The organism is Marisediminitalea sp. (assembly GCF_984433645.1).
Map to the genome: position 1 here is coordinate 1 of NZ_CFIDRX010000009.1, position 49848 is coordinate 49848.

Annotated in this window: 36 protein-coding genes, 1 tRNA gene and 1 pseudogene; 26 read left to right on the top strand and 12 right to left on the bottom strand. The window is 46.2% G+C overall.

Features of this window, described 5'->3' with window-relative positions:
• The 9 genes and pseudogenes from AC4MRN_RS02490 to tldD form a co-directional block, all read left to right on the top strand.
• A pseudogene (locus tag AC4MRN_RS02490) lies at positions 1–759 on the top strand (DUF6701 domain-containing protein); the annotation flags it as partial.
• A 271-nt stretch (positions 760–1030) separates the two neighbouring features.
• Positions 1031–2074, top strand: a complete 1044-nt coding sequence (locus tag AC4MRN_RS02495; RefSeq protein WP_073316955.1) for a rod shape-determining protein — start codon at positions 1031–1033, stop codon at positions 2072–2074.
• Between the two features lie 38 nt (positions 2075–2112).
• Positions 2113–2979: a rod shape-determining protein MreC gene (gene mreC / locus AC4MRN_RS02500; RefSeq protein WP_155016111.1), complete on the top strand. Its 867-nt coding sequence runs from the start codon at positions 2113–2115 to the stop codon at positions 2977–2979.
• Positions 2975–3451: a rod shape-determining protein MreD gene (mreD, locus tag AC4MRN_RS02505; protein WP_491202431.1), complete on the top strand. Its 477-nt coding sequence runs from the start codon at positions 2975–2977 to the stop codon at positions 3449–3451. The genes mreC and mreD overlap by 5 nt, the downstream gene beginning before the upstream one ends.
• On the top strand, positions 3451–4029 hold the full coding sequence (locus tag AC4MRN_RS02510) for a Maf family protein (protein ID WP_491202406.1): 579 nt from the start codon (positions 3451–3453) through the stop codon (positions 4027–4029). Before mreD ends, AC4MRN_RS02510 begins: the two co-directional genes overlap by 1 nt.
• Positions 4026–5492: a ribonuclease G gene (gene rng / locus AC4MRN_RS02515; RefSeq protein WP_073316948.1), complete on the top strand. Its 1467-nt coding sequence runs from the start codon at positions 4026–4028 to the stop codon at positions 5490–5492. The genes AC4MRN_RS02510 and rng overlap by 4 nt, the downstream gene beginning before the upstream one ends.
• Positions 5489–9367, top strand: a complete 3879-nt coding sequence (locus tag AC4MRN_RS02520) for a YhdP family protein (RefSeq protein WP_491202407.1) — start codon at positions 5489–5491, stop codon at positions 9365–9367. The genes rng and AC4MRN_RS02520 overlap by 4 nt, the downstream gene beginning before the upstream one ends.
• Positions 9351–10187, top strand: a complete 837-nt coding sequence (locus AC4MRN_RS02525) for a carbon-nitrogen hydrolase family protein (RefSeq protein WP_487964731.1) — start codon at positions 9351–9353, stop codon at positions 10185–10187. Before AC4MRN_RS02520 ends, AC4MRN_RS02525 begins: the two co-directional genes overlap by 17 nt.
• Positions 10171–11613, top strand: a complete 1443-nt coding sequence (gene tldD / locus AC4MRN_RS02530) for a metalloprotease TldD (RefSeq protein ID WP_491054387.1) — start codon at positions 10171–10173, stop codon at positions 11611–11613. The genes AC4MRN_RS02525 and tldD overlap by 17 nt, the downstream gene beginning before the upstream one ends.
• A 32-nt stretch (positions 11614–11645) precedes the next feature.
• Here tldD and yjgA read toward each other — a convergent pair whose 3' ends face one another.
• Complete coding sequence (gene yjgA, locus AC4MRN_RS02535; protein ID WP_491202408.1) at positions 11646–12191, bottom strand: ribosome biogenesis factor YjgA; 546 nt, start codon at positions 12189–12191, stop codon at positions 11646–11648.
• A gap of 72 nt (positions 12192–12263) precedes the next feature.
• On the opposite strand from yjgA, the gene pmbA reads away from it, so the two are divergent.
• The 3 genes from pmbA to AC4MRN_RS02550 all read left to right on the top strand — a co-directional run bounded on the left by pmbA (position 12264) and on the right by AC4MRN_RS02550 (position 17631).
• Positions 12264–13595 (top strand): metalloprotease PmbA, encoded by a 1332-nt coding sequence (pmbA, locus tag AC4MRN_RS02540; protein WP_073318579.1) that lies wholly within the window; start codon positions 12264–12266, stop codon positions 13593–13595.
• Positions 13596–13791: 196 nt separating this feature from the next.
• Positions 13792–14673 carry a choice-of-anchor A family protein gene (locus tag AC4MRN_RS02545; protein WP_370242465.1) on the top strand — a complete coding sequence of 294 codons (882 nt, stop codon included), beginning with the start codon at positions 13792–13794 and terminating at the stop codon, positions 14671–14673.
• A 105-nt stretch (positions 14674–14778) separates the two neighbouring features.
• Positions 14779–17631 (top strand): tetratricopeptide repeat protein, encoded by a 2853-nt coding sequence (locus AC4MRN_RS02550; protein WP_491202409.1) that lies wholly within the window; start codon positions 14779–14781, stop codon positions 17629–17631.
• Positions 17632–17695: 64 nt separating this feature from the next.
• On the opposite strand, the gene arcA is transcribed toward AC4MRN_RS02550, so the two are convergent.
• From arcA to AC4MRN_RS02585, 7 genes are all read right to left on the bottom strand, one after another.
• A complete protein-coding gene (arcA, locus tag AC4MRN_RS02555) occupies positions 17696–18403 on the bottom strand; it encodes a two-component system response regulator ArcA (protein WP_073316920.1) in 708 nt (235 codons plus the stop codon).
• A 161-nt stretch (positions 18404–18564) separates the two neighbouring features.
• Positions 18565–20211, bottom strand: a complete 1647-nt coding sequence (locus tag AC4MRN_RS02560) for a sensor histidine kinase (protein ID WP_073316919.1) — start codon at positions 20209–20211, stop codon at positions 18565–18567.
• A gap of 125 nt (positions 20212–20336) precedes the next feature.
• The gene (locus AC4MRN_RS02565; RefSeq protein ID WP_491202410.1) at positions 20337–20675 is read right to left on the bottom strand and encodes a hypothetical protein; all 339 of its coding nucleotides are present in this window, start codon (positions 20673–20675) and stop codon (positions 20337–20339) included.
• Positions 20672–22099, bottom strand: coding sequence for a glycogen synthase GlgA (gene glgA, locus AC4MRN_RS02570; protein ID WP_491202411.1), 1428 nt, complete (start codon positions 22097–22099; stop codon positions 20672–20674). Before glgA ends, AC4MRN_RS02565 begins: the two co-directional genes overlap by 4 nt.
• A gap of 60 nt (positions 22100–22159) precedes the next feature.
• Positions 22160–23245 carry a methyltransferase gene (locus AC4MRN_RS02575; protein ID WP_491202412.1) on the bottom strand — a complete coding sequence of 362 codons (1086 nt, stop codon included), beginning with the start codon at positions 23243–23245 and terminating at the stop codon, positions 22160–22162.
• On the bottom strand, positions 23242–23961 hold the full coding sequence (gene trmB, locus AC4MRN_RS02580) for a tRNA (guanosine(46)-N7)-methyltransferase TrmB (protein ID WP_491202413.1): 720 nt from the start codon (positions 23959–23961) through the stop codon (positions 23242–23244). The genes AC4MRN_RS02575 and trmB overlap by 4 nt, the downstream gene beginning before the upstream one ends.
• Before the next feature lie 97 nt (positions 23962–24058).
• Entirely contained in the window at positions 24059–24745 is a 687-nt protein-coding gene (locus AC4MRN_RS02585; protein ID WP_491202414.1) for an alpha/beta fold hydrolase, read from the bottom strand.
• Between the two features lie 117 nt (positions 24746–24862).
• On the opposite strand from AC4MRN_RS02585, the gene mutY reads away from it, so the two are divergent.
• From mutY to AC4MRN_RS02600, 3 genes are all read left to right on the top strand, one after another.
• The gene (mutY, locus tag AC4MRN_RS02590; protein ID WP_491056647.1) at positions 24863–25906 is read left to right on the top strand and encodes an A/G-specific adenine glycosylase; all 1044 of its coding nucleotides are present in this window, start codon (positions 24863–24865) and stop codon (positions 25904–25906) included.
• A gap of 30 nt (positions 25907–25936) precedes the next feature.
• Positions 25937–26212 (top strand): oxidative damage protection protein, encoded by a 276-nt coding sequence (locus AC4MRN_RS02595; protein ID WP_491202415.1) that lies wholly within the window; start codon positions 25937–25939, stop codon positions 26210–26212.
• Positions 26213–26347: 135 nt separating this feature from the next.
• Positions 26348–26423: transfer RNA gene (locus tag AC4MRN_RS02600), tRNA-Phe, on the top strand.
• A 47-nt stretch (positions 26424–26470) separates the two neighbouring features.
• Here the strand turns inward: AC4MRN_RS02600 and AC4MRN_RS02605 are convergent.
• Complete coding sequence (locus tag AC4MRN_RS02605; protein WP_491202416.1) at positions 26471–26998, bottom strand: hypothetical protein; 528 nt, start codon at positions 26996–26998, stop codon at positions 26471–26473.
• A gap of 62 nt (positions 26999–27060) precedes the next feature.
• Here AC4MRN_RS02605 and AC4MRN_RS02610 point away from each other — a divergent pair, with 62 nt between their 5' ends.
• From AC4MRN_RS02610 to AC4MRN_RS02630, 5 genes are all read left to right on the top strand, one after another.
• Complete coding sequence (locus AC4MRN_RS02610) at positions 27061–27729, top strand: gluconate 2-dehydrogenase subunit 3 family protein (protein WP_491202417.1); 669 nt, start codon at positions 27061–27063, stop codon at positions 27727–27729.
• Between the two features lie 40 nt (positions 27730–27769).
• Positions 27770–29500, top strand: coding sequence for a GMC oxidoreductase (locus tag AC4MRN_RS02615; protein WP_491202418.1), 1731 nt, complete (start codon positions 27770–27772; stop codon positions 29498–29500).
• Positions 29497–30378: a sugar phosphate isomerase/epimerase family protein gene (locus AC4MRN_RS02620; RefSeq protein WP_491202419.1), complete on the top strand. Its 882-nt coding sequence runs from the start codon at positions 29497–29499 to the stop codon at positions 30376–30378. Before AC4MRN_RS02615 ends, AC4MRN_RS02620 begins: the two co-directional genes overlap by 4 nt.
• Before the next feature lie 326 nt (positions 30379–30704).
• A complete protein-coding gene (locus AC4MRN_RS02625) occupies positions 30705–33872 on the top strand; it encodes a glycosyl hydrolase (protein WP_491202420.1) in 3168 nt (1055 codons plus the stop codon).
• A gap of 80 nt (positions 33873–33952) precedes the next feature.
• Positions 33953–37045 (top strand): TonB-dependent receptor, encoded by a 3093-nt coding sequence (locus tag AC4MRN_RS02630; RefSeq protein ID WP_491202421.1) that lies wholly within the window; start codon positions 33953–33955, stop codon positions 37043–37045.
• A gap of 613 nt (positions 37046–37658) precedes the next feature.
• Here the strand turns inward: AC4MRN_RS02630 and AC4MRN_RS02635 are convergent.
• Positions 37659–38819, bottom strand: a complete 1161-nt coding sequence (locus AC4MRN_RS02635; RefSeq protein ID WP_491202422.1) for an AGE family epimerase/isomerase — start codon at positions 38817–38819, stop codon at positions 37659–37661.
• A 106-nt stretch (positions 38820–38925) separates the two neighbouring features.
• A complete protein-coding gene (locus AC4MRN_RS02640; RefSeq protein ID WP_491202423.1) occupies positions 38926–39921 on the bottom strand; it encodes a LacI family DNA-binding transcriptional regulator in 996 nt (331 codons plus the stop codon).
• A 249-nt stretch (positions 39922–40170) separates the two neighbouring features.
• Here AC4MRN_RS02640 and AC4MRN_RS02645 point away from each other — a divergent pair, with 249 nt between their 5' ends.
• From AC4MRN_RS02645 to AC4MRN_RS02670, 6 genes are read left to right on the top strand one after another with little or no spacing between them, the layout of a single operon-like run.
• Positions 40171–42060 (top strand): sodium:solute symporter family protein, encoded by a 1890-nt coding sequence (locus AC4MRN_RS02645; RefSeq protein WP_491202424.1) that lies wholly within the window; start codon positions 40171–40173, stop codon positions 42058–42060.
• A 16-nt stretch (positions 42061–42076) separates the two neighbouring features.
• Positions 42077–43252 carry a glycoside hydrolase family 130 protein gene (locus AC4MRN_RS02650; RefSeq protein WP_491202425.1) on the top strand — a complete coding sequence of 392 codons (1176 nt, stop codon included), beginning with the start codon at positions 42077–42079 and terminating at the stop codon, positions 43250–43252.
• Complete coding sequence (locus tag AC4MRN_RS02655; protein WP_491202426.1) at positions 43252–44469, top strand: AGE family epimerase/isomerase; 1218 nt, start codon at positions 43252–43254, stop codon at positions 44467–44469. Before AC4MRN_RS02650 ends, AC4MRN_RS02655 begins: the two co-directional genes overlap by 1 nt.
• Positions 44470–44471: 2 nt before the next feature.
• Positions 44472–45947, top strand: coding sequence for a glycoside hydrolase 5 family protein (locus AC4MRN_RS02660; protein WP_491202427.1), 1476 nt, complete (start codon positions 44472–44474; stop codon positions 45945–45947).
• A gap of 59 nt (positions 45948–46006) precedes the next feature.
• Entirely contained in the window at positions 46007–47218 is a 1212-nt protein-coding gene (locus AC4MRN_RS02665) for a glycoside hydrolase family 27 protein (protein ID WP_491202428.1), read from the top strand.
• 40 nt (positions 47219–47258) lie between these two features.
• Positions 47259–48626, top strand: coding sequence for a phosphohexomutase domain-containing protein (locus tag AC4MRN_RS02670; RefSeq protein ID WP_491202429.1), 1368 nt, complete (start codon positions 47259–47261; stop codon positions 48624–48626).
• 308 nt (positions 48627–48934) lie between these two features.
• Here the strand turns inward: AC4MRN_RS02670 and AC4MRN_RS02675 are convergent.
• Positions 48935–49848, bottom strand: a 914-nt coding sequence (locus tag AC4MRN_RS02675; protein WP_491202430.1) for a tyrosine-type recombinase/integrase, incomplete at its 5' end; no start/stop codon positions are given.

Here is a 49848-nt window from a genome sequence, read left to right on the forward strand (position 1 = left end):
ACCTTGAATACGCTCACAGCTGGCTCTACTCCGGTGATCACCGACAGTGCTGATTACGACGGTGATGGTGTGATGACGGTGTACGACACCAGCCTTGAATACAGCAAGATAGCAACCCCGGCGACCGGTGCGGGTAACGGCTCGCCGTTTACCGCCGATGTCGACATTATTGTCGGCAGCAGTGTGCTTACTGACACCGACGGCATATGCTATCAATCCAGTTATCCAAACGGGTGTGAAAGCTTTACTATTCCCTCTGTTCAGGGCAGTGAAATGCGCTATGGCAGACTGCGCCTGGAAAACAGCTTTGGTCCGGAAACTGAAACACTGCGTTTACCGGTCATTGCTGAATACTTCAACAATGGTAACTGGCTGGTGAATACCGACGACAGTTGCACTGCAGTTGCTTTCACCCAAAGCAGTGGGCAAATCACGCTTGAAAATACCTCTACCGGCAATGATGAACAGGATTTAACAGGCTTACTGTCGGGCATTGCAGGAAGTGGCACCCTCACAAATGGCGAAAGCGAAAATGGTGTTATTGCGGTAGGCCCGGCTATGTCCAACGGTGTAGCCGTACGCGGTTCAGTGCGCATTAGACTGGACCCGGCTGCGCCAGGGGCTAATTGGGCGAATCACCTGAATATAGACTGGGACGGCGACGGCGACATCGATGCAGATGACAGTCCGTCGGCAGACTTATTCTTCGGCATCTACCGTGGCAACGACCGTACAATTCATATGCGCGAAGGCTTTTAATCCGGAAGTTTCGCGCTTACTCCTACGTATTTTCTCTTTCTGAGCAAGCTTCAATCGAAGAAATGAGAGCAAGACGCACTTAAATTGAACAAATATCGTACTTTCATGGTCAACAACGCTTAAGATATTTTTTCTTTAATGGGGGCAGTTTACTTGCTCAAAATAGCCCCCATTGTTAAAGTGTGCGCAACGTTATCAGTTTACGTCTGACCGCCGTCTTCCCGCACCTTACGGTGTTAATTCAGGCGTATATTACAGGAAATACCACTACATGTTTAAGAAGCTGCGAGGCATGTTCTCTAACGATCTGTCCATCGACCTCGGAACAGCCAATACGCTGATCTATGTAAAGGATCAGGGGATCGTACTGAACGAACCTTCCGTTGTTGCCATTCGCCAGGAGCGAGCCGCAGGACCAAAAAGTGTCGCTGCCGTGGGCGCGGAAGCAAAACGTATGCTTGGTCGGACACCAGGTAACATCCGGGCTATCCGCCCAATGAAAGACGGTGTGATTGCCGACTTCTACGTTACCGAAAAAATGTTACAGCATTTTATCAAGCAAGTTCACGACAATAACTTTTTACGTCCCAGCCCTCGTGTGCTGGTATGTGTACCTTGTGGTTCAACCCAGGTTGAACGCCGGGCAATTAAAGAATCTGCGCTGGGCGCAGGGGCTCGCGAGGTATATTTGATCGACGAACCAATGGCAGCGGCAATTGGTGCCGGATTGCCGGTATCGGAAGCAACCGGCTCCATGGTTGTTGATATCGGTGGTGGTACTACCGAAGTGGCTATTATCTCATTGAATGGCGTGGTGTATTCATCGTCAGTTCGCATTGGTGGTGATAAATTCGACGAAGCCATTATTAACTACATTCGCCGTAACTTTGGTTCACTGATCGGTGAAGCAACGGCTGAGCGCATTAAGCATGAAATCGGTGCAGCGTATCCGGGCGAAGAAGTTCGTGAAATCGAAGTGCGTGGTCGTAACCTCGCTGAAGGTGTGCCGCGTGGCTTTATTCTGAACTCCAATGAAATTCTGGAAGCCCTGCAAGAGCCGCTGACCGGTATCGTGTCTGCGGTAATGGTTGCACTGGAACAATCTCCACCAGAGTTGGCATCAGACATTTCAGAGCGCGGTATGGTACTCACCGGTGGTGGTGCATTGCTGAAAGATTTGGATCGCTTGTTAATGGAAGAAACCGGTATTCCGGTGGTCATTGCTGACGACCCGTTAACCTGCGTGGCTCGTGGCGGGGGTAAAGCCTTCGACATGATTGACATGCACGGCGGCGACCTTTTTAGTTACGAATAAACGAACAAGGCAACCTCCACAGGTTGCCTTGCTGTTTTATGGATACCATATTTACCCGCGGTCCCTCACTGAATAACCGGCTGGCATTGGCGTTAACCATGTCGGTGGTTTTGATGTTTCTGGACTTCAGGCTCGACGCTTTTTCCTCTTCCCGCGTTTTTCTGAACTCGCTGATGAGCCCAATCCAGTACCTGGCGAACCTGCCGGGCCAATTACTCGATGTCAGCGCTCAGCGTTTAACCTCTCGCCAGGCTCTCATTGCCGAAAATGAGCAACTGACTAACCGTTTGTTATTAATGAGCGAAAAGCTCCAACGATTTGAAGTCCTGGAACGCGAAAATGCGCAGTTGCGCAGGTTGCTTGACGCGCCGGTAAGGCAAGACATGCGCAAAATGGTGGCGGAGCTGATGGCGGTAGACAATACCCCATATAGTCAGCAAATCGTGATTAACAAAGGTGCTATCGACGGCGTGTTTTTGGGGCAGGCCATTCTGGACGAACGCGGTATTGTGGGACAGGTTATGGAGGTCGGGACGACCAACAGCCGGGTACTGCTAATCAGCGATGTCACGCACTCTATTCCAGTACGCTCAGTGAGAAACAATGCACGATTTATTGCCAGCGGCGGTGGGGTTATTGACGAATTGTTCCTGGAGCATGTTGCGCATAGTACCGATGTGGAAGTTGGCGATGTATTGGTATCGTCCGGATTAGGTGATGTGTTTCCGGAGGGCTATCCCGTGGCAGAAGTGACAGAAGTGGTACGCGACGAATCGCGTCCGTTTGCACAGGTAACGGTGTTGCCACTGGCACGTTTGAACCGGCTGAAATACCTACTGATACTGTGGCCAAATGGTGCAGAGAACGAAGAGGATAGCAGCGCAGTGGAGAAGGCCAGTGATTAAGGTTCGCCACTACACCATTGCTATCAGCGTTATTATCGCTATGGTGTGCCAGATTATTCCGGTGCCGATTCAGGTGGATATGTACCGACCTGATTGGGTGCTTATCGTCCTGGCCTACTGGGTAATGGCCTTGCCGCATCGAGCCAATGTGGGTGTGGCATTTATTAGCGGCCTGGCAATGGATATTTTGCTTGGCACGGCGTTAGGTGTGCACAGTTTTGCCCTGAGCGTGTCTATTTACGTGCTGGCGGCAAATTACCAGCGCCTGCGAAATTACTCGGTTTGGCAACAGGCTGTGATCATTGGCGTAGTAAGCGGGCTGTACCATTCACTGCTATTCTGGTTATTGAGACTGCTCACCGATGTCACATTCCGGTTTGAGGAACTGTGGCCGGTGTTAACGTCAATGGCTCTGTGGCCCTGGATGTTCTGGCTACTGCGAAAAATAAGACGTCAGCTAAGGATTACCTGATGCAAACTAGAACCTTAATGCTTGCGTCGGCCTCGCCCCGACGCGCCGAACTATTGAGCCAGATTGGGGTCGAATTTATTCAGCAGCCCGTGGATTTGGACGAAACAGCCCTGACCAATGAGCCGCCAAAAGCACAGGTGTTGCGCTTAGCCGCCGAAAAAGCCAATGCGGCCTGGCTGCAAGTCGAAGGGACAGCGCAAGTGGTACTGGCTTCAGACACCATGGTGGTATTGGAGAATCAGGCGCTGGGCAAGCCCCGTAATGCAGAGCACGCGCGTAGCATGTTGCAATCCCTGAGTGGCCGGCAGCATGAGGTCATGACCTCTGTCAGTGTCAGAGATGCAACCCGTCAAAAGACACTGTGCGTGGTCACGCAAGTCGTATTCGGTCCTTTAACCGCGGCACAAATCGACGACTACTGGGCAACGGGTGAACCAGCAGATAAAGCCGGTGCCTACGGTATTCAGGGAATTGGCGGGCAATTTGTTAAGTCAATCAACGGAAGTTATAGTGCGGTAGTAGGGTTGCCATTATATGAAACCGTACAATTGCTCAAAGAATTTGAGGTGATGTCATGAGTGCAGAATTATTGATTAACGTTACGCCGTCGGAGTCGCGGGTGGCGCTAATTGAAAATGGTATTCTGCAGGAAGTTCATGTTGAACGCCATACCAAGCGCGGGCTGGTGGGCAATATCTATCGCGGTAAAGTAAGCCGGGTGTTGCCTGGTATGCAGGCTGCATTTGTAGATATCGGACTAGAGAAAGCCGCGTTTTTGCATGCCTCAGATATCGTGATCCACAACGAAGTGGTAGGCGAAGTCTCTACCAGCCATATTGAAAAGCACGATATCCGTGATTTGGTCCGTGATGGGCAGGATATCGTAGTACAAGTCGTCAAGGATCCCATTGGAACCAAGGGCGCCAGGCTCACTACCGACATTACTATTCCGTCTCGTTATCTGGTCTTTATGCCCAGCGTGACCCACGTGGGTGTGTCTCAGCGCATCGAGGATGAAGCTGAGCGCGAGCGCCTAAAAGAGCTGGTTTCCGCGTTTTGTGATGAAGACGGCGGCTTTATACTCCGTACTGCGGCAGAAGGGGTGAGTCACCCTGAAGTGGCAGCAGATGCTGACTTTCTGCGCCGTTTGTGGAGCAAAATTCAGCAGCGCCTGAAGCGCCGTAAGTCTCATGTCCTGTACGAAGATTTGCCATTAGCTCGACGCGTGTTACGTGATTTCGTCGGCACTGAACTGGACCGTATTCGAATCGACTCCAAGCTGTCTTATCAGGAACTGTCGCAGTTCACCAAAGAATATGTGCCAGAGATGAACCGCAAGCTGGAGTATTACCCGGGCGACCGGCCTATCTTCGATTTGTACGACGTTGAAAACGAAGTGCAGCGCGCACTGGAGCGTAGGGTAGATCTTAAATCAGGTGGTTATCTGATCATCGACCAAACCGAAGCCATGACCACCATTGATATTAATACCGGGGCGTTTGTAGGACATCGCAATCTGGAAGAGACCATCTTTAATACCAATGTGGAAGCGACTCAGGCTATCGCTCGCCAACTCAGGTTGCGCAACCTGGGCGGGATGATCCTGATCGATTTTATCGACATGACGGACAACGATCACAAACGCCGGGTGCTGAATAGCTTGGAAACCGCCATGGCCAAAGACCGGGCTAAAGTGAATATTCACGGCTTTACGTCGTTGGGGCTGGTGGAAATGACGCGCAAACGCACCCGCGAAAGCCTTGAGCATATTTTGTGTGGTGAATGCCCGGTGTGTAAAGGGCGCGGCTCCGTGAAAACGCTGGAAACTATCTGCTTTGAAATCATGCGTGAAATTGTGCGGGTCAACCGCGCCTACGATGCAGACAAGTTCGTTGTATATGCGTCTCCTTCCGTAGCGGATTACTTGCTGGGAGAGGAATCTCACATGTTGGCAGAACTGGAAGTCTTTGTTTCAAAACAAATCAAAGTACAAACTGAAACAATGTACAACCAGGATAAGTACGATGTGGTAATGATGTGAACCGCGTTCTGTCTGTTTCCGCTTATCTTGTAAGGAAACTTTGGCTGTTATGTGCCATTGTACTGGTGCTGTTTGCTGTTTTACTGAGTGTACTGCGTTACACCCTTCCCTATCTCGATGAAGAAAAGCATCTCATCGAGGATTACCTGAGCGCCCAATACGGCATTAATCTCACCATCGACAGTCTTTCCGCCGCCTGGCAGGGCACCGGCCCAAGTATTGTACTCAATGGCGTTGAGTTTACTCAGAACGACCTGTCACCGGTTGAACTGCGCGTCCAGCAAGTTTACGTAGAAGTGGATTTCTGGCAATCCATTCAGCAACGAGAGCTGTCATCCAAACGCTTTGATCTGGTGGGATTGGCTGCCAAAATTGATACCCAGCGCATGGAGTCTGGTGATGCCGGAGACTTCCCGATTGTTGAGGCTTTGCGCAGCCTGTTTTTAGATCAGTTGCAGAGCTTTTCGCTGCTGCATGGCGAGGTCAGGCTGGTCACAGCAAACGACGAACAAGTGGTCGAGCTTTCGCAGCTGGTGTGGGTTAACCGTGATGAGCGACACCAGGGACGCGGAGAAATCCGGGTTCAGGAGCTGGCGAACAACTCGGCGTCCTTCATACTTGATTTGTATGGCGATAAATCCTCACTGCAAGGCACCTTATACGCTAAGGGTGAGGCGCTGGACATTTCTCCGTGGGTAAGCGCATTGTTACCCACGCGTTCGCCAGTTGAAGAAAGCCGCGGTAATTTTGAATTTTGGGCATCACTAAACGACAATCAGGTGACAGCGGTACAGGTTGACTTTGATGACAGCGATATTGCCTGGCGTATTGCTGAGGACGCGTCACTGCAAAGCCATATTCGCGGCGGCACTGTGCAGGCCGTCCCGGTCGATGACGGCTGGTCGATTCGGGTTGACCAACTGGTGCTGCAGTCCGGTAAACACACGCTGGTTACCGACCTGGTTGGCAAAGCCGACAATAACGGCAACGTGTTAATCAATACCGTGAAACCACTGACGTTGTCGCCATTGTTGTCACTGGCGCCGCTGTTTATCGCTGGTGACGGAGGTTCGCTAATCAACCGACTTCAGCCTGAAGCTGAGCTGGCCACATTGCAATTACAATGGCAGGACAAACAGTTTTCTGCCGCTGCCAAGGTATTTGATATGCAGTGGCAGCAAAGTGGACACGTACCCGGGCTCAATGCGCTGGATGCAGAGTTTTTCTGGTATCAGGACCACGGCGTACTGGAGCTTGATGCAGCAGATGTGGCCTTCTCCGTAGATAATTTACTGCCGCAGGACATAGATCTGGCGTCGGTGAAAGGGCGGGCTTATCTTTTTGCCGATAACAACAAAGACTGGCAGTTGTGGATAGACAAACTGGCCGTCGATGGCGAATTAGTGAGTTTCGAGCAGTCATTGCGCTACCAGTTTGCCAACAAACATTTATCTACCGTACTGAATGTCAGCAAAATGCCGCTCAGCAAAGTACCACAGTTATTCCCGGCTGATTATATGGGTAAAGGTACGGTTAGCTATCTGAATCGCGCCTTTAGCGGAGCCGGAGAAGTAGAACAGGCCACAGTGATATGGCATGGAGCGGTAGATGCTTTCCCGTTCAGGCAAAATGAGGGCATCTTTCAGGCTCAGGTTGCTATTAAAGACGCTGAATTTACGTTTTCGCGCCAGTGGCCCGCACTCACTGAATTAAGCATGGACTTGCTGTTCGAAAACGAGTCGCTCTACATGAGCAGTGACTCAAGCCAATTGCAAGCCATTCAACTGAGCAACCTGCAGGCGAAAATTCCCCGACTGGCCGGTTCGTCGGTATTGTCTATAGATGCTAACGGCTTAGGTACCGGCGAAGCCGTTGGACAATTGATGCAGGCCTCCAGCATGCAAGACTCCCTGGGCAAAGTATTGACCCGGGATGTAGTGGTAGATGGTCCGCTGAGCGCTCGCTTGCATCTGGATATCCCGTTAAACGGCGAACAGGTGTCGGCGTCAGGTGTTGCAACCCTGAATAATAATCAGGTGACAGTAACAAGCCTGGATTTGGTGTTTGCAAACGTGCAAGGCGATATAGCGTTCGACAATGCCAATATTTCTTTGGAAGGGGTAACGGCAGACTTAACTGACCAACCTGTTACTATTCAGCTTACGGGCAGCCAGTTGAGCGATGAATACCTGCTGGATATGCATCTGGCCGGCAACTGGGCCACGCAACCCTTGATTGAGCGATTTAATCCCGCTTTTAACGCTTACCTCTCCGGGCGCAGTAACTGGCAAACTGATGTATCGGTTTCCCTCAAAAAAGACGGGTTCCAGTATCACGCCACATTAAACAGTGATTTGCATGGCGTAGACTCTCGCCTGCCACTGCCGTTTAATAAATTATCGACCGATTTGATGCCATTAATGGTGCTGGCTGACGGCAACGAACAAGCGACCAATGTCAGTGTGAACATTGGCAGTGACGTGCGATTTAACGGTGTCCTCCCTCACGCTGAAAAGCAGTTTTCCCGTGCGCATTTGGCGTTAGGCGACAGTGACTTTGTCGGGCTGGGCGTCGGCTTCAGTATCTCAGCCGATCTGGAAAAGGTGGAAGTCGCCGATTGGTACAAGGCCATTGAATTGTTGGTAGGCGGTTTTTCGCCGTCTTCGGACGCGGGGCAAACTGCACGCAAACCATACTTCTCTGTGCCCGAACGCATTTTTATTGAAGCGGAAAATCTGGTGGTGTTCGACCAGACATTGACAGGTGTCGATATCACTGCAAAGCAACAAAACAACAACTGGCTGCTGGATGTCTCCTCGTCACAAGCAAAAGCGGAAGTAAGACTTTATGACGCCTGGCTGGAGCAGGGTATAGATATAAACGCCGACTTTATTCGCCTGACAGAGTGGCAAGGTAAAAACACAGAAGAGACCGTTAAGCACAACTATAAACCCGCTGATTTGCCGCCCATTCGTTTTCATTGTGGTAACTGTGTGCTCCTCGACAAAGACTTTGGTGAAGTCGATGTTGAGGTGGTCAGGCTCGATGATGGTATGCGGATCAAGCAGTTAAGTGCCAAGAATACTTACGGCGCCATTCAGGCATCAGGTGCTTGGTTGACTCAGGGCAATGCCGAGAGCACCCGTATTGAAGGTAAAGTTAACAGCCGGGATGTGGGGGCCTTTCTGTCTTTGATGGGGGTAAATTCCGGCATCAAGGATTCAGCTGCCGATGTGACCTTTATTCTGGACTGGCAGGACTCACCGTTTAACTTTTCAATGGCATCGCTGAACGGCAATATTGAAACCCAGCTAACCGATGGTTATCTCACGCAGGTAAGCGACAAAGGCTCGCGGATTTTTACCTTGTTTAGCCTAAACTCACTGGTGCGTAAACTGAGTCTGGATTTTCGGGATGTGTTTGCTAAAGGGTTCTTTTACGACGACATTCAGGGTAGCTTCCAAATTGTCGACGGGGTGGCCAATACCAATGACACCGTCGTTGATGGCGGCGCCGGCGAAATCGAAATTACCGGTTATACCAATCTGGCTGAGCAGACCCTGAATTACAATGTCAGTTTTGCGCCAAACGTCACGGGCAACCTGCCGTTTTTAGTCTATTTTATGGTGAATCCGCCCACCGCATTGGCGGCGCTGGCATTAGATCAGGTATTGACCTCGGCGAAAGTGATCTCTAATGTTAATTATCATATCACTGGCACAATTGACGAGCCGGTGTTAGAGGAAGTTGGCCGCGACAGCAAAGATATTGCACTGCCAGCTCAGCAGGTGCCTGCCGAGCAGCAAGCGCCCACACCAACAGAATCTGATTCCCCGGCCATCGTACCCAAGGACATCAATGACGCAGACAGTTAATCTTGTTGCGCTGCAAATGACATCCGGCCCGGATGTAACGGAAAATTTAGACGTTGTGGCGACACAACTTGCTCAAGCCAACTTGCCTGCAAACAGTCTGGTGGTACTGCCGGAGTGTTTTGCCTGTTTTGGTACCCGTGACGGACACTTACTGACGGTAGCTGAGTCGGAAGGCAAGGGCCCGATTCAGGCGCGGTTGAAGGCGCTGGCCAAAGAGTTCAACTGTTACATTGTGAGTGGCACGCTGCCCATACAATGTGACAATCCGCAAAAGTTTACCGCGTCCAGTTTGCTTATTAGCCCGGAAGGCGAGCAGTTGGCGCATTATCAGAAAATTCATTTGTTTGATGTGTCGGTAGCAGACAATACCCGTTCGTATCTGGAGTCCAAATACACACAAGCGGGCACGCAGGTAGTCGTGGCAGATACGCCAATTGGCCGCATTGGTATGGCAGTGTGTTACGACGTGCGTTTCCCCGGCTTATTCGATGCGATGGACGAGATAGACATTCTGGTGCTGCCTGCTGCGTTCACGCAGGTCACTGGCGCTGCGCACTGGCATACCCTGTTGGGAGCCAGAGCCGTAGAGAAACAGTGCTTCGTGGTGGCGGCTAACCAAACCGGCGTGCATCAAAACGGCCGGGAAACTTACGGGCACAGCCTTATTTTGTCGCCATGGGGCGAGCTTCTGGCACAACGTGCTACAATGCCAGGAGTAGTTCAGCAATCCGTGTCACTGGCCGAACTGGGTAAATATCGCCAGTCTATGCCACTGTCACAACACAATCGATTCAGGAGTCATTTTGACAAATCAAGTTGAAACGCATTTACTCGGTGATTCGGGACTGACCCGACAAAGCCTGGATTCAGCGCTGGCGTCTATTTACACGCATCAAACCGACTATGCCGATTTGTATTTTCAGTCCAGCCAGCACGAAAGCTGGGTGATGGAAGACGGCATCATTAAAGAAGGCAGTTTTAACGTTGAGCGCGGTGTCGGAGTGCGGGCGATTAGCGGTGAAAAAACCGGTTTTGCCTATTCAGATGAAATCAGCCAGGACGCTATTTTAAAAGCCTGTGGCGCGGCGCGAAGCATTGCGCCACAAGGTGGTACATTGAAAGTGGCGGCGTTAAGTGACGTGGCAACCACGTCCCGCTACGCCAGCGATAACCCGATTCAGGCCATGGCTGAGGCAGAAAAAATTGCCCTGCTCAAAGCCGTCGATGCCTATATTCGTCAACAAGACACCAACATTAGCCAGGTCGTAGTCTCGCTGAGTGGTGTGTACGAAGAAGTACTGATCGCAGGCAGTGACGGTACCTTTGCAACCGATATTCGCCCACTCGTGCGTTTAAATTGCTCGGTATTGCTGGAAAAAGGCGACCGCAGAGAGCGCGGCAGTGCCGGGGCGGGTGGTCGTCATACTTATTCCTTCTTCACTCAGCAGGAAGACGGTAGACCTTATTATGAAAAGCTGGCTGACGAAGCACTGCACATGGCCAGAGTGAATATGGAAGCCATTGCCTCACCTGCTGGCTTAATGCCAGTGGTGTTAGGGAATGGTTGGCCAGGCGTACTGCTACACGAAGCGGTGGGACACGGTCTGGAAGGTGACTTTAACCGCAAAGGCGCGTCTACGTTCAGTGGTCGCATGGGTAAACAGGTTGCTGCGAAAGGCGTTACCGTTGTTGATGATGGCACACTGGATAATCGTCGTGGTTCACTGACTGTCGATGATGAAGGCACCCCAACTGCACATAACGTGTTAATTGAAGACGGTATCCTGACTGGCTACATGCAAGACAAAATGAATGCGCGCCTGATGGGGGTTAAACCTACCGGTAACGGGCGTCGCGAATCCTATGCGCATTTACCTATGCCGCGTATGACCAACACCTACATGTTAGGGGGCCAATACAGCCCGGAAGAGATCATTGCTACCATCGATAAAGGCATTTATGCACCTAACTTTGCCGGCGGTCAGGTCGACATTACCTCGGGTAAATTTGTGTTCTCCAGTGCCGAAGCCTATTTGATTGAAAATGGTAAAATTACTGCACCAATCAAAGGCGCTACGCTGATAGGTAATGGCCCTGAAGTTATGCAGAAAATCTCAATGATTGGCAACGACGTCGCACTTGATCGCGGTGTTGGTGTGTGCGGTAAGGATGGGCAGAGTGTACCGGTTGGCGTTGGGCAACCCACACTGAAAATTGATGAATTAACAGTGGGCGGCACGTCTTAACGTATCCGCCCGACTAAGCCTGAATCACAGGTTTATTCAACAATTGCGCCTTTGAGGTATTGGAACAATTCCCGGTACGCCTTAGGCGGTTTATTGTTGCTGCGCTCTTTAACGATAGCACGATGAAACTGACGCAGTTTCTGACGCTCTAGCTGAGGGTAGTCACTGAGCAGTGGCTCAATAGCAGAATCGCCCTGGTCGGCAATAGCATCACGGGCTTTTTCCAGTTTGTGGAACAGCGCGTTGTGTTCATTGTGCTGATGCTGCAGTTTAGCCAGAGCGGTTTCAATTGGCTCCAGCTCGCGACTACGCATTAATTTGCCTATGAATTGTAGCTGGCGGCGAAAACCGTCTTTCTTGCGATTGATTCGGCGGGCCAGTGTTACGGCATCACCCAGCTCTTCATCCAGCGGGATGGTCTTGAGGTGGGCGTCAGACAAATTAACCAGTTGCTCGCCAATTTCTTGTTGGTGAGCAGACTGACGTTTGAGTTCGGATTTACTGACGGGCTCGTCAAAATCAGGATAGTCGTCGTTGCTATCCCAGTTTTCGTCATCGTATTGACTCGGGTCGGTCATGGGACTCTCGTGTTAAACTAAATAATAGTAAATTGTAGCCCATGAACAATGGACATTTATAGCGAAACTTCTATGCAAATCGAACAACAACTCGCAGAAATTCAATCAAAAGTTGCTGACGTACTCAGTTTGGCACTAAAAAAAGGTGCCACACAGGCTGAAGCCAGTATGTCGAAGGTGGAAGGCATTGCAGTGTCGTCCCGTATGCGCGAAGTGGAAAATATTGAGTTCACCAACGATGGTGGACTGGGGATCAGCGTGTATGTGGGCAAACATAAAGGCAGCGCATCTACCGCTGACCTTAGTCCGTCTGCACTTGCACTGGCAGTGGAAAAAGCGGTAGATATTGCTCGCTATACCAGCGAAGACCCGTGTACCGGTTTGGCCGACGCAGAGCTGATGGCAACGGAGTTCCCTGACCTGGAGTTGTACCATCCGATCCCGCTGGACCCTCAAAAAGCCATCGAAACCGCGGTACGTGCTGAATCAGCTGCACTGGATTACGATCCTCGGATAACCAATACCGACGGTGCCAGTTACAACGCGAATATCGGTATGCGCGTGTACGGCAATACGCATGGTATTAATGCTGGCTACACAAGTAGCCGGTATAGTCTGAGTTGTATGGTGATTGGCAGCGAAGGCGAAGATATGCAGCGTGACTACGCCTACACGGTGAGTCGTAACGCGAGCCTGTTAGACAGCCCTGAGAGTGTGGGTCGCGAGGCGGCAAAAGCAACGGTTGAACGCCTTGGTGCACAGAAAATCAAGACGGCCACAGTGCCAGTACTTATCGATAAACAAATTGCAGCCGGCTTGTTCGGACATTATGTTGGTGCAATTAGCGGAGGGTCACTGTATCGCCGTTCCTCGTTTTTATTAGATAAACTGGGTAGTCAGGTTTTCCCTGAGTGGTTGAATATTGTTGAGCGGCCCCATTTGAAAGGCGGACTGGCAAGCAGCAACTTTGATAATGAGGGCGTGGCGACTCGCGATCTGAATGTGGTTGAACAAGGCCGCCTGTCTACGTATCTGTATACCAGTTACTCGGCGCGTAAACTCAATACGGTGTCGACCGGGCACGCTGGTGGTATCCACAACTGGGTGGTAGGTAATTCCGGACAAAGTGACGCTGAATTACTGAAAACCATGGGTACTGGCCTGTGGGTCACTGAACTCATGGGGCAGGGCGTGAACATCGTCACCGGAGATTACTCTCGCGGTGCTGCCGGGTTCTGGGTAGAAAACGGCATTGTGCAATATCCGGTTCACGAGATTACTATTGCAGGTTCGCTGCAGGATATGTATGCCAACATCGTCGCAATTGGTGCTGAACAGGATTGCCGCGGTAGCGTAAGCACGGGCTCGGTTTTGCTTGAAAAAATGATGATAGCTGGCGCGTAGTGAAATATCAGGTTTGACCTGTCAGGTTTTTTATCACTTTTGAGAGGAAGACTTTACAGTCACCAAATTTCCTTATGTATTTCATGTGGTTATTTTTTGGTTCGATCTTTGCTTGGATCGCGGTAAGAATGGAACAGGGTACAGAACATTGAAAAGGTTCAATCAATTAATTGCGTCGTTGGCCGTCTGCGTGTCTATGAGCGCAGTTGCGTCTGTTGAGAATGTAGGGACTTATAACCTCATTTTGAAAAACGACCTGAATACCAGCAGTGATATTGAAGGCCGCATTATGATCGGTGGTAACATCGACATGGCAGGCAAATCACTGGACGTAGCCAGCAGAATCGCTGCTGATCCGGTTGTAGACGCGGTAACGGTTGTTGGTGATATCACTGCAAACGATGTGAAAACGCAGAACGGCAACATTGTTTACGGTGGAAATATTGGTAGCACAAACCTGATTCTGAATGGCAGCGGCTCAGTGAGCCAGCAAAGCCAAACCACCTTGCAAAATCAGTTTGATGCGATTTATCAAAGCGTTATCGACGACAGTAACTATTACAAAACCTTAGCTGCAAACGGTACTTTCAATACCTCAGACATGAACAATCTGAAGTTTGAATCTACCAGTAGCGACGACCTGTTGGTGTTCAACATCAATGGTACTGATTTGTTAAACGGCAGCTTTAGTTTTGGTTTTACACCTACGGTCCCCATTATCATTAACGTTGCGGGAACGGGTGCATTAAACCTGAACTCTAAAGCGTTTGGTAACTTTACCAAGCAGGTTGCGTCTTTGGTGCTGTGGAATTTCTTCGACTACACGTCGATTGGTTTTAATGGCGACGGTTGGAACGGTTCAGTGCTCGCACCGAACGCAGACATTACCAGTGGCACAGGTAGCCTGGACGGTGGTTTTGCTGCCTTGTCGTATACCGGCACGGTAGAGTTACACAATCAGCTGTTTACTTACGAACCGCCGGGTGAAACACCTGGAGTCGATGTGCCGGCACCCCCGGTATTTTTCCTGCTGTTTGGTGGGCTGATTGCAACAATGGCGCTTAGACGCCGCTCATAATGTTGTTATACACTTTGTAACGAAAAGGCTGGAATTCCAGCCTTTTTGCATTGTGCTAAACATAATATCATTGCAGCTACACTGCTTGCTTTACAGGATGTTAAATTGCCGTTTTATTCTCTCAATGCGCTATTCAGGTTGCAGGGCACTTCGCCTGCGATAATGCTGTTCGTAAACTTGTTGGCGGCTGTCCTGCTGTGTGGTCCTGCTAAAGCCCAACAAAGCAATGAAACCTCCTCCATAGAATGTGAAAAAGCGGAATACAGTTATGAGCAGGGCGATCCTGATACGGCCTTAGTCCACTTAAAACGCTGTCAGCGAGCAATGCCTGACTTTTTGCCTGCCGTTGCATTGCTAGGGAAGATTCAGAGCAAACACGGCGCCTATTCACAGGCCGTGGTAACTTTCAATAGTGCGCGTAAACGCGGGGCCGATGCCTCTTTGTTTGCTCGAGAATGGGCAGATGCATTGTTAGCTACGCGCAATTACCAGACCATTTATGAATTTGATGAATATACACAGTTCCCCGTAGAGCAGCAGGCATATTGGTTATTGGCCAGGGCTGAGGCTTGTTCCGCACTGGGAGAAGAACGCTGCGCCAAAGAGAGTTACCTGCAACGTGGCCTGCTGGTTGATGATATCGAGCAACCTTTGGGGCTGGCGGGAATTGCGATTAAGGCCAGGAACTGGAAAGAAGCCAACCGCTATTTACAAAGAGCACGTTTGATTGACGATAACGATATTCGGGTATGGCTGGCACTTGCACAGGCAAGTCAGGGGCAAAACAACAACGCCCAGGCACTGGAATATGCTAACCACGCACTTGCCATAAACCCTGAACATCCGCTGGTTCTGCGAATACTGGCCGATTTGTATTTAGCGGGCAACAACACCCAGCGTGCACTCACAATGGTTGAATCCATACTGGCGCAATCACCGCAAGATCCTTACGCGCTGTTAGTCAGCAATAGCCTGGTTGCCAACACTGAAAATGCGTTGGCTCTGCAGGCTGTAAAGGCACAAATTGAGAAGCTCAGCGTGAGTTTGACAGAATCGCCCTCAGAATTAATATTTCTGCGCGGACTGATTGCATATCAGGAAGGCGCATTCGAAACGGCCCTGTCTGAGTTTTCACACTTGTATAAACAGAAAGCCTATTTCCCGCAAACCATAGTGTTATTGGCAAAAGCTCAGCAGCAGTTGGGTCAGCGAGCTGAAGCGATAAAAGTACTGGAAGCCAACCAGGAGTTGTTGCTGAATGAAGCGCCAACTGCTTATGCCATGATGATCGAACTGTTTATTGAGCAAGGCACCATATTTAAAGCACTGGGCAGTTGGCAAACCTTTGTTTTCAGCTACCCCGAACGGCTTGATGCCAAACTACTGGAAGTTAAAATTCTGCTCGGCAGAGGGTTGTTGGCCAGAGGCGCTGAAAAGCTGACTGCGCTGCGCGAACAATACCCCGAGTCAGTAGAGGTACAAACGGTTTTTGCTGTTGTCATGGCCCGCACCAATCAGCCTGAACAAGCACTACTGGCTGTAGACAGCTTATTGAAACGTGAGCCGGATAATGCCTATTTACTGAATTTTAAAGGGGCATTGCACCTAATGCTCAAGCAGTTTGAAGAAGCATCGCAGGCTCTGGATAAAGCACTCTCTATCTCAGACGAGCTAACGCCGGCAAAAGTGAATCGCATTTGGCTTACTCATCAGCAGGGTAATACCGAGCAGGCAGTGAACGATGCCAGGGAGTTGTCCAGCAAGTTTCCAAGGGGTTTATCGGTAGGGCAGCTATACGCTGGATTGTTGCTGTCGTCCGGGCAGTCCGGACAAGCTTTGAACCAGTATCTACGGCTATTGAAACTCGACGACTCTCAGCAAAATGTGTTGGAAGCCCTGGTCGCGCTGCGCATTCAGAGTAACAACATTAGCGCAGCAATACAGAGCCTGTCGCGCCTGATCGAACTCGAATACAACACTACGCAAAATCTATTGCGACGTGCGCAGTTGAACCATGCGTTAGGGGATGTGAAAAAAGCAGAGAACGACCTGAAAAAAGCCGCTTTGCTTGCTAACAATGAGCCCTTACTGTTGATAGCAACGGCGAACGCCGCTTTGCAAATTGGGAATCAACGACTCGCAATACAAAGTTTGCATCGGGCAAGAGAGCTCATGCCTGGTGATTTATTGGCAGGTGTTAAGCTTGCCGAGGTTTTCCTGAATACTGATCAACCTGGCGAGGCCGAAGTGGTGTTGGGGCAATTAGTCAGCGACCATCCTGGTCAGGCCGATGTCTGGCTACTTAAAGGTCGCCTGGCTGAGCAATCCGGTGATCTCAGGTTAGCCAGAACACACTATTACAAGGCGCTGTCGCTGAACAGTAGCTATGATCTGGTTTATGCCAAGCTCTACACGCTGACCCACTATGGCATCGGGGTCAAAGAGTTTGAGCAAACCCTGTCCCGTCGGGTGGCGGAGCAACCTGACCTGGTGTTTACACGGAATTTGTTGGCGCAGTTTTATTATTATCAACAGCAGTTCGAGTTAGCCGCCAAACACTATGTGTATTTATATGAGAACTTGCTGTCTGAAGATAAGAAACCGGCATTTGCACGCCGACTGGCACAAGCTTACTTTCACTTTGATATAACCAAAGGCATTGAGTATACCAATATAGCGGCTCAGAGCATGCCTGATGACCCTTATGTGAAATCATTGGCTGGTTGGTCGTTAACCTTGCAAAATCTCCCTCAGGACGCTGTGAAGCTGCTTAGAGAGGCGCATACTTTGGATGGAAACAACCTGGATACCGGGTATTTTCTGGCTTATACCCTGAGTCAGCTGGGACTTAACAACGAAGCGTTGCAGGTAGTGTCGCAATTATTAGACAAGCAAACCGGTTTCACCTACCAGAAAGAAGCAAGAGCCCTTGCAGCTCGTTTGAAGAACGCTTCCTGACAGAAACAAAAAACGCCGGGTAGCATTAATGCTGCCCGGCGTTAAACACATGCTTCGCCTGATTTTAGTTATCTACGGAACCGCAGAAACGGTAACCTTCACCGTGGATGGTTACAATCAACTCTTCTTCGCTTGGCTCAGATTCAAAGTGCTTACGAATACGACGAATCGTTACGTCAACAGTACGGTCATTCGGGCGTAACTCACGGCCTGTCATTTCCATAATCAGCTGTTCGCGAGTCAGGATTTTACCCGGGTTACTCAGGAACAAGTGTAACGCTCTGAATTCACTGCGCGGTAAGCGGAACTCGTTACCACTTGGAGAGATCAGTGAACGGCTGTCGCCATCCAGCGTCCAGCCATTAAAGCTAACGCGGCTTGGTAAATCGTCATCTTCAGCGCTGCTGGTAGTACGACTCAGCAGGTTTCTTGCACGAATCGTTAGTTCGCGAGGATTAAATGGCTTGGTGAGGTAATCGTCGGCACCAATCTCTAGCCCTAAAATTCGGTCAACATCGTTATCACGGCCAGTCAGGAAGATCAGGCCAACATTTTTACGGTCGCGTACTTCGCGAGCCAGAATCAGACCATTTTTACCTGGTAGGTTAATATCCATAATAACCAGGTTAATGGCGTGATTTTCAAAGAAATCATGCATTTGTTCGCCGTTTTCGGCTTCGAACACATTATACCCTTCGGCTTCAAACAAACTCTTTAACGTGGTACGAGTGACCACTTCATCTTCTACTATCAATATATTGGGCGTCTGCATGTTCACACTCTATTTACTATTGTTTTGTTTCTGTTCAAAGTTTAACAGATTTATATCGTTATTGGCGTATTTTGTCTTGCAATTTAACTGCCACTTTAGAATAAATTACTCGCTAGAGCAGGCATTGTTCAAGAAAAATATCTAAATTGCGTCTATTTTGTTTATTTTTTTACTGAAACCGGAAAAGACAATGTAAATTCCACGCCTTTGTCGGGTTCACTCTCAAGTTTGATGTTGCCATCCAGAGCCTGAGTCACTAAGTTAAACACTAAGTGCATACCTAATCCAGAGCCGCCTTGGCCTCTTTTTGTTGTAACAAAAGGATCAAAAATGCGCTTTTTAATGGAAGTTGGTATGCCACTTCCATTATCCCTGTAAATTATTTTCAGTTTTTTGTCATCCGTCAATGCTGCAATGATGTCAATTTGCCCATTTTCAACCCCTTCGAAGGCATGAATGAGTGAATTCATGATTAAATTTATTAAAATTTGATTTATTGGGCCTGCTTTTGACACTACGTTGAGTGATTCGTTGCATTCAATGTGGATTGTATGGGTCACTTTTTTCAATCTTGGGCGCAGCGACATCAGCGTTTCTTCGATTAATTGCTTCACGTTTATGTCGCGAGCTTCTTCACTGGATTGATCAACCGCGACTTGTTTAAAGCTCGAAATAAGATCGGCTGCTCTGTTGAGATTACGGTAAATAATGTTCAGGTTTTCACGCCCTTCCTCTATAAACCGTTTCATGCTGCTTGCTTTGAGCGTTTTGTCGGAAAATTGCTGTTCTAATACCACCAGACGGTCGAGCATCATGGTTGATGCCGTGATACCCAGCCCTATTGGCGTATTTACTTCGTGGGCAACGCCGGCCACCATATCGCCCAACGACGCCATTTTTTCATTCTCTACAATCTGGCGCTGGAACTGGTGAAGTTTTTCTAAAGTCTGGATAAGCTCAGTATTGGCCTCCTTCAGGGCCACGGTGCGCTGACCCACTTCTTCTTCCAGTCGACTGTTTAGTTCCTGGTGCTGTTGTTCCGACTGTTGCTGTTTAACCACGTATTCCTGCATGCGGGCAAGCAATACATTAATGGCGTCTATAAGGATATTGTATTCCCTGACATCACAGTGCTTTGCGCGGCTGGCATAATCACGCGAGCGTGCCACGCCCTGCAGAACCAACACCATGTCCTGTACCGGACTGCTGAGTACATGGCCAAAACGATAAGCCACCAAAAACGCGACGATGACGATCAATAGCAGCGTAGCAATCTGAACGGTCACGGAATAATTAACAAAGGCGTTGTAGGCTTCCGCTGTAGTTCGCACGTACACATAGCCGTATGTTTGATTCTCGGCGTTAATAGGACGAATGATCTCGAACACATCACCGTCAAACCTCGCAGTATAGTACCTGGCCATGTCGTTAATTTTACTCTCGACCGCAGTAGTACTCGACTTTGTGTAAAGCGCCACCATTTCAGGGGTGGGGGTTTCATTAATGCTGTAGATATGAGCATTCAGTACATCGTTGTAGTTCTTCAGGCTGTTAAGCAACTGATTGAGCGTATCGGTTTGTGCCGCTTTTTGTTCGAAATCCAGTGGGATAACTGACAGCGTAGGTAGTGAAGCGGCTGCAATCATGTCGGCGATGGCACGCACTTCACCTTCCAACTGGTCTTTCATTCTGGAATGTTGCGTGTAATTAGAAACGACTGACGAGATCAGCAATGCGCCGCCGGAAATAGACAAAACCAGCCATAACAAAATATTGCGAATAGAAAGCCTGGACGGCGACTGCAGCATGGGTTACGAAAATGTCCTGAGAAATAATTTAATATTGGATCATAAATGCTTAAAAAGAAAGAAATCGCCCGGATATTCTTTAATTAGCTCGAAGTAGTCGAAATGTTAGCTTAAAGCGTGCAGTTTTATTGTTTTGCCCAGTCGGGAACCGGAATTTCCAACAGCACAAAAAGATCAGTGACCGGCATTTGTAAATGTGTTGCCATGGCTTCGAATGCCTTGGGCTGGTCGACGGCAGGAAGGTCGGTAAGGTCTGAAAGACACAGACATACCATGCCGTTTTTGGGAATGTTGAGCCCCGGCACGGGGGCTTTGGCAATACGGAAAAGCGTGTGCGGGCACATACTGGTGCGCTGAGGTGCCTGAACACACTGCTCCGGCACCTCAGCTAAGGCAATACCGTTCACAAAGAACGATAACCAGACAATGCTGACTGTCTTGCGACTAAGGCATCGCAGTATCATGCATGCATACTCTCATAAAGCGACAGGTAAGCAGTGGCAGCGGTTTCCCAGGTAAAGCGGGTACCCATACCTCGTTGCTGCATTTCACGGAAACGGGTAGAGCATTCGTGATAGGCCAGCAAGGCGCGTCTGATGCAGTTCAGCAGTGCGTCGGGTGTTGGTTCAAAGAAGACAAAGCCCGTCGCGTCCAGTGGGTTTTGCTCAGCGTCAATAACCGTGTCTTTCAAGCCGCCTACACCACGCACAATCGGCACTGTGCCATAAGCGAGACTGTACATCTGATTCAGGCCACAAGGCTCAAATTGAGAAGGCATCAGGAAAAAGTCTGAGCCAGCTTCAATAAGGTGAGCATGTTCGGTACTGAATCCATTGATAAATGCGAACTTGTCAGGGTGTTGTTCAGCAAACTCGCCCAGATCCTGACATACACTCGGATCACCTGTTCCTATAATAACCATTTGCAGTTTGTGCTGCATTAAGCGGTCCAGTATAGGCACCAGATACCCAAAACCTTTTTGTTCGGTAAGGCGACAGACCATGCCAAACACCGGTACACCCGGCTCTTTGGGCAGGTTTAAACGTTTTTGCAGGTTCGCTTTACATTCTGCTTTGCCAGACAAGTCATCGGCATTAAAGTGAGCCGGAATATAGCCGTCTGTCATGGGGTTCCACTGACTGTAATCGCAACCGTTCAGAATGCCCGACAAGTCATCCGCGCGTTGCACCAGACGGTCGTGGAGGCCATGACTTCCCAGGTTTGTAAGGAGCTCCGTGGCGTAGTTAGGGCTCACCGTAGTGATTTTATCTGCGCATTCGATGGCGGATTGTAAGTAGTTAATATAGCCACCGTGGACCTGATTCAGAATGCTAGGGTGATGTCGCAGAAATGGAATGTCTTCTAATCGGTGCACGCCCTGAAAGGCCGCATTGTGAATAGTAAACACCGATTTGGTATTGGCGAAATAGCCAGACGGGTCCTGTTTTAACAGGAATGGCAACATGGCACTGTGCCAGTCGTGACAGTGAATAATATCTGGCTGTTGATTCAGACTTTGCAATGCGTGCAGGACTGCCCCGCTGAAAAAGGCAAAGCGCTCGCCGTTATCGCCATAGGCTTCATAGGCACTGTTGTAGAGGCCGTCGCGATCAAAATATTCAGGGTAGTCAACAAAGTACACGTTAACGCCGCGCCATTCCATATGACGTAACGTAAAGTGGTAAACCTTGCTTTCGGTAAACAGAGTCTGGGCCGGACAGGCTTCGGGCAAATTGTGCTGCTGTGCAATGGTTTTGTAGTAAGGTAAAAAGATACTCACTTCATGACCAGCGGCTTGTAGCGCCAAAGGTAACGCTTTGCCTACGTCAGCAAGCCCTCCCGTTTTTACTAAATCTTCAACTTCCGAGATAGCAAAGACAATCTTCAACCTGTTTCTCCTGCACATTCCATGATTTTCTTATGGAAGAACAAATTACCACATTAAAAATCAATTTTGTGCAAAATAAACCGAGAATCTGGTGTTTTGCGCCAGCGTGGCAGGTTGCTTAAATTGCTCGTCGAGCAATTCCGCGTACGGTAAAAAGCGATTTGCTACCAAATACAACTTACCGTTACTGGTTAATCGCTGCTTTGCACCGGCGATAAACTCGCGGGTAATGCGGTAATCGGTTTTTACGCCAGTGTGAAAAGGCGGGTTCGTTACAATGGTCTGGAATCGGTGAGTAACACCATTCAGTGTGTCTGCGGCAATGATATTCCCCTGACTGCCGTTTTGCTCCAGTGTATGTGCGCTGCACCATAGCGCCAGTGCACTGACGTCCAGCAGCTCTGCCTGAATGCGGGCACCACCACTCAATAAATAGCTGGCAATCACACCTGCGCCACAAGCAAAATCCAGCACCGAACCTGACATCGTTTTGGGCAATTTAGACAGCAGTAGCTCTGTACCGGCGTCAAGCTCCCGGTGGCTGAATACACCCGGCAACGAACATACCTGCCATTCGTGTTCATTCAGCGTATAGGTATCGATGGCTGTCCAATCGTGTAGAGAAAAACTGCCAGGGGCATGACTTACTTCACAGGTTACCCAACTGCAGTGACGGGCTGAGTCGAGCTTTTGCACGGCGCCGAACTGCTGCATGGTTTTACCCGCACTTTTAATACCACCTTTGTTTTCACCAACAACATGAACCCGGCCGTTGTTGCCGACCAGGTTGGCGGCCATTGCCATAAGCATGCTTAAATGCGCTTTGGCTTTTGGCAGGAACAACAGCACATCGGTCGCTTCTGCGTTGTTCAGATAGGGCGCAAATACGTGTTTGTGCTGCCCGTTTTCGGCGGTGATGTGAATAGCCTGTGGTTCATCGCAAATATCCCGGCTATCGAATTGCGCGGCGCCATTGCGCCCGGTTGCCTGGCAAAATACATCAAAGAACTGATGTAATGCGGTCAGACTAAATGCCTGCAAAGCGGGAAACAGCCCGGCATCATCGGCATTAATAACCAACCAGTTCCCTTCTTCGAACTGATCTATGTTGCGAATAACAAGTTGCGATGCCGGTGATAAACTCATTCAGTGCGCTCGTAAATTAAGTCCCAGACGCCATGGCCCAGTTTCTGGCCACGAACTTCAAACTTGGTAATAGGGCGGTAAGCCGGACGCTCAACGTAATCACCGCTCTGTGCCGTATTGGTGTAACCCGGGGCTGCATTCATGACTTCTGCCATATATTCTGCATAAGGCTCCCAGTCAGTTGCCATATGAAATGTACCGCCCACTGCCAACTTGGTTCTGACCAGCTCAGCAAATTCTGCCTGTACAATACGACGCTTGTGATGTCGTTTCTTGTGCCATGGGTCCGGGAAAAACAGCTGTAAGCGGTGCAAGCTTCCATCTGGAATCATATGCTTTAACACTTCAACTGCATCGTGTTCCATTACACGTAAGTTTTCCACGCCTAATTCGCCAGCATCTGCTAAACATGCGCCAACGCCTGGGCGATGTACTTCAATGCCCAAAAAATTCAGTTCAGGGGCTTCATGGGCCATGGTAACCAGTGACTTGCCCATACCAAAGCCGATTTCTACCACTACCGGCGCGCTGCGCCCAAAGGTGTCAGCCAGATCTAATGGCTGTTCCTGATATTCGATGCCTTTGGTTGGCCAGTAGGTTTCTAACGCGCGTGCCTGACCGTTAGTTAACCGGCCTTCGCGCTTAACGTAGCTTTTGACTTTGCTGACATATACACCAGCGGCTTCGGCTTCTGCCTGACTTTTAAATTGACCCATGCTGTTCTTTACCTCTTTTACGCTGCGGCATTATCCACTTAGTGTTGGTAAATGCAACGATTATAGCGTGAAATGGCCGGTTTTCGCGGGTTATAGGCTAAAGTGATAAACCTTTGACGATCAAAGACGCTACCTTTTCCGGCTGTTCCAATAGCATCATATGGCCGCTGTTTTGCACTATGCTAACCGTTGCTCCGGGTAATTTGCTGCCCGCCTGTTGTATTGAGGCTACCGGTACCACCGCGTCTTTGTCGGCAGCAATAATGTGCACAGGGCATTTCAGAGTGGTGAGCTTGGCACACAAATCTTTTCGCGGTGTGGTGCTGGACACCTGCGCCTGTAATGTTGCGCCGCCCAGGTCACTTGCCATATCAGTGATAAAGGGCAGCAAACTGTCCTGCTTGGCAGGAATGATCATATTGGCCAGATACTGGCTTTGGCGCGACGCAAACTTGCCTTGTTTTAACACGGCAAGCAGTTGTTTACGCCTGGCGGTCTCTTCGTTTGTCAGCCCGAGTGGTGAGTAACCCAGCAAGGTCAATGATGCAACACGTTCTGGGTAAGTCAGTGCCCACAATGCGGCAATGTAGCCTCCCATGGAGTAGCCAACCAGATGCACCTTTTCGCCCTGGGTGGCGCGGTCACTGGTTAACGCGAGCATATCCTGCAGCGTATTCGCCCATTGCAGAGGCACATAGGCACGCGCCATGGCCGGCAGATTTTTCCATACAGGAAGCCAAACGCGTTCATCGCACAACGTGCCGGGAAGAAAAAGTACATTCATAGAAGTAAACCTGATTCGGGTATGCAATCGTAACAGGCACTACGTTGGTCAGGCAATCACTGTTACACTTGCCGCCAATCAATCCGTCAACGCTTGCTATACCAATACGGGGAGTTCATGTCACAGCTGTTTTCAGATCGCATTTTAACCTGGTTCGACAAACACGGACGCAAACACCTGCCATGGCAACAAAACGTAAACCCTTACCGGGTGTGGGTGTCTGAGATCATGCTGCAACAAACGCAGGTGACCACCGTGATCCCGTATTTCGAACGCTTTATGGCACGTTTTCCAACGGTGGTTGAGTTGGCTAATGCGCCTCAGGACGACGTGCTGCAGTTGTGGACAGGATTGGGGTATTACGCCCGGGCCAGAAATCTGCACAAAGCGGCTATGCAAGTGCGTGATGAGCACAACGGCGAATTTCCGGATACGCTCGAGGGTGTAATGGCATTGCCTGGTATTGGCCGCTCCACGGCGGGGGCCATTTTGTCGATAGCAGGCGGGCAGTCACACCCTATTCTGGACGGCAACGTTAAGCGGGTACTGGCGCGGTATTTTGCTATTAGTGGCTGGCCGGGTACCAAGAGTGTAGAAAACGCCCTGTGGGAATACGCCACAGACTTAATGCCTCAGCAACGGGCCAATCATTACACCCAGGCCATGATGGATATGGGGGCAACGCTGTGCACGCGCAGTAAACCCAAGTGTGATGAATGCCCACTGCAAAGCGACTGCGTGGCTTATGCACAAGGCAAGCAAACGGATTATCCGGGCAAAAAGCCTAAAAAGACCCTACCTGAAAAACAAACCGTGATGAGCGTGATATTGTGTCAGCGTTCTGTGTTGCTTCAGCAAAGGCCGCAAACCGGCATTTGGGGTGGATTGTGGAGTTTCTTTGAGCGAGAGCCGGGTACACTGCTGTCGTCACAACTTTCTCAGCTTATTGGTTCGCACGAGACTCTGGATATTGTAGAGCCGTTTCGACATACCTTTTCTCACTATCACCTGGATATTGAACCTGAGGTAATTAACTGCGAACAATTTCCTCAGCAAGTGGCGGAATCCGGATGGCGATGGGTGAACCTGGACGAACCGTTAGAAGTGGGTGTGCCAACCCCGGTGAAAAGAATTCTGACGGCGCTGTCGAAACAGTTATAATCACCACATTGAATCAGGAGACAGACAGCTATGCCAAGAACTGTATTTTGTGCGCATTATAAAAAAGACGCAGATGGATTGGATTTTCAGCTTTACCCGGGTGAGTTAGGTAAGCGTATTTTCGACAATATTTCGAAGGAAGCCTGGGCCGAATGGCAAAAGAAGCAAACCATGCTGATCAACGAGAAAAAACTGAATATGATGGAGCCCACTGACAGGCAATTCCTGGAAGCGCAAATGGAAGCGTTTCTGTTTGAAGGCAAAGAGCCCACTATTGAAGGTTATGTTCCACCGAAAAAGCCGTGATTTTGTGCATATTGAGCAAAGAACGCGCAGTTAGAAAAAATTCTGACAAAAACGGTTGACTTAAAAGCTCGAAACTCGTTAAATACGCACCCACAGCAAGACAGGTACAACACCTGACAACGCTAACCAGTTTTAGCCTCGATAGCTCAGTTGGTAGAGCAGCGGATTGAAAATCCGCGTGTCCCTGGTTCGATCCCGGGTCGAGGCACCACTTATCAAGAAGCCCTGATCAGAAATGGTCGGGGCTTTTTTGTTGATTCACCTTAATAATTGATTGTTAAATGGTGTTCCAAAAATATCTTCCCAGCTTTCTAACCAGTTTTCGCTAAGAGAAAATGCTTTGTATTTAGGGTGAACATCTTTACGGACATTTAACCATTTTTGATTGAGAATTTTTTTACTGCGTAAAGCTCTAGATACATTGTTGGTAAATTTTGCGTTGTCGGGATTAACCATGTAGTTATTAATGCAGTTTGTAATATCTATTCCGAAACTATGTTCTTTTCCACTTAACAGTTGAATGACAAGTGCGCATAGTATCAAAGGGATAAATTCAGTACCGTTGAACTTCATTCCATTGATATCTATTCCTTTCGGAAGTATTAATGAAACGTTCACTAAATGTTCTTTATTATCCTCATTTTCTTCATCTACGTATGGAAGAAGCTCTAGTTGTTTGGCCTTTGAGTTTGGCTTATTTGATTCATCTATTAAAAGTTCTTTCGGGAATATTCGTTTTATTTTGTCTTCACAAAGGCTTATTTTGGAAAGTGAATTTGCAAACACCTCGCTTTCCGCACAAAAACACCCACAGTTCATAAAAATATTTCATTTTAAATCAGTTGGTTATGAGTTTATTTGGCAAAAAATATGAACCGGTTCACTTGTTGTGTTATTGTTGCTTTAATGTAAGTTGCTGTGAGCTGGTTATGCAAAATTGTTCTCGTCGATCTTTATTGAAAGGCATGGCTTTATCGTTAGGTGTGTGTGCTGCTGGAGCTTCTGGTATCAACAGGATAGTTGAGGCTTCAGAATTATTTGAGCAAAACAAGGTTCGTTCCGGACTATTTTCCACAATTGAAAAAGCCACGCTAAAAACTTTTTGCGATGGAGTGATACCTCGCACCAATACTCCAGGTGCAGTTGACGCTGCATGCCATATTTTTGTTGAGCATCAATTGTTATGCGTATATTCGTTCGCGGAACAGCAAACTGCAAAAGCTGCTATTCAATTCATTGAACAGCGTTCTGTCGAAATAAACGGTAAATCGCTACATTCTTGCTCATCAGAGCAACAGGTTGCATTACTTAATGACATTGAGGCTAAAAGTTCGAGAATGCCTGACGATGAAAGACAAGCATTCAGGTTACTTAAAAGTTTAATTGTTTTTGGTTATTACACGTCGATGCCGGGGGCGACTCAAGAATTGACTTACCTGGCTGTTCCGGGTCGCTTTATTGGTGTAGTGCCTTTAGATGAAATTGGCAGTGCTTATAGCTCCAAAGATTACTACTAATTCGCTAATACGACTTCCCTGTACAGGTTGGATAACTTTCATGAACCAAGAAAAATATATCAATGAATCGAGTGAAATTTTTGACGCTATAGTCATTGGCTCAGGCATTACGGGAGGGTGGGCAGCGAAAGAACTTTGTGAAAAGGGGCTAAAAACGCTGATGGTTGAACGCGGTAGAGTTGTAGAGCACCGCAAAGACTATATCACTGAAGCTAAACCTCCCTGGGAATACACCAATCGAATGAAGGTCGCCAGAGATTTGATTGAGCAGGAATATCCTGTACAAAAACAATGTTATGCATTTCACGATGGAACCAAGCACTTTTTTGCCAGCGACAAAGACTATCCTTATCACACTGAAGATGATGCCCCATTTAGTTGGATTAGAGCGAATCAACTGGGGGGGAAATCTTTACTGTGGCACCGTCAGTCATATCGTATGAGTCCTTATGATTTTGAGGCCAACGCGAAAGACGGGCATGGTAATGACTGGCCAATTCGCTACCCCGATTTAGCACCCTGGTATGATCATGTTGAACGTTTTGTCGGTGTTAGTGGTAACCACGATGGATTGCCTCAACTGCCTGATGGTATTTTTCAGCCTCCTTTTGATATGACGGCACCGGAAATGGATTTCACCAATCTGATGAAAGACAAGCATCCGGATAAACCCGTGATTATGAGCCGGTGTGCTCATCTCACCGCGCCACAGAAAATCCAGGTTGAGCTAGGCCGCATGCAATGTATGGCTAGAAATGAATGTCAAAAGGGATGTTCGTTTGGAGCCTATTTTTCGACCCAAAGCGCTACACTTCCAGCCGCGGCCAGGACAGGAAATTTATATATAGCGCCAAATAGTGTTGTTGAAAGCATTATTTACAGCGAGGCACAAAATCGGGCCGTGGGTGTGCGGGTTATTGACAATGACACTCTAAAGCAGAGGGAATACTATGGCAGAATGATATTCTTGTGCGCATCTACATTGGGTAGTACCCAAATAATGCTCAACAGTATCAGTAAACGTTTTCCAAATGGTATTGCAAACAGCTCAGGTGTGCTTGGTAAGTACCTCATGGACCATAATTATAATGCTTATACAAAAGCATCGGTGCCGGGCTTTGAAGATCAATATTATATAGGGCGAAGACCGTCTTCACTCTATATTCCTAATTTTCATTTTGAGCCTTCTCGTTACCACAAAAACTTTAAACGCGGCTACGCCTTCGCAGGAAGCGCAAGTCGTTTAGACTGGCAACATTTAGGTGCAACAGAAGGGTTTGGTGTTGAATTTAAGTCGAAACTACATAAGCCGGGAAACTGGGTCATTGGGCTAGGTGCGCAAGGAGAGATGCTAGCTAATCGTGATAATCAGGTTCAGTTACATGCTACTAAAAAAGACAAATGGGGCATACCACAGCTTGATATTCATTGTAAGTGGTCTGCAAACGAAATCACAATGATGGAACATGCGGCAAGCGTTGCAGAGACAATGTTTCGAGATGCGGGATATAGCGATATCCAATCGGATGTAAATTATGCTCCGCCTGGATTGGCCATACATGAAGTCGGTACGGCCAGAATGGGACGTGATCCGAATGAATCCGTTCTGAATGCTTTTAATCAGGCACATGATGTACCTAATTTATTTGTAACGGATGGTGCAAGCTTTTGCTCGTCTGGGGTTGGCAATCCATCAATAACCTTTATGGCCTTGACAGCAAGAGCCGTTGATTACGCAGTAAATGAACTTAAAGCGGGGAGATTATCGTGAAACTTTCTTTTTATTGCCCTATTCGATTCGCCTTTTTCATTTTAGTGTTGAATTTGTCACTCTATGGGTGTAGCCAACAAAATAGTACTTCGGCTCTTTCTCAAAAGGAGAAGAATGTGCCGGGTATCAGCGTACAGTTATGGTCGGTAAAAGATGCTATCAAGAATGATTTTAGTGGTACGTTACAGGCTTTGGCTGAAATGGGATTTGATGCCGTTGAGTTTGCTGGGGATTATGGTCCCTATGGGCTGGATCCCACAGGCTTGCGAGAAAAACTGCATGAATACGGACTTTCTGTAAGTGGTGCACATGTTGGTTTTGACGCTTTAAGAGGAGAAAACCTGGTTCAAACGGCATTATTCCATCAAAAGCTCGGCACAGCTTACCTAATCGTCCCCTGGGATGAACGCGCATTTCGGGCTGAAACAGTAGCTCTGGTCGCCACGGAGTTAACAGAGATTGCAGAAAAGTTAAAACCCTATGATCTACAGGTGGGATATCATAACCATGCGCATGAAATGGCGGATTTTGAGGGGAAAACTTTTTGGCAGTATATTGCTGATAACACACCCGAGGCGGTTGTACTGCAACAGGATGTAGGTTGGACATTAGTGGCAGGAAAAGACCCCGTATTTATGGTCGAATCTTATCCTGGTCGTACATTGACCACACACTTTAAAGCGCCTGAATACAAGCAAAATCATGGTACACCATTGATAGGATTGGATGGAACGGACTGGAAAAGCATTTACAAAGCGACAATTAATGCTGGAGGTGCGAAATGGATAGTTCTGGAGCAGGAACAGTATCCTGATGGGTTGTCGCCTATGGAAGCGGTTGCCAGGAGTAAGCAAGGTTTCGACCAGTTAATCAATTAAGTGTCATTTTTTTGCAGCGCGATGCTTTTTAATCGCGCTTTCTCTTTCAAAAGAATACGCATTCCCCTATTTACTGCCCTACAGATATGTTTTTCAATTCTTGTAAAATTTACTAAAACCTCCCAGGTTATAAAGGTAAATAAAAAGTTAAAAAGTATTGTACATTTATTGTATTTAGTATTAAATTGTCATCAAAAGGTAAACCGGTTCATCTTTGTTTGTTTGGGATCCCGGTTTTTTTAAACGTTAAAAAGTGAACCGGTTCACTTTGGTGTTAAACATAAGCGGGAAATACTTCCCGCGTTAATGACTGAGGTTATTGCAGCATGCAACATCAAATGAAAACAATTGCAAATTTCTGTCTGGGGGCCTCGATTGCCGTGGGCCTTTCAGGATGTTTGGGTGGAGAAAGCCTGAATACTGAGAAGGCAGTCTACCTACCCGAAGAAAGACCGTTAAATATCATTGCACCAGACGACGTGGAAGTAGAGCCTGGTAGTGAGGTGACATTAACTTCGAGGCTTGTAGGTACCGTTTCAGGACAAACCGTAATGTGGCAGCAAACTGCTGGCACTACTATGAATTTATCTGAAACTGCATCATTGGCTGTTTCATTCAGCATTCCTGATGACCTGCTGTCAGATACATTAGTTTTTATTGTCACAGCCCATAATGCTGACGGCTCAGTGGCGACCGATGAAAATGGCGATCCTATTACCGATACCGTTGAGGTTACAGTGTTTGATCCAGAATCGGTCATTTCGCTGGATGTCAGTGATAGTGTCGCTACACTCAATGGTGCTTCCTTGATTGGACCTTCTGATGCGAATTATATTCAGGGAGCTGGTAATGAAAGCCATACCGCAGACCTTGAACCGGGAATGTCTGTCACATTTAATGTTAGCGATGCCCAGGGTTTTTACACGCTGTATGTTCGGTATGCTATTCCATCTGATTATGGTGGTAAGGTTGGAGGTGTCAGTGTAAATGGCATTGACTATTCGCTGGATCTGAGCGCGACTGGTCAGTGGGAAGAGATCCGAGTTGGTGTTGTTGAATTAAATGATGGAGGCAACAGCATCGAGATCGGCGGAGGATGGAATTACTATCGTATCGATTCTATCTCTCTTATTCCTTCTGCTGAGCCACCCCCACCGTTAGCCGTTAGTGAAGAACTGGTGAATCCCAACGCAAGTCAGGAAGCAAAAGACCTGATGACGTTTCTAAGCGAAAACTATCTCACTTCAACATTGAGTGGCCAGACAGAATTTCCTCAAAAAGAAGGGGATACTTTCCCATTACTTGAGACACAAAAAATAATCGACGCTACAGGTGATGATGCGCCAGCTATCGTCGCATTTGATTACATGAATTATTCAGCGTCCTACAGTGGCAGTGATTTTACAGGTTTAACTGAATCGATCATAGCACACCATCAGGATCAAAATATTATCGTGTCGGCGTTATTCCACTGGCGTGCACCAAATAGCAGCTCGTCATTTTATACAGATGAAGCGAATTTTGACTTAACCGCAGCTTTGGCAGACACCGGTTCTGATGAATATGCAGCACTTATTGCAGATATTGATACTGTTGCCTCTGAGCTCAGTAAGCTCGCTGAGGCAAAAATACCTGTATTATGGCGTCCTTTGCATGAAGCTGAAGGCGGTTGGTTTTGGTGGGGGGCTCAAGGAGCAGAAACATTCCAGCAACTTTGGATGCTGATGTATGACCGTATGACGAACTACCATGGACTGAACAACTTGATTTGGGTGTTCACACATACCGATGGATTAAGTGAGGACTGGTATCCTGGCGATTCCTATGTAGACATTGTTGGTTTTGATGGTTATGGCGATCCGGTTAATGATGATACCCATACATTCGTTTCTCAATACAGTACGCTTCAATCTCGCCACAATGGTATGAAATTAGTCGCATTAACTGAAACGGGGACCATTCCGGATGTCAGTCTTATGCACGAGCAAGGCGCAATGTGGTCTTTCTTTATTACCTGGAACTCTGAAACCTGGAACAGCGATTCGTTAATTGGCCCACAAGGGGCGACAGTTGCTGAAATAGATGAAAACTATGCGGCCGATGGTGTTTTGAATCTCGATGATGTGCCATCGGGACGAACAAAAGTTTCAGGTGTGTATGCAGACTTTGAAATTTCTACCAATGGTTGGGAGGGGCAAGCGAACTGGTCGCCGACAGAAGGTCTGAAAGTATCATCCGTCTGGTCGACTACCGGTGCAAATGCTTTAGCGATGCACAAGGATATGACGACGTTGGAGGCAACTGACAATATCGTTCTCCAAACTTATCCCACAGATGGTATTGACGTGTCTGGGGTTAGCATACTAACTGCGGATGTACATGCCTTGGATGCTGGCAACGCGGTAAATGCGCACCTGTTTTTTAAAGCTCCGGATGGTGTGGAAAGTTGGCCGGATGCTGTTGCATTAGACACTGACGGCACTCAGCTTTCAATCGATGTATCTAACGTTGACATGCTAACTGGATTGGGAGTGCGGTATCAGGGCTTGGATGGCACACAAACTGACGCTTATTTCCTACTGGACAACATAAAATTGGATGGTGTCATCTTAGAGAGTTTTGAGCCTGATACTTATGGGTGGGAGGCTCAAGTCAATTGGACAGGAACCGATGGCATAACGCTTTCCAGAAATTGGGTTGCTGATGGTGCGCAATCTTTGGCGTTCTATAAAGACCTGCAATCTCATGGCAGTGCAGAAAATATTGTGCTGCAAACCTATCCCGAAGCAGGAATCGATGTAACAGGTATCAACACTTTAACGTTAACTGCTCATAGCGAGAATGCAGGGAATTCCGTGGATGCTCATATCTTCTTTAAAGCGCCGGATGGTGTGGAAAGCTGGCCTGCAGCAACTGTACTTGATGCAGAAGGTACGCAGTTAAGTATAGATGTATCAGAAGTTAATTCTCTTACCGGGTTAGGTGTACGTTTTAACTCTGTAGACAGTTCATCAACAGACGCTCGTTTTTACGTTGATAATATTATGTTGGATGACTTACCTGCTTATACCTTTGAATCAACCGGTAATTTTGAATTACAAGTTAACTGGTCCCCGGTCGCAGGACTGACAATCGGAGAAGACTGGGCGGCGACGGGTTCCAGATCGCTTAAAGGTAGTGTCAACATCGATGATGGCGATGAAGTGATTCTGCAAACCTATCCATCCGATGGAATATTACTTGCTGACGGGGTAGGCACCTTATCGGTAGTAGCTTATGTCACTGATGCGACGGAAACAATTACTGCAAAGCTGTGGGCAAAGGATCAGGACGGAAATTGGCGAGATGCTGGCGCTATGCCGGTAGGAAGCGATGGAGTTGAATTGTCACTGGATATTTCAGATTTGGACGAATTACAAGGGTTTGGAGTGCAATTTCAGGGGTTAAGTAATTCTCAATCAAACTTCTTTATCGACGATATTTCATTCAATTAAAGCAACGTAAGGGGGGATTGTAAGGGTCTCTCCTTATTGCCTGAAAGCAGATTAATAAACAGAATTTTAAGGACATTTATATGCATTTCACGACACGTCCATCGAAAAAAGCACTGATAGCAGTAGCAATAACACTAGCATTCGGTAATTCCAATGCCATTGCGCAAGAATCAAAAAACGACGAAGCAAACACTGAGAATCTTGAAATTATTCAAGTTAGAGGGTTAAAAGGCTCATTGGTGAAGTCTATCAGCAATAAGCGTTACGCTAATACAGTAAGTGATACCATTACTGCAACCGATATAGGAAAATTACCGGACGTTACCATTGCTGACTCACTACAACGGATTACAGGTGTACAAATTAATCGTTCCGGAGGTGAGGGGAGTTCAGTAAATGTGCGAGGGATCAGCCAAGTTGGATCGACGCTGAATGGTGAACAAATGTTATCTGCGACAACCATAACTAGCGTTCAACCGAATTTTACTGATATCCCTTCAACCATGGTGTCAGGTTTGGATGTACATAAATCTCGCGAAGCAAAAATGATAGCCTCAGGTATGTCTGGAGTGATTGATTTACGTACCTACCGTCCTTTTCAGCTGGAGGAAGGTACTACAGTAAATGCCAAAGTAGAAGCGACTCGCGGTTCTATGGGGGATAAAACCGATAAATTAGTATCAGCATTTTTTGGCTATAATGCAGATAGAAAATTTGGGGCGACATTGTCCGTTACTGTTTCAGAAAAGAATTTAGCAGATTATCTGGTTGGCTCATCTGGTGAAGACTGGGGATTTGCCGCTACGGAGGCTAGCACCTTCGTTCAGGATAATCTAGATGCCAATGGGAATGGTACAACAGATGATGTGTACTATGCGTTTCAGGGACATCAGGCTTCTAATCAGTTTATTGAAAGGGACCGAGTAGGTGTTAACGGAGCATTTCAGTGGCAGCTAAATGATGATTTTGAATTGGTAGGAGAAGTCTTTTATACCAAAATGGAAGAATTCAGGGCGCAGGCTGGTTTTATTGCATCTCAGGCTTGGCAAGGGGTGACTGGATGGTTTACACCAGACGCTAACGGTTACACTGCACATGAAAATTTGATAAAAGACGACGACGATAACATTATTGAGTTAGGAGGAGCTTTCAACTCAGTTCAGTCTGGAGTCTTGCAGGCCCGACGAACGATGGTTCATTCAGAGGCAGATGCTGCTGACAGAGAAGCTATTAACACTAATTTACAACTAACTTTTGATAATGGTGGCGATTGGTCAGCAAAAGTACGTTGGGTGCACGGAGAAGCAACAGATAATAATTCACAGAGTTTTGTCGATGCCTATATCAACAGTGGAGCTCAAGTAGGCGCGACTTACTATGGTGCAGGTGGCGTACCAGTCAGTGATGTGAATCCTTGGGGTTATGACGGTCAGCCCGCTCAGTTGCCTGACGGCACTGAAGTAGGGGATTTCACCATGATCCCTATTGGTATTCAGTATTCAGGCTCTACACAGATTTGGGATTTGCCAACCACGCAATATATTGATGGTGAAATGGTTGAAGAAGTGTTCGGAAGTAATATCAATAGATATTCCGCTACATCCTCATTTCTCAACGGTGCTAATCGTGAGGCAGAGTTAGATATTGTAAGACTGGATGCAACTTATCTCGCAGATTGGGGGCCGATAGTCTCAGTTGATATGGGATTGCGGTATGCAAACCGTCAAGTAGAACAGAATGCTTGGATAGGTGGGGTTGCCCGCACTAACGCTTATGGTGACGCCTTTTTATCTAGGTGGAAAGACAGTGCAAGCCAGGCTCCTGAAACGCTTGAGTCGTTTATCGACCCCATTTCATTTGTTGATCTTGATGCTCAGGGGATGATCACTCAAATCAGTGACTTTCAGGGCACTAAAGGATTGGGGGCGCTTTATTTTGTAAATCCATATGCTATGCGTGATCCGCTTTCATGGCATAATCAAGTACATGGTGTAAATATTCAGTCACCCGACGGAGCTAATTCGTACATGTTGGACGAAACCTCGTCTGAAGCTTATACACAATTTAACCTTGATGGGGAGATTGCGGGTATGGCTTATCGAGGAAATGTGGGCGTGAGATATATTAAGACTGAGTTGGATATCGATCAATCCGATATAGCAAGTAATGGTACTGCTACCTACAATGGTGTTGAATACATCTTGTCCGGCGCTTTAGGTATGCTACCGCCTGCTTCTGCCATCATCAACACAAAGCGTGACTATTCAGATCTTTTACCGTCAATCAACTTTACCTTAGATTTGACGGATCAGCAGTTGGTTCGTTTTTCTTATACAAAAACCGTTACTCCACACAATACCAACAATTTGGCTGGAGGTATTAATGTCAACCGCATATTGGCGTGTAATGTAACACAGAGTGATGGCTCAAATGTATTCTGCGCTACTTCGGCAAATCAACAAGGAAATCCTCAGTTGGACCCTTGGCGCTCAAGTAATGTAGATGTTTCATATGAGTGGTACTTCAGTGAAACAGGAATATTTAGCGTTGCTGCGTTTTATATTGATATTGAATCCTTTATTCGTAATACGACTGTCTATTTACCAATACCTGACAGTGATGGAGTGGTGCGCGGTTATGATTCCGCTACAACAGAATTCACGGGTTTGGTTCCTACAACGACAATTGGAAATGGTGAAGGAGCCAGCATAAAAGGTTTAGAGATAGGGTATCAGCAAGGCTTCGATTTTCTAAGTGGGTTATGGCAAAACTTCGGCGTGAATGCAAACTACACATACTCGCCAAGTACCAGTGATTCAACGGATTATTACGGTAAGTCAACGCCGATGATTGATAACTCAGAGCATCAAGCAAACTTTGCACTGTGGTACGAAGATGAAAAATTACAAGCCAGAATTGCTGCAAATTATCGTAGTAAAACCTTTATTTCTATTCGTACGCTTGGTGATTATCAGTTAGCGAAATATCTTGAGCCTACACTCTATGTAGACGCTTCCGTAAGTTACGACATTGATGAACATTTTACCATTATGGTACAAGGGCTTAATTTAACAGAAGAATCCAGGAATCAGTATTTTCAGTGGGAAGACTTGATGGACAAACGTTATTATAATGAACGTCGAATTGCACTGGGTGTACAGTATCGAATGTAACAATCTTGGTTTCCAGCCAGTAATTGCCCCGTATTCCGGGGCTTTTTTGTAAGTTGAGGAGAGAGCATAAAGAGTCGAAGAATCGAATTCTCAGCATAATTAACGAATGAAAGAACGTAGATTCCTATATGCTAATATGAGTTGCGTCGAATTAGAGTCATAGTAAGGTAGTGAAACTAAGTGGACTACATATTGAGAATTGTTAAGAATACTCTGCCACAAGTATCGTACACAATATAGCCACATTGTGACGGTTAAGCTAAATTCTTCAGTGACACTTCTTTCTGAATGTATGCTCCATTGATTCGTTTGGCCCCAAGTAAATCGAATAGACTTTGCTCGGCCTGTTTAGCATTAAACGTGAACAACAAGCTTCCATCAAATTGAACCTTACCGAATACTGCACATCCAGTTTTGTGAAATTAGATAAAATGAACGTTGTTACAATAAAACGGGGAAAATTGGAGCAGTACGTTTTTAGCGATAGCGTGGAAAATATTCAAATATTTATTTTTTCAGTAAGTTTACATTCGTTAGTCAAAATAGTATTGGACAAAACCTGTCAAAATAGGGGTGAGCATCGGTTCTAAATATTCACGATGCTCTGCATGCTTCAAAAATCTGAATATGTCATAAGTTCCGAGTGTGCCACAATTAGGTGGTATAGCGTACTTGCAGGCATATTTAGGTTTATCGGTTGGTTTTGCTTATTTAGCTGGTCAATATACTGATCGGGATACCGCGGATTTTGGTAATGCTTCATCAAACTGGCTAGTGCTGTTTGGGTATGATTACGAAACCGGACATCATTGGTCATATTATGCATAGTCAAGCTAGCTTTTATCCATTCTGTCATAGGCCAACAACGCTTAGTCGCTTGCAAAGGTGTGCCATCAGTTTGGACGGCGTCAAACATTGTGTTAGCAGAGGGGTCGACACCAAGTTCAATCGCCTTAGCATAGAGCTTCTGACAATAATGAATAAGAGGTTTGCCGGTGATCTTTTGATACTTGTGCAACAGCCAGACCCATTCCATCAAGTGGCCGGGCTCAACAATATGACCTTGTTCAGGGTGTAGGTGCCAGTCAGATGTAAAAAATTCACGCAATACACCCGCTTTTTCGTCATAGAACACTTGTTCGAATAGGGTTAACATTTCTCCTGCATATGCCAGCCATTTACCCTTACCTGAAGCCTCATATAATGCCATAAAAGCTTCAAACAGATGCATATGAGGATTCTGGCGTCTAACCTCATGTGGATAATCGCCTTCGAGCCATCCTCCTTTACTTCCCTTAAGTTCACTTTCAATTTTCAAGATGAGTTTTTCGGCATGCTCTAATGCGAGAAGATCATGGTATGCCCGATATCGCCAAGCATAAGCGAGAAGAAAAAAAGCACAATCATAGAGATCGTGGGATGAATTGATGATTTTGTTATCTGACCCTAGGATATGAGGGTAATACCCGTAGAATTGTGCATTCGTTGTCTGATTAAGAAAAACGTCCATACCATAAGTTTTTGATAACCCCTCGCAAGTCCAACCTTGTAGATGTGCATAAGCGACTACGAACATCTGACGCGCTTGTACCCTTACTCGTTTGGGACTGTCGAAATCGGGCGTACCATTGGAAAGGAATTGTTCTAAGCAAGCACCAGACGGGTCAAATCCTTGTTTGAGCCATAAAGGAACAACTTGCTCACGTATCCATTGATCATATTGTAGGGTTAGCTTCCGCAAACCATCTTCCTGTAGCGGCGCATCAGAAATCATCGAGTTTCACCTAAGATGTAAATTAACTGTATATACATTAATCATACATCAAAAGTGAACCGGTTCAATTTATATTTTAATGCTCTTTGATATCTACTTTTACCTGCTACTTGTGCGGAGCTGCAGTACTTTCCCTAATAATAAATTCGTAAGGTAACACATGTTCTATTGTTGAAGGTGACTCTCCTTTGATCAGCGATATCAAAAGCTCTGCTGATCGTTCACCAATTTTCTCAGCTGGTTGTGCTATGGTCGTCAAAGTAGGGACAACATATTTGGAAACTTCCATGTTGTCAAAACCCGTAATGGATAGAGATTCCGGAATCTTTATTCCATTATCTGTGAACCCTTTAATTGCTGCTATAGCCATTTCATCATTCATGCAAAAAAGAGCAGTTGGGCGATTTTTCATCTGACAAAACTGTTCAGCTGCACTCAGTCCTGACCAATAATTAAAGTCACCTTCCAAAATTATTGATGGGTCAAATTCTATTCCGGCCTTTTTCAGTGCCAAAGTGTATCCTTTCAGACGGTCGATAGTGTGAGGGTTATCTTTTAGACCGGTAATGACACCGATCCGCTGATGTCCAAGATTTAGCAAATGGCGAACAACTTTTTCTGCTGCCCCAACATTATCAATGCGCACTGAATATGAGGGGGTGTTTTCGCAACTGCTTGCGGTAACAGAGAGAATATCATCACATGGAAGCAGTGATTCGCCCGAGCGATAAGGTCTTAAATTGATTAGACCATCCGCCAGACGGGTTTCGACCATTCGAACGAAAGCTCTTTCACGTTTCAGCGAGTCTTTTGTATCCCCAAGAAGTACGTTAAAACCCGCTTGCTGGGCTACGGTTTCAATACCACTTATAACTTTTGCAAAAAACAGGTTGGCAATATCTGGCACCATTACAACTATTGTATTTGCGCGGCTACTGCGAAAGCGTTGTGCCAGCATATTTGGCTTGTAATTGAGTTTCTTAATTGCCGCTTCAATTTTTATTAAATTCTTTTGGGTAACTTTATCAGGATTACTTAATGCCTTGGACACGGTACCCGTTGAGAGTCCAGCTTCTTTTGCCACGTCTCTAATCGTTGCCATAAATTAACCGCTCTTATCATTATCGTTGTAAGTTCAAATTGTTTAACTGTGGGCCGGTTCGCTTGGGTCACGATCGGTTCACTAAGGTAAGCAGTGACACTAAAAGCGAAGTCTAACAAATCATACAGTAAGATCGTTTTATTTTCTAAAAGCAAAAATAAAACTTGAAAAATGAACCGGTTCATTTTATGTTTCATCAATGAGCTAATATTTAACAATCTGCTAACCATTGGTGCTTCGGAAATAATTATGAATTTATCAACGCTGGATATCATCGTGATTGCAGGATACCTAGTAGCTGTTGTGCTGCTGGGAGTCTTTATCTCGCGTCTGGCTAAACAAAATACTAAAGGCTACTTCCTGGGTGGCAATCAAATTAAATGGCCTTTTTTGGGGTTGTCCAATGCATCAGGCATGTTCGATATCAGTGGCACTATGTGGATGGTATATCTACTTTTCATTTATGGACTTAAATCTGTTTACATTCCGTGGTTGTGGCCGAGCTTTAATCAGATATTTCTTATGGTATTTCTTTCTGTATGGCTACGTCGTTCAGGTGTAATGACTGGAGCCGAGTGGATTCGATTTCGTTTTGGTGAAAGTCAGGGGGCCACATGGAGCCATCTCATCGTCGTACTTTTTGCATTATTGAGCGTCTTAGGGTTTCTTGCTTATGGCTTTATCGGGATCGGTAAATTCGCCGCCGTTTTCTTGCCTTGGAAGTTGCATGCTGATGGTCACACAAATGAAGTACTTTACGGACTGATTATCACCGCTATGACGGCTATATACGTGGTCAAAGGGGGAATGGTCAGTGTGGTTTTCACAGAAGTTCTGCAGTTTGTAATTATGACCGTCGCGTGTATTGCTATAGGAATCATAGCGATGCAACAGGTAACGCCAGATATGTTGGCAAAAGCGATACCAAATGGATGGGATTCGATGGCATTTGGCTGGCAAGTTGATCTCGACTGGCAATCAATTCTGGCACAGGCTAATGAGCAGATCGTCAATGATGGGTGGTCATTGTTCTCAATTTTTATCATGTTGGTCTTGTTTAAAGGGATTTTACAAAGCCTAGCTGGTCCTGCGCCAAATTTCGACATGCAGCGTGTTCTGTCTGCGAAGTCGCCTTCAGATGCAGCAAAGATGAGTGGTTTTGTCAGTATTGTTCTTCTATTTCCCCGTTACATGATGATTACCGGGTTAACGATTCTGGCACTGGTATACTTTATGCCTGAGCTTCGAGCAATGGGTGATAATGTTGACTTCGAACAAATTTTACCTTTTGCTCTCGCGAATTTTGTACCTAGTGGCTTATTGGGACTAGTGATAGCAGGGTTGTTAGCGACATTTATGTCAACATTTGCGGCTACGACAAATGCCGCTCCAGCCTATGTCGTCAATGACATTTATAAGCGTTACATCAATCCTGATGCGTCTGAGTCGCAGGCCGTGAAGTTAAGCTATGTTGTCTCATTGGCCTTCATTGTGATGGGCACAAGTATCGGTCTATTTGTTCCTTCATTGAACAGCATTGTAATGTGGTTGGTTTCTGCCCTGTATGGCGGCTATACCGCATCAAATTTGTTGAAGTGGTATTGGTGGCGCTTCACTGGAATGGGATATTTTGCTGGCATGCTTGCTGGAATATTAGCCGCGATACCTATGATGTTTACGGATATTTCACCTCTTATGGCGTTCCCCGGCATGTTTGCGCTGTGTTTTATCACATGTATTTCTGTAAGCCTGGCTGGCCAGCCAGATGACATGACGGTACTTAGCAAATTCTATCTGAAAACAAGACCATGGGGACTGTGGAAACCTGTCCTAGAGCATATTCAGAAAACGAACCCGAAGATTACACCAAATACCGAAATGGGACGTGATTTGGTGAATATTGTTGTTGGAATAGCATGGCACACTTCCCTCACTGCAGCACCAATATTTATGGTAATCAAAGCATGGGGAAGCTTCACGTTTGCTTCGGCTATCGCTCTGATTACGACACTGATATTGAAACTAAACTGGTGGGATAAGTTACAGGACTGGCCCACCGGCGAATTGTCGTCACTTCAACAAAATTCTGCAACTAATGAAATGCGCACCCGCGTGAGTGCAACGTCAACACCGAAATAAGATCGAGAAATAAAATATGAAAGCAACAGTTTTTGACAATCGCCTTGCAGCACTAAGGCAAGAGTATAAGACATTAGTGGAGCGGCCGAATCAGCCAGCTGGAATTGGTAACGGTATTTATCAACGTTATGCGAACCCAATTCTGACTGCTGCACATACTCCCTTGGAATGGAAGTACGACTTAAACCCTAAAACCAATCCATATTTAATGGAGAGAATTGGTGTAAATGCGGCTTTTAATGCAGGGGCTATTCTTTTAGACGGTCGATACCTGGTTGTCGTCAGAATGGAAGGTGCTGATCGAAAGTCTTATTTCGCAGTGGCAGAGAGCCCTAATGGCATAGATAATTTTACGTTTTGGGAACGTCCCGTGACAATGCCTGAAACAGAAGAACCGGATACTAATATCTATGATATGCGCCTTACACAGCACGAAGACGGATATATCTACGGATTGTTCTGCACTGAGCGTAAAGACAATACTCGAATGATGGATACTTCAGCTGCAACCGCACAATGTGGTATTGCCAGAACGAAGGATTTGGTGAAATGGGAAAGGTTGGCAGACCTGAAAACGAACGGAGGCCAGCAACGGAACGTTGTTTTGCACCCTGAATTTGTAGATGGGAAATATGCACTCTACACAAGACCCCAAGACGGGTTTATTGAAGTTGGTGGGGGAGGTGGTATAGGTTGGGGGCTAACCGATTCCATGAAAAATGCAGTGGTAGAAAATGAAACCATTATCGATCAGAAGGTGTACCACACCATATCTGAACTAAAAAATGGCCAGGGGCCGACGCCGTTCAAAACCAATCAAGGATGGCTGCACCTAGCACACGGTGTAAGAAATACAGCTGCAGGTTTGCGATATGTGCTTTACATGTTCATGACGGATTTAGACGCACCGTGGAAAATCACTCACAAACCAGGAGGATTGTTTTTAGGACCAGAAGGTAACGAGCGTGTGGGTGATGTTAGTAATGTGGCCTTTTCGAATGGCTGGATCCGAAATAGTAACGACGACGTTTTTATTTACTATGCGTCGGCGGATACGCGCCTACATGTTGCAACCTCTACTATAGGTCAATTGGTCGACTATTGTATTAATACACCACAAGACGACCTTCGCTCTGCAGCATCTGTAGAGAAGATAAATCAGTTGATCTCTCGAAATAAGGGGGGCATGTAATGGCTTCTGAAGCCTCCTTAGAGAAGCCTTTTAGCAAGGAGCATGTATTTGCTGAATTACAAAATATAGCTACCTGGTGGGCATCAATACCATTGGACCACAAAAATGGTGGTTTTGTTGGGGAAGTAACTTACAACGGTCGTCCGGTAGTGGAATCGAACAAAGGTGTAATTTTAAACAGCCGGATATTGTGGTTTTTTAGTGAAATTGCATTGTTTACACCCACTGAAACCTATAACGCTATGGCAAAGCGCGCTTTCGATTGGATTTCAGAATTCTTACACGATAAAGAATATGGAGGTATGTATTGGGAGGTATCTGCGATAGGAAGGCTTATCAACGGTAAAAAGCAAACGTATGCTCAGTGTTTTTGTATTTATGCGTTGAGCAGATATTACGCCTTAACTGAAGATTCTAAAGCATTGCAACTGGCTTTGGAGTGTTTTGAGTTTGTTGAGGCGAAAGCTCGGGACAGAGAGTATGGCGGGTATATTGAAGCATGCACACAAACCTGGGGAGCTGTGACCGATTTTCGTCTAAGTGACAAGGATTTAAACTGTCCAAAGTCAATGAATACGCATTTACACGTATTAGAGGCTTATGCAGCGCTATACCGAGTGAGCCCGACAAATGTTGTTAAAGAAGCCCTCAGCCACGTTATTCAAGTATTTTTAGAAAATATAGTTACCGCTGACAGAAAACATCTGACTTTATTTTTTGATGCAACTTGGAATCCAATTTCAGATGCAGTGTCTTTTGGGCACGATATAGAAGCAAGCTGGTTATTACACGAAGCGGTTACTATTCTCAATGAGCCAGCGATTGCCGCTGAAGCCGAGCCAGTTATTCTTGGTCTTGCAGAGTCTTGCCTGAATAAGGGAATTGCTCCACAAGGGTATGTCTGCGATGAATATCTACCAGCACCCAATCACCGAAATGAAGTGAGCTTTTGGTGGGTTCAGGCAGAGGCGCTGGTGGGGTTCCTCAATGCATACACGCTTACCCAGAATGAAGAGTTCCTTATTGCTTGTACTCCAATATGGGCATTCATTCAACGGCATCATATTGATAAAGATCACGGAGAGTGGCACTGGCGCGCCAATTGTCATGATTTATCAGGTATCAAGGAATATAAAGCTGGATTTTGGAAAGCCCCATATCATAACGGCAGGGCCATGATGGAGCTTTGTCGCCTGTTCAATCAAATAGGGTATTAAATATGACCTTAATAAGGTTGGGCTTATTAGTTTTTGTTTTAATGGTGGTGAAACCGGTACACGCAGAATTTTCCCATTTTATAACGCGTGATGGCAGTGTCCTGATTGAGAATGGTAAACCATTTCGTTTTTTTGGTATTCACGCTCCTGAGCTGCATCGAATAGAAGACGACGCTAAAGGGCACTGTGCAGCAGATAAACGAAATTGGGCGAAGTATTTTAAATGGCCTACACCCGATGAACAGGAAAATTGGATCCTGGCGTTGACTCGTTCTGGACATAAAGCAATGCGAATTTATGTGCTTTCAGTTGAAAATGTCAATGATGTTGCCTGCCAACGAGAAACCCATATTTTGGCACCGCTTACGCCGCTCGCAATGCCAAGGTTGAACGAAAATGCCATGGTGGTTTATGACCGGATGGTCGCATTGGCCGACAAGCATGGCTTGCGTCTCATACTGCCGTTTATTGATCATTGGCATTGGTGGGGAGGTCGTGCAGACCTGGCTGCATTCTATGGGGAAGAGGCGAAAGATTTTTACGTCACAACGTCGAAAACATACCAAGCGTATCAGGCAATAATCAGGCAAGTAATAACGCGAAAGAATACTATAACCGGAAGATTCTATTACGAAGAAAAGGCTATTATGGCCTGGGAAACTGGTAATGAACTGGTTGATAGTACGCCACAATTTGTCGCTGAAACATCTGCTTGGATAAAGCAATTTGCCCCTGACCAGCTGGTTGTTGATGGGACTTATTTAAAAGTTTTACAAAGTTCTTTGTCTGATCCAAACGTCGACATCATAAGCAATCATTTCTATTCCGTTAACAACAACAATCAGCCACAAACAGTGATTGATGACCTGACTGCTATCGCTGGACAAAAGGCGTATCTAGTGGGCGAGTTTGGCCTGTTACCAGTGAAAGAAATGAGCGCGATTGCAGACGCTATTGCATCAACAAGTGTAAACGGCCACACCGCATCAGGTGGTTTTATTTGGGGGTTTCGTGGTCATCGCCACAATGGTGGCTTTTACTGGCATAGCGAAGGAGACAGCGGCTATATGAGTTATCGTCTGCCAGGATTCGACGAAGGTCAGTCGAATAGTGAAAAGGACGTCATCAAAATAGCGCGAAATACGCAGGCCAAAATGGCTGGGTTATCTGCGCCACCAGCATTACCTATCCCCCTACCTCCGATATTGCGGAAAGTCAGTGATAGTGGCGTTCTTAGTTTTATGGGCTCGCCGTTGGGCGAGCTCTACCGTATTGAACGGCGCGTTAAAGGTGAAAAAAAGTGGACAGTCATTGCTGACGGAATTTCAGATGGGAAAGTAAAGTTTGACCCTGAAAAAGATGAGTTGTTCCAGGATTGTTCTGCAAAGCCATCGTCAGTTGAAATTGACTACCGTGTAATAGCAACCAATGCCTCAGGTGAATCAGTACCTTCTAATATTGTTACTAAACAATATTAGGACTGTTTCAATAAATCGGTTTGCTTACATTCCGAACAATTGAACTATTGGATATTAAAATGAATAAATATGGTTATGTAGTATTTCTGTTTTCTATAGTGTTTTTAAGTCAAGCTTCCTTTGCTAAAAAGTTTGACGAATTGGCATCTACCCCGCAAATGGGGTGGAACAGTTGGAATAATTTTGATTGCAATGTAAATGAACAGATGGTCAAGGAAATGGCTGACGCAATGGTTGCCTCAGGTTTAAAGGATGCCGGTTACGAGTACATCAATATAGATGATTGTTGGCATGGTGAGCGCGATAAGAATGGGTTCATTCAGGAAAACTTAGAGCATTTTCCGTCTGGAATGAAGGCATTAGCAGACTATATACACAGCAAAGGTCTCAAGCTTGGTATTTATTCAGACGCTGGTACAAAGACTTGCGCAGGAAAACCAGGTAGCAGGGGGTATGAATATCAAGACGCAATCACTTACGCAAAATGGGGAGTAGATTATTTAAAGTATGACTGGTGCAATACAGAAAATGTTAATCCAATCGGTGCCTATTCACTCATGCGTGATGCGATTTATGCCGCCAAAAGACCAATACTTTTTAGTATGTGTGAATGGGGAGATAACAAGCCTTGGGAGTGGGCCTCTGATGTCGCACATTCCTGGCGCACCACAGGAGATATCTATCCTTGTTGGAATTGTGAAATTAGTCATGGTTCTTGGTCTTCTTTCGGTGTGTTGAATATTCTTGATAAGCAAGAAGGACTCAGAAAATATGCAGGCCCTGGTCACTGGAATGACATGGATATGATGGAAGTGGGGAATGGTATGTCTTACGAAGAAGACAAGGCTCATTTTTCAATCTGGGCGATGATGGCTTCACCGTTAATCGCGGGTAACGACTTAAGAACGATGAGCGAAACGACTCGTCGTATATTAACTAACAAGGCCATGATCGATATTAACCAAGACCCTCTTGGCATTCAGTCAATGAAATATATCGACGAGGGAGATTTTGAGATTTGGGTTAAGCCTCTGAAAGACAATCAGTGGGCAGTCATGTTTTTAAATCGCAGCGATGAGGAAGTGAGTTATTCCTATAATTGGCAGGTCAATCTCTTGAAGGATGATATTTTCAATTACTACGTTGATTTTAATAAAGCTCGATTTAACTGGCAAAGTGTGTGGGGGAATGAGGTGGGTAGTACCGATGATGAATTAACTCTTACTGTTCCAGCGCATGGTGTACAGGTTCTGAGACTAGTACCACGTTAAATTAGACCGCGATACAAACGTGTAATTAAAAGGAAATCAAATGTATTCATTGGATTGTTTCAAAGCCTATGATATTCGCGGAGTTGTGCCGGAACAACTGAATCCAGAATTAGCATATGAAATTGGACGGGCGTTTGCTGATACTATAGGGGGTAGCTTAGTCGTTATTGGACACGATATAAGATTGTCTGGACCTACGATCTGTGCTGCGTTGAGTGAAGGTTTGATGGACGCTGGTGTCAATGTAATTAATATTGGTTTATGTGGTACTGAAGAAATTTATTTCTCGGTCCCACATTTGAATGCCGATGGTGGGATATGCGTTACGGCAAGCCATAACCCTCAAAATTACAACGGTATGAAGCTCGTTGGGAAAAATTCTGTGCCAATAAGTGGTGATACAGGGTTGAATGAGATTAGAGATTGCATTGCAAACAATAGTTACTCGGCAAAAAAGGCAACAAGAGGCACGTATCATAAGCGTTCAACGCGTAAGGCGTATATTGAAAAATTGCTGTCTTTCATCGATCTCGAAGTACTAAAGCCCTTAAAAATTGTTGTAAATCCGGGGAATGGAGGTGTCGGTGAAATTGTCACATTACTGGAGGAATTTCTGCCTTTTAGTCTCATAAAAGTAAACTATAGTCCCGATGGTAATTTTCCCAATGGTGTCCCCAATCCCTTACTCGAAGAAAACAGAAGAACTACAAGCGAAGCTGTGAGAGCCCATAAGGCTGATTTAGGCATTGCGTGGGACGGAGATTTTGACCGATGCTTTTTCTTTGATGAAAAGGGAGAATTTATTGAAGGCTATTATCTCGTTGGATTGTTGGCTAAACAGCTGTTGCTTGAACAGAAAGGGGAAAAAATAATTTATGACCCTAGGCTCTATTGGAATACTGAGAAAATATTGTATGAATGCGGAGGAGTAGGCGTTAAAAGTAAAACCGGCCACGCTTTCATAAAAGAAAAGATGCGGGCTGAAAATGCGTTATATGGTGGTGAAATGAGCGCCCATCATTACTTTAGAGATTTTTACTATTGTGATAACGGCAATATTCCTTGGCTATTGATTGTTCAGATGTTGTCTCAATGTCAAACACCATTTTCCGAATTAGTCAGAGACAGTCAAAATGCATTCCCCTGCAGCGGTGAAATTAACTTGAAAGTTGAAAATCCAAATGATGTGCTGCAGGCATTGCATAGAGAATATGAGCCATTTGCACAGCATATTGACCAGATAGATGGGCTAGACATGGTTTTTTCAGAATGGCGATTCAATATTCGATGTTCAAATACTGAGCCTCTACTCAGGATTAATGTAGAAAGTCGAAATTGTACGGATTTAGTTAAGAAAAAAACATTGGAAGTTTTAAATGTTGTTAAAGCCATGTGTCTAGAACAATAATACTAGATAACACACTAAGGAAAATAAAAAGTAGGGTTAGAAAATTTAAATTTTTTAAACTGTATTAGCTCAGACCTGACAGTTACCCAGTTGTTCGGTGTCAGTGTATGATTAGATTTGAGCTAGATTCTTATCAGCTGGAACTTAATATAATAATAATGGTTTCCAACCTTTTCCTACTTGGTTTGACCCAACACCAAGTATTAACCATCAATTTTTTGATGGTTTTTTTTGTCCTCTTTAGATTGTTTTTTTCAGGCTATTTTCCTCTGGCAGAAGGTATCTTGGTCGCAATGAATTTTATGCTGTTAAATGCAACCACGCTGTTTGTATTCAGTTTCCCACTCTTTAAAACGTTTTTCGTCGCGTTCAGCACTCTTAGCTCGCCTTTCTAGTGTTTTATTCGAAACGGGCTTTGGCGTAGCTTTATCGAAAGTTACACCTGATAATTCGGCGGCAAACATCTCAGGTCTTACATGACTGTAATGCTGTACAATCATCGCGACACTAGTACCACACTGTTTAGCAATTACATCCATGCTATTACCTGCCAGCAACTGCCACGTGATATATGTATGGCGCAATGAATATAGGGTTCTAGGTCCACGAGGAGAGTCTTTCAGGTTATTGTTCTGAAGAACTTTTTCAAATGCCTTGCCTAACTGCGGTGTTGTTTCACCGTTAGCCAATCGGAATAATTCTTGGCTTGGAGTTCTATGTGGGAAACGATCTCGCAGTCTGGATATGGCGCCAATGACATCTTTCTTACAGACGACTTTGCGCGTGCCGGTATGTTTAGTTGTTTTACCTTTGCGGACATTAATGAAAAACTGAGCTTTACTACCTTGTGTTTTGATTTCTATATCGCCCCAAGTGATGCTTTCCATCTCTGTGCCTGGACGTATACCGGTACTTACTGCGATTTCACAGTAGTCATACAATAGTTCTCTAATCTGACGTGTTTTTTCACTGTGAGCGTTTCGTTCGCTTTCGAAAATACCATCAATTACAGCGTCATACTCGTCTTCTGAAAATGCAGCGCGGCGGGTACCGGCTTCGCCTTTTGAGGAAAGTATCGGAACCTGTGCAGCAATCATCCACTTTTGCTCAATCGCTTCTTTAAAAACGAGGTTTAGAGCTGCATTGTGTGTCAATAGAGTGGACGAAGCAGGTGGTTTACTCATTCGATTCTTACGCCATACCACGAATTTAGATATAGCTT

Coding starts and splice junctions, on each gene's coding strand:
- AC4MRN_RS02640 (WP_491202423.1), bottom strand. CDS start 39,921: ATGGCAACGATTAGAGACGTGGCAAAAGAAGCTGGACTCTCAACGGGT.
- AC4MRN_RS02575 (WP_491202412.1), bottom strand. CDS start 23,245: ATGAGTTTATCACCGGCATCGCAACTTGTTATTCGCAACATAGATCAG.
- AC4MRN_RS02665 (WP_491202428.1), top strand. CDS start 46,007: ATGAATAAATATGGTTATGTAGTATTTCTGTTTTCTATAGTGTTTTTA.
- arcA (WP_073316920.1), bottom strand. CDS start 18,403: ATGCAGACGCCCAATATATTGATAGTAGAAGATGAAGTGGTCACTCGT.
- AC4MRN_RS02560 (WP_073316919.1), bottom strand. CDS start 20,211: ATGCTGCAGTCGCCGTCCAGGCTTTCTATTCGCAATATTTTGTTATGG.
- mreC (WP_155016111.1), top strand. CDS start 2,113: ATGGATACCATATTTACCCGCGGTCCCTCACTGAATAACCGGCTGGCA.
- AC4MRN_RS02525 (WP_487964731.1), top strand. CDS start 9,351: ATGACGCAGACAGTTAATCTTGTTGCGCTGCAAATGACATCCGGCCCG.
- mutY (WP_491056647.1), top strand. CDS start 24,863: ATGTCACAGCTGTTTTCAGATCGCATTTTAACCTGGTTCGACAAACAC.
- AC4MRN_RS02670 (WP_491202429.1), top strand. CDS start 47,259: ATGTATTCATTGGATTGTTTCAAAGCCTATGATATTCGCGGAGTTGTG.
- AC4MRN_RS02595 (WP_491202415.1), top strand. CDS start 25,937: ATGCCAAGAACTGTATTTTGTGCGCATTATAAAAAAGACGCAGATGGA.
- AC4MRN_RS02565 (WP_491202410.1), bottom strand. CDS start 20,675: ATGATACTGCGATGCCTTAGTCGCAAGACAGTCAGCATTGTCTGGTTA.
- AC4MRN_RS02510 (WP_491202406.1), top strand. CDS start 3,451: ATGCAAACTAGAACCTTAATGCTTGCGTCGGCCTCGCCCCGACGCGCC.
- AC4MRN_RS02585 (WP_491202414.1), bottom strand. CDS start 24,745: ATGAATGTACTTTTTCTTCCCGGCACGTTGTGCGATGAACGCGTTTGG.
- AC4MRN_RS02495 (WP_073316955.1), top strand. CDS start 1,031: ATGTTTAAGAAGCTGCGAGGCATGTTCTCTAACGATCTGTCCATCGAC.
- AC4MRN_RS02615 (WP_491202418.1), top strand. CDS start 27,770: ATGAACCAAGAAAAATATATCAATGAATCGAGTGAAATTTTTGACGCT.
- AC4MRN_RS02635 (WP_491202422.1), bottom strand. CDS start 38,819: ATGATTTCTGATGCGCCGCTACAGGAAGATGGTTTGCGGAAGCTAACC.
- AC4MRN_RS02655 (WP_491202426.1), top strand. CDS start 43,252: ATGGCTTCTGAAGCCTCCTTAGAGAAGCCTTTTAGCAAGGAGCATGTA.
- AC4MRN_RS02645 (WP_491202424.1), top strand. CDS start 40,171: ATGAATTTATCAACGCTGGATATCATCGTGATTGCAGGATACCTAGTA.
- rng (WP_073316948.1), top strand. CDS start 4,026: ATGAGTGCAGAATTATTGATTAACGTTACGCCGTCGGAGTCGCGGGTG.
- AC4MRN_RS02625 (WP_491202420.1), top strand. CDS start 30,705: ATGCAACATCAAATGAAAACAATTGCAAATTTCTGTCTGGGGGCCTCG.
- trmB (WP_491202413.1), bottom strand. CDS start 23,961: ATGGGTCAATTTAAAAGTCAGGCAGAAGCCGAAGCCGCTGGTGTATAT.
- pmbA (WP_073318579.1), top strand. CDS start 12,264: ATGCAAATCGAACAACAACTCGCAGAAATTCAATCAAAAGTTGCTGAC.
- AC4MRN_RS02650 (WP_491202425.1), top strand. CDS start 42,077: ATGAAAGCAACAGTTTTTGACAATCGCCTTGCAGCACTAAGGCAAGAG.
- yjgA (WP_491202408.1), bottom strand. CDS start 12,191: ATGACCGACCCGAGTCAATACGATGACGAAAACTGGGATAGCAACGAC.
- AC4MRN_RS02630 (WP_491202421.1), top strand. CDS start 33,953: ATGCATTTCACGACACGTCCATCGAAAAAAGCACTGATAGCAGTAGCA.
- AC4MRN_RS02545 (WP_370242465.1), top strand. CDS start 13,792: ATGAGCGCAGTTGCGTCTGTTGAGAATGTAGGGACTTATAACCTCATT.
- AC4MRN_RS02610 (WP_491202417.1), top strand. CDS start 27,061: ATGAGTTTATTTGGCAAAAAATATGAACCGGTTCACTTGTTGTGTTAT.
- AC4MRN_RS02660 (WP_491202427.1), top strand. CDS start 44,472: ATGACCTTAATAAGGTTGGGCTTATTAGTTTTTGTTTTAATGGTGGTG.